The following is a 56,618-nucleotide window of genomic DNA, read 5'->3' as shown; positions in this document are numbered from 1 at the left end:
CTATGTCAGTTCTTTCCCGCCCCTATTTCCATGATGAAGCCGCCGCCTTCGAACATGTCGAGGGTATGCTGTGGCCGCAGGGTCCGGTTTGCTTCCATTGCGGTTCGATGGAAAAGCACTACGCATTGAAGGGCGGTCGCACGAAGCCTTCCAAGAAGAACCCGCACGGCTTGGAAATCCACGGCCTCTACAAGTGCTCGGATTGCCGCAAGAAGTTCACCGTCCGCATGGGCACCATCTTCGAGGAGTCCAAGCTGCCGCTGCACATCTGGCTTCAGGCTTTGCATGCCATGTGCGCCAGCAAGAAGGGCGTTTCGGCGCATCAACTGCACCGCGCTTTGGAGATCACCTACAAGACGGCGTGGTTCCTGTGCCATCGCATCCGCGAAGCCATGCGCTCGGATGACTTCACGCCCATGGGTGGCGCTGGCAAATTTGTCGAGGTGGACGAAACCTACATTGGCCGCTTGAAGGGTACGCCGGTTAAGCCCGGTGGTGGCGCTCACAAGAACACCGTAGTCGCACTGGTCGAGCGCGGTGGCCGCGTCCGTACCTTCCATGTCGATACCGCCCGCATGGGTACGATCATGCCTATCGTGCGCGCCAATATTTCTAAGGAAAGCGCGATCATGACCGACGAAAGCGGCATCTATCGCCGCGCCAGCCAGGATTTCGCCTCGCATGAGTTCGTCACGCATTCCAAGGACGAATACGTTCGCGGCAACGTCCACACCAACACGGTCGAAGGCTATTTCTCGGTCTTCAAGCGTGGCATGAAGGGCGTCTACCAGCATTGCGCGGAACACCATCTGCACCGCTATCTGGCGGAATTCGACTTCCGCTACAGCAACCGCGTTGCCTTGGGCATTGATGACGCTGTGCGCTCGCTGATCGCGCTGAAAGGTGCGAAGGGCAAGCGCCTCACGTATCGTCAACCTGCTTGACGCGAAGAAAGAACACTACAGAAAACCAGTGCAGCTTAAGCTGCCGCTTTGGAAGGGAGAGCCGTTTCGGAGGCGTTACAAACGTTGATTCTCAGCCAAAATGCTGATACTTTTGCTGACGCTTTCAGCCTGAAACGAAGGTGGTTGAGTGGCTGAGCAGATCAAGATCAAGATACATCCATCTGGAACATCGTCGGATATGCTGACGGTGGCTGATGCTATGCGTCAGGTTCTCGATTTCATAGAGTTGCTTGAAAAGTCCGACCCAGCCGAACCGGGTTCGGCTGATAGAATTGTGTGGCGACTTTCGTACGCAACAACGAATTCCCCTTTCGAGATAGGCGCCGAAGCTACCTCGAAAGACCCGACCATCTCAATTGCCGCAAAGGCCCGGATGGTCAAAACGTCGGTGCGCCGTGTCTTTGGTCGTCTCTTCGACGACAACGGGCCAGCCATTCCGATTGATCTGGGCGACATTGAGCCCTTGGTTGCTAGAATCTTGGAGCGCAATACCAACGGGATTGGCGAGACCGATTTCGATTTCGGAGAAGACGTTGAGCCGTCGATCATCGTCCATTCAAATGCCAGCCGTGCTCTCCGGGCCATTGAGTCGGGCAAGCTATTTGCCGCCTCGCTCAGAGGGGACCTGACGCGAACCGAATATGGAGCGTTTGAAGGCGAGATCGTCTCAACAGGCATGTTCCACAACAGCCCTTCCGTCGTGGTCCGGCATAGGCTGAGCGGCGACAAGGTAACATGCGTTTTCCCGGCTGAATTCGCCTACCAGATTGGCAGCAAACATAGTTGGTTCGAGGTTTGGGCAGGCAAGCGCGCGCTCATTCATGGCGAGTTGCACTACGACGATGATGGACGGCTAAAGCGAGTAAACGCTTCCGATCTAGAGCTTATTGGGGAACGCGATATCGACCTAGCGACTGCGCGGCGGGAGAACCTTACGGAAGGGACTACCACCCAGGAATTGCTGGAGCGCGGCTGGCCGCGAACCAACGATGGCTAAGGCTAAGCGGTACTATTGGGACAGCGGTGCGTGGATTGACCTTCTCAATGGCAAGCCACAGACGAAGCGCGCTCTTGAAATCATATACAACGCCGCGAAGCGCGGAGAGGTTGAGATATGGACCTCGACCATATCGCACGTAGAGGTTTTCATGCTGGAGAGCGAAAAGGGGACTCACAAGCCCTATCCTTCCGCGAATGAAGACGTGATCGCACAACTACTGGAACAGCCCTTCATCAAGCTAATTCCGGTGGATTTGGAGATAGCGCGACATGCCCGCAAAATCCTGAGAGAGACGCCGGGGTTCAAAAACAAGCCTGACGCCATACATTTGGCGTCGGCGCTGCGATGGTCTGTTGATGCTCTCCACACATTCGACACGTCAGATCTGATTAGCCGAAACGGGCAGTTCACCAAGAAGGATGGGACCCCGCTTCTTATCTGCGTGCCTGATGAAACGACGGATGGACCTCTGTTTGCAAACCAAAAGACCGGCAATGCCTGAGAACAAGAAAACTCAAATCGACAAGTTCCGCGAACTGGCGCGGGAGATTGAAACCGTCGATTCCGAAGAGCCAATGAACGCGGCAATCAGGAAGGTGGCGAAGTCGCCGCCGCCTAAAGAGGATAAGAGCAAGAAATCCTAGGCATCCTGCCATGGGTCCGGTGGGGTCGGGTCGTCTCCTGCTAAGGCCCCCTCAAACGCGACCCTGGCCGCCTCTCTATCAACCCTTACCATCTCCCATGCGAGTTGACGAAAGTCATCGTGGGTTAGGACTACATTCCAGTCGGTGGTTCTCTTCGTTCCCTTACCCGATTGAAATGAGATCGTTACCGACGCTAGCGCTGGTGGTGCGAGTATTTGGGAGCCCTAGAATCTATCCAAACCGTTCGAGTTTCAACGCGATCATTAAACCTGAACGAATTGCCGGAATTGCCTGGCGAAGCAACCACAATGCCCATGGCTCTCTCCAATGTGCGCGGTGCTTTACGCTAACAAAAATCGGCGTGTCTGCAATCCGGGTCTGTCAAATATATAATCGCCATCACAAGGGCGATTCCCCATTTGACAAACCAAACTCGCTATGCGATAACGATTCCAAGGAGTTATCGCTATGTCCGTTCTGTCCCGCCCCGAGTTCCACGACGAAGCCAAGGCTTTCGAGCACGTAGAGGGCATCTTGTGGCCGAATGGTCCGGTTTGCCCCAAGTGCAAGTCCAATGAGCGTCACTACGCGCTGAAGGGCGTACGTTCCAAGGCTTCCAAAAAGAACCCGAACGGCGTCGAGCGCCACGGCCTGTACAAGTGCTCGAACTCGAAATGCCGTTCGCAGTTCACCGTTCGGATGGGCACCATTTTCGAGGAAAGCCATATGCCGCTGCATAAGTGGTTGCAGGCGATACACCTCATGTGCGCCTCTAAGAAGGGCATCAGCGCCCATCAGATGCACCGCATACTCGAATGCAAATACGACACCGCATGGTTCCTCTGCCATCGCATCCGTTTCGCCATGGCTTCCGGTGCGCTGTCCCCAATGGGCGGCGGCGGCAAGACCGTTGAAGCCGACGAAACATACATTGGCCGTCTGGCCGGCACGCCGGTTAAGCCGGGCGGCGGCGCGCACAAGAACAGTGTTGTTACCTTAGTCGAGCGCGGTGGTATCGCCCGTTCCTTCCATGTCGATACCGCCCGCATGGGTACTGTCATGCCGATCGTGCGCGCCAACATCGCCAAGGAAAGCGCGCTCATGACCGACGAGAGCGGTATCTATCGCCGCGCCAGCCAGGATTTCGCCTCGCATGAGTTCGTCACGCATTCCAAGGACGAATATGTTCGCGGCCATGTCCACACCAATACCGTCGAAGGCTTTTTCTCGATCTTCAAGCGCGGCATGAAGGGCGTTTACCAGCATTGCGCCGAACACCATCTTCACCGCTACCTCGCCGAATTCGACTTCCGCTACAGCAACCGAATTGCGCTTGGCGTTGATGACGGAACCCGCGCCTTCATCGCCTTGAAAGGCACTGTCGGAAAGCGCCTGACCTATCGCGGGCCTACTGCGATCTAAGCGCGATCACTATCGAAAGCCGGTCCAGCTTGCCCTGCCGCTCTGGCGTGGCGAGCCTCGTCGGCGTCGGCGGAGGCCAAAAGGCTAGGCTTTGTTCCCAATAGCTACCTACAACCCCAATACCTTAACCCCTTTGGATTGACTCCGGGGACCAAGGACCAGTACATATCCTAACGGAAACAACTGGGCCGATTCGGATGTCCATCGCCACAGAGATTTTAAAGCAAAAACGGCAAGAGCTTCTGGCCCGTGCTGCGGAAATCCGAAAGGATATTCGCGACATCGACGCGGCGCTGGAAATCCTAGGCGGCGAGGCCAGAACGGTTGCAGGCACTATCTACACCGGCAATGCGAACTTCAGCCTTCTGCCAGCTGGCCCCAGTCCGATCAATAATGCAATCATTGATGCTATCTCGCAGGGCGCTACCACGCCGGCCGCGATTTATGAGTTCATCACCGAACAGCGCCAGATCGACACAAGCAAGAATTCGGTCAGTACCCGCCTGTCAAAGATGAAGAACGACGGACTGATCGACAACGACGGTCGGGGCTGGACAGTCGTCAAGAAAGCAGAAGGCTCCGGCGCGGAAACGCCAGAGCCTTCTAATGCAGAATTGGGGCCGGTTGGACGGGGTACACCCTTCCCAGGTACACACCCCGAGGGTTCGAATCCCTCCGGCTCCACCGCTTCTCAGACTCCAAATCTTGATTGGGATGGTACTCCCAAGCGTGAATTGGATGATGAGATCCCCTTCTAACCCGCCGCTGCGAGGCACACGAGAAAGGAGAGAGTCCCATGGGACGAACGTGCATAATAGACGAATGAGGGCCAAGGCTCTGCACAGCATCTAAGGCTCGGTCGTCCGCTGGCGAGATAAACTCGCCGGCGGCGACATTTATATCTGACTCCCAGAAATTCGTAAAGAGTCGACCCCCATGGCTAAGGATAAATCTCAAATCGACAAGTTCCTTGAAGCTGCGCGCGCCCTAGAGGACGTGGCAGACGAGGACTACGACGATGCCGTCGCAAAAGTCGCTAAGGCGCAGAAGTTGACGGACGAAGAGATAAAGGCCCTCGCCAAAGAGGCGCGCAAGAAGTCCGCGGACTGAGATTGCTGGGGGTTTATCCTCGCAAACCACAGGCTAGGGCATCGACCGACGCATCAGGGGCTTGTTGACGCTACGGAATCTGCCGAGAGTCAGCATCCTCCCCCGATTCGAGAAGGCATCCTCCCCTATGGCCTACAAGAACGTTCTTCTGCTCCAGATATTTCTAAAATTCGAAGCCGAGTTATGCGACCGGGAACTGAAAGCTCTCGCGCGCGCAGTCGGTCCTATGTCCAAGCCGGTCATGCACGACAAGCGCCATATCGGCTACGTCATCATCACTGGCGAAACTGCGCAGGAACTAGTGGATCGTCTCGCCTTTGTGCTCGACGCTGATAACTTCACCGACTACACCGCCGTCCCTGTTCTCGGCAATCCAGCCGGCAAGCATGGCGGCTTCAATAGCCTCGTTACCCGCGTCCGTCTGGCCTATGCTGCTCTCCAGAGCAGTCCAGCCAAGCAGTTTGCCAAGAGTCAGATTCTCGTCGAACAGCGAGGACGCAAAAGCGCACCGGCTGAGATGCGCGTCAAAAGCGACCGAGATCGGCAAACGCCGAAGTAGCCGTATGGTGAAAAACTCGACACGACCCATGACTACCCCTCCAAGCTAGAGGGGTAGTCTGACTCTTCAACCTTGTGCCGGGAATGCGGCAAAAGGAATCGGCTGTTGCTCCAGCCGGTGCCGGCCTGTCGAGCCGAAGAATCGCATTTATTGATTTGGTTTGTCAAATGGGGAATCGCCATCACAAGGCGGGTTCAAACCGTGAACAAAATCTGGCATGGTGCCTGCCATGCCGATCATTTCCCCCATCGCAATCAACCCCCTCATCGACGGTCGCCAGTCGGAACGCGCCATGCTGGTGCGGCGCGGCGTGCAGCGGCTGCTCATGGCGATGGGCGCGCATGTGCTGCCTGAACTGTCGCTGGCCACCGGCCGTCGCGCCGACCTCGTGGCGCTGACCCGCCAGGGCGACATCTGGATCATCGAAATCAAATCCTCGATCGAGGATTTCCGGGTCGACCGCAAATGGCCCGCCTACCGGCTGCACTCCGACCGCTTCTTCTTCGCCACCCACCCCGGCGTGCCGGCGGAGATCTTTCCGGAGGAGTGCGGCTTCATCCTCTCCGACGGCTATGGCGCCGAAATCCTGCGCGAGGCGCCGGAGCACCGCATGGCGGCGGCAACACGCAAGGCACTGATGCTGCGGATCGCGCGCGCCGGCGCGGCGCGGCTGCTGGCGGCGGAGCTGGCCGGCGTCTCGGTGCCGGCACTCGAGGGGGAGAGCGAGTAGTTCGCGGAACCGCGCCCCTACTCCGTCTCTTCTTCCGCTCCACCCGCGGCCGGCGCCATCAGCAGCACGGCAGCGCCGATGATGGCGGCGATGAAGGAGCCGGCGAGGATGCCGACCTTGACCGCGTCCTGCAGAGCCACATCGCTGGCGAAGGCGAGCAGGCCGATGAACAGGCTCATGGTGAAGCCGATGCCGCAGAGCAGCGAGATGCCGATCATATGCGACCAGCCGGCATGGGCCGGCAGGTCGGCCAGGCCGAGCCTTATGGCAAGTGCCGAGGAGCCGAACACGCCGACCAGCTTGCCGACCACCAGGCCGGCGGCGACGCCCAGCGTCAGCGGCTCTATCAGCGCGCCAAAACTCAGGCCGGCGAGCGAAACGCCGGCATTGGCGAAGCCGAAGATCGGGATGACGAAAGAGGGGACGATTTTGTGCAGGCCGTGCTCGAGCCGGTGCAGCGGCGAATGGTCGAGATCGTGACCGATCCCGGCGGAACGCTCGAGCGGAATGGTCAGCGCGAGCGCAACGCCGGCAAGCGTGGCGTGGACGCCCGATTTCAGCACCAATACCCACAGGATTGCGCCGAGCAGGAGATAGGGCACCAGCGTCATCACCCGCATGCGGTTGAGCACGACAAGCACCGCAATGACGGCGAAGGCGGCGCCGAGATAGATGAGCGACAGGCCGCTCGTATAGAAGATGGCGATGATGATGACGGCGCCGAGGTCGTCGATGATGGCGAGCGCGGTCAGGAAGACCTTCAGCGAAGCCGGCACGCGGCTGCCGAGCAGCGACAGCACGCCAAGCGCGAAGGCGATGTCGGTGGCGGTCGGGATCGCCCAGCCGGAGAGTGCCGCCGAATTGTTGCGATTGATGGCGACATAGACCAGCGCCGGAACCACCATGCCGCCGGCCGCCGCGATGCCGGGCAGGACGCGGCGTGGCCAGGTCGACAGCTGGCCGTCCAGCATCTCGCGCTTGATCTCCAGCCCGACGAGCAGGAAGAACACCGCCATCAGCCCGTCATTGACCCAATGCGACACGCTGAGCGGGCCGAGATAGGCATGGAGAACGGAGAAATAGGTTTCGGCAAGCGGTGAGTTGGCGACGATCAAGGCCAAGGCCGCCGCCACCATCAGGATGATGCCGCCGGCCGCCTCGCTGTCGAGGAATTCGCGGAAGACGGAAATCGGCCGCTGCTTCAAATCCTGCATGTCGCCTCCGTTAAACCGCGTCACTTGCGATGATGCTCAAACTCCGGCCTCCGGACAGTATCCGACCGTGCTTGGGCGTCTCAGAGACTGTTTCGAAATTCGCTCTGGCGAGTCATATGGTGGTGGTTTCGAGAACCGGAGCGGAGCGGACGTTCGGGTCCGTGAGCACCGGAAGCGCAGAAAACGCCATCAGATGGCCGCCAGAGTAGAATTTCCAAACAGTCTCATCGCGGGGCGCGCTTGGCCAGTATCCGCTGCAGCGTGCGGCGGTGCATGTTGAGCCGGCGCGCTGTTTCGGAAACGTTGCGCTCGCACATTTCGTAGACGCGCTGGATATGCTCCCAGCGCACGCGGTCGGCCGACATCGGGTTTTCCGGCGGTGCGGCGCGCTCGCCCGAGGTGCGGGTGAGGGCGGCGAAGATGTCGTCGGCGTCGGCAGGCTTCGACAGATAATCGACGGCGCCGAGCTTCACCGCCGTCACTGCGGTGGCGATGTTGCCGTAGCCGGTCAGGATGATGGTGCGGGAATCCTCGCGCTTCTCGCGGATGGCGGCGACGACATCGAGGCCGTTGCCGTCGCCGAGCCGCATGTCGACCACAGCGTAGGCCGGCGGATTGGCGCGGGCCTTGCCCACCGCCTCCTCGACGCTCTCGGCGGTCTCGACCATAAAACCCCTGGTTTCCATGGCGCGGGCGAGACGCGTGAGGAACGGCTTGTCGTCATCGACGATCAGAAGCGAGGTGTCCTCGCCTTCAACCATTGCGCCAATATTTTCATCGCCTGTCATCGTCGTAAGAATTCCTGCTGCCTTAATTTTACGCAGATATAGTTTTGCGCCGCTATTGTCCAATTTACGCAGTGTCAAACATGGTGGCCGGGGCCGTTTCCGGGTTCAGGAAGACCGATCTCGGCCACGAAATCTGCACCACGGCGCCCTCGCCCAGGCCGCTCGAATTGCGGAAGTCGAGCGTGGCGCCCGAGCGTTCGAGCAGAGTCTTGGCGATGAACAGGCCGAGTCCCAGCCCGCCGCCGGCCTCGGTGCCTTGGCGCGTCGACATATAGGGCTCGCCGATGCGATCGATGATTTCAGGTGGGAAACCAGGCCCGTCATCGATGATCGAGAAGGTGACGGCCGCCTCGTCCCAGCTCCAGCGCACGGTGACGCTCTTGCGGGCGAAATCGACGGCGTTCTCGACCAGATTGCCGAGGCCGTAGATGACGCCCGGATTGCGCCGCCCGACCGGCTCCGGCCCGCTGCGTTCGCCCGGGCGGAGCTTGATCGAGATGCCGAAGTCGCGATGCGGCGCGGTGACCTCCTCGACCAGCGAGGTCAGCGGCAAGCGGGACAGATGCGCCTCGCCCTCCGACGACAGGCTGGTCAGGCGCTTGAGGATTTCGCGGCAGCGTTCGCTTTGCGAGCGCAGCAGCTTCACGTCCTCCCCGTATTTCGGGTCGCTGCCGAGCGCCTTTTCCATCTCCTTCGCGACGAGCGTGATGGTGGCGAGCGGCGTGCCGAGCTCATGCGCGGCCGCCGCCGCCAGGCCGTCGAGCGCCGAAAGGTGCTGTTCGCGCTGCAGCACCAGTTCGGTGGCGGCAAGCGCATTGGCCAAAAGCCGCGCTTCGGCGGCCACCCGGAAGGCATACATGGCGGTGAAGGCGATCGAGGACAGCACCGCCATCCACATGCCGGCGACATAGATGAAAGGCATGGCCAGCGGCGCGCCTTCATACCAGGGCAACGGCAGATGGAAGAACACCAGCAAGGTCGCCGCCAGCATCACCAACCCGCCGAGGATGGCGGTGAGGCGCAGGGGCAGCGACGTCGCCGAAATGACGACAGGCACGGTCATCAGCAGCGAGAACGGATTGGTCAGGCCGCCGGTCATATAGAGCAGGCCGGCAAGCTGCAGGCTGTCGAAGATCAGGATGCCGAAGGCGGCGAACGGCGTGAGCCTGTGCGCCGCCGGAAACCTGAAGGCCAGGAACAGGTTCATCCAGGCCGAACAGGCGATCAGCGCAAAACACAGGCTCACCGGGAGCGGAAATTTCAACCCATAGGCGACGACGAGCACCGCAACGCTCTGGCCGACAATGGCCAGCCAGCGCAGCCGGATCAGCGTGTTGAGGCGCAACCGCTGGCTCTGCTGGAAATCGGGCGCGTTCAGGATGTTGATCATGGCCATGGATTACAGCCGCTTGAGGGCAAGCGCTAGGTGCCGCGCGGTTTCGCGCGGGCGGTAGCCGCCGCCAGCAGCGGATTCTCCGGCCAGACATGTTTGGGATAGCGCCCGCGCATGTCGGCGCGCACGTCGGCCCAGGAGCCACGCCAGAAGCCGGGCAGGTCGCGCGTCGTCTGGATTGGCCGGTGCGCCGGCGACAAGAGTTCGAGCGTCAGCGGCACGGTGCAGTTGGCAATCGAGGGGTGGCGGTCGAGGCCGAACAGTTCCTGCACGCGCACCGCAAGCACAGGCCATTCGCCGTCATAGCGGATCGGCACATGGCTGCCGGACGGGGCGTCGAAATGCGTCGGCGCCAGCGCATCGACCTTGCGCTGCAGCTCGTGCGGCACGAGCGAGGCGAGGCCAGCCGAGACGACACCGGGATCGATGGCGGCCAGGGAAGCCGCCCCAGACAGGAAGGGCAGCAGCCAGTCGTCGAGGCGCTCGATCAGCGCTTCGTCCGACATATCGGGCCAGGGGGACCCAAGGCCACGATGCAGCCAGGACAGCCGCTGGCGCAGCGTCTCGGCCTCCTTGCTCCAGCTCAGCAGTGACAGGCCGTGCTCGCGCAACGCATCTGTTATGGCGCGGTCGGCATCGGCGCCTGAAGGAGCCGGCAGCATGCGTTCGGCGAGCGTGATGGCGCCGAGGCGCACCGTCTCACGCACACGCACGGCGCGGCGCTCTCGGTCGAAGCTGGTTTGCCGACGCGTTTCGATCCGGTCGGCCAGCGTGGCGCGGATGTCGTCCTCGCCTATTGCCGCAGCGGCCGCGATGCGGGCGTTCTGCGCCTTGCCCTGCAGGTCGGCGACGACCAGAAACGGCTCGCCCGCCAGCGGGTCGGCGGCATCGAGCATGGCGCCAGAGCCATTGGCCAACACGAAACGGCCGCGCTCGCCGCGCGCCTTGGCGACGCGGTCCGGCCAGGCGTTGATGAGAAGAGAACCGGCCGGTGCTGCTTCACTGTCTTTCGCCGCGCCCACCTGCCTGGCCAGCCTCTCCGCGAGTTGCCGCGCGGCGGTGGCGCGGGACGATCTTTCCCCCCGAAAGCGCATCAGCCGCCGCTCCAGATCGGCGCCGTCGCCACCAAGGCCGCGTTCGGTGAGCAGCACCGCCAGCATGGCCGCCTCGCCCGCATGGCCGCTCCGCGCAGCTTCGGCGACCATATGTGCAAGCCGCACCGGCAGAGCGAGCTTGCGCATCGAAGCGCCCGCTCCCGTCAGGCGCCCCGCCTCGTCGATGGCATGGAGCGCGCGCAGCAGCACCCTTGCCTCGTTGAGCGCCGGCGCCGGCGGCGGATCGAGGAAAGCGAGGCCGGTCGGATCGGCCACACCAAAGGCGGCACAGTCGAGTAGCAGGCCTGAAAGGTCCGCTTCGAGGATTTCCGGCGGCGTGAAGGCGGGCAGTGCCGCGGTCTGTTCGGCGCGCCAGAGCCGGATGGCGACGCCGGCTTGCGTGCGCCCGGCACGGCCGGCACGCTGGTCGGCGGAGGCCTTGCTGACGCGCACCGTCTCCAGCCGCGTCAGGCCGCTTGCCGGCTCATAGCGCGGCAGCCGCGACAGGCCGGAATCGATGACGACGCGCACGCCGTCGATGGTGATGGAGGTCTCGGCAATCGACGTCGCCAGCACCACCTTGCGGCGGCCCGCCGGCGCCGGCTTGATCGCGGCGTCCTGCGCCTTGCCGTCGAGCTGGCCATAGAGCGGCACGATGTCGGTGTCGGCGCCGACCTTGCCGGCCAGCCGTTCGGCGGTGCGCTCGATCTCGCGCTGGCCGGGCAGGAAGGCAAGCACGCTGCCGCTCTCATCGGCAAGGGCGGCGCGGATCGCCTTGGCCATCGCATCCTCGATCGGGACGCCGGCCGGCCGTTCGTCGTAGCCGATATCGACGGGGAAAGCGCGGCCCTCGCTTTCGATCACAGGCGCGCCCGACAGGAGTTTTGCGACGCGCGCGCCATCGAGCGTCGCCGACATCACCAGCAGCCTGAGATCCGGCCGCAGTGCGCCCTGCACGTCGAGCGCCAGCGCCAGGCCGAAATCGCCGTCGAGCGAACGTTCGTGGAATTCGTCGAAGATGACCGCCGAGACGCCGGGCATTTCGGGATCGTCGAGGATCATGCGCGCCAGAACGCCCTCGGTGACGACCAATATGCGGGTCTTGGCCGAGCTGCGGTTTTCCATGCGCATGGCATAGCCGACGGTCGCGCCCGGCTCCTCGTCAAGCAATTGCGCCATGCGGCGCGCGGCGGCGCGGGCGGCGAGCCGGCGCGGTTCGAGCAGGATGATCTTGCCTGTGCCCATCCACGGCGCATCGAGCAGCGCCAGCGGCACCAGCGTCGTCTTGCCGGCGCCGGGCGGCGCCACCAGCACGGCGCTGTTGCCGGCACCGAGCGCTTCGCTGAGCGCCGGGAGCACGGCGGATACCGGAAGCTCCGGCAGGGATCTTGTCGTCATCGCGTCCGCATATCAGCGGTCACGGTCACCGTGCAACCGGCGCCGGCTCAAAGCCGGGTGCGCGCAAACGGGTTCCAGCGCACGGTGCCGATCCGCACCTCCTCGCGCATCATGGTCAGCAGGCCGGAGCCGCCGACGATCGCGAGGCCGACCAGCGTCAGCCAGTCCGGGTATTCCTGGAAGAACAGCGCGCCAAGGATCACCGCCCAGACGATCTGCGAATAATGCGTCGGCGCGATCCGGTTGGCGGGGGCGTATTTGGCGGCGAGCAGCTGCATGAATTGTCCGCCCGCGGTGAAGGCGCCGGCCATCGCCAGCCAGACGAGCTGTACGGCATTCGGCAAGGCAAATGAGGTGGCGGCGGCGCCAGCCCCGTTGAACAGCAGGCCGTAGCCGACAAGTACACCGAGCATCGAGGTGCGCTTTTCCTGCTGCGCGAGCGAGCGCAGCATGATGACGCTGGTCGCGGCGAGGAAGGCGTTCACGAAAGCGGCAAGGTGGCCGAGGTTCAATTCACGAAAACCCGGCCGCACCACCAGCATCACCCCGGCAAAGCCGGCGACCACGGCCAGCCATCGCCAGGGGCCGACCTTTTCCTTCAGGATGACGGTGGACAGGATGGTGACCAGCAAAGGCGCCAGGAAGATCAGCGCGTAGACTTCGGCAAGCGGAATGTGCGTGAAGGCATAGACGCTGAGCACGCCCGACGCGATGCCGGCCCAGGCGCGCGCCTGCACCGCCCATGGCCGTTTCATGCGCCAGAAATCGAGCCAGCGCTCGCCCGCCGGGCGGGTGAAGAACAGGAAAAAGCCGGCAAACAAAGTGACGAAGAAGCCGATCTCGAAGACGGTAAACTGTCCTCCCAGGCTCTTGATAACGGCATCGCTGCCCGAATAGCTTGCATAGGCGATCAGGGCGAGCAGGATTCCGTTCGGCACGTTTTTCCATTTCCGGGAGAGAGTAGCTTGAAAATATTGGCGCTCGGTGCGCATCCGGACGACATCGAGATCTTCATGTTCGGTACGCTGGCCGCCTATGCGGCGCAAGGCGCAGAATTGACTTTTGCCGTGGCCACGGATGGGGCCAAGGGCGGCAAGAGTGATCCCGCCGTTCTCGCCCGCGTCCGTCGCGAGGAAGCCACGGCGGCGGCAGCGCTGCTTGGTGCTGCGCCACGCTTTCTCGACTTTCCCGACGGCGAGCTGGTGGCCGATGCCGCGCTGATCGGCGTGCTGAAAACGCTGATCCGCGAGACCGGGCCGGAGCTGGTGATCACGCATGCGCCCAACGACTATCACGCCGACCACCGCGCGCTGTCGGACGGCGTGCGCATAGCGGCTTCCTTCGCGGTTCCTGTGCTGCATGCCGACACGATGGGCGGTACCGGATTTGCGCCGACGCACTATGTCGATATTTCCGCCTACCGGGATATCAAGTCGCAGGGGATCCGCATGCACCGGTCACAGCGGCCGGAGCAATATGTCGACCGGGCGCGCATCCAGAATGAATTTCGCGCCGGCCAATGCAACGCTGTCCCCGGTTCCCTGGCCGAGGCTTTTCGCTTCGAGCCTACATTTCCCTTCGCCGACATACGCGCCTTACTGCCGCCCGCGCCGCCGGTTCGGCCGGTGACGCCACAGACGAACCTCATCGGCGAGGCCGGCTGAGCGGCTGCCGGAGAAACATCCGGCGATCATTTCCCAACGATTTCAATCATCCGTTTCGTCATGTTGCGACGCAGCAACGAATTCGCTTGCGTTGTTTAGTAAAAATGGCATCACTAAACAAATTACTAAACATCTGCCGCGCTCCGGCGCCGCCATGTTTAGGCCTCTGAGGAGAGAGGTTGAGGGCTCTTGAAACCGTCATCCGGGCGCGTTTCGTAAATGGGAGGAAGGCATGAAATCGAGCTTGAAACTGGCGTTGGGACTGGCCTCGGCGATTGCAGCGTCGACAGCCGTCTCGAATGCCGCACACGCTGAAGACCTGACGCTCTGCTGGGCCGCCTGGGACCCGGCCAACGCACTTGTCGAATTGTCCAAGGACTTTACCAAGGAAACCGGCATCGGCATGAAATTCGAGTTCGTGCCGTGGACCAACTATGCCGACCGCTTCCTCAACGAACTGAACTCGCACGGCAAACTGTGCGACCTGATCATCGGCGACAGCCAGTGGATCGGCGGCGCGGCCGAGAACGGCCACTACGTCAAGCTGAACGACTTCTTCGACAAGGAGAAGATCAGCATGGACGACTTCGTGCCGGCGACCGTCGTCGGTTACTCGGAATGGCCGAAGAACACGCCGAACTACTGGGCGCTGCCGGCCATGGGCGACGTCGTCGGCTGGACCTATCGCAAGGACTGGTTCTCCAAGCCGGAGCTGCAGAAGGAATTCAAGGAAAAGTATGGCTGGGATCTCGGCCCGCCGGCGACCTTCGACCAGTTGAAGCAGATCGCCGAATTCTTCCAGAAGCGGCAGATCGACGGCAAGACCGTCTATGGCGCCTCGATCTACACCGAGCGTGGCTCGGAAGGCATCACCATGGGCGCCATGGACGTGCTCTACAGCTACGGCTTCCAGTATGAGAACCCGAAGAAGCCCTACGAGATGGAAGGCTTCGTCAATTCAGCCGACTCGGTCAAGGGACTGGAATTCTACAAGGCTCTCTATGATTGCTGCACCCCTCCGGGCGCATCGAACAGCTACATGGGCGAAGGCGTCGATGCCTTCAAATCCGGTCAGGTGGCAATGCACATGAACTTCGCCTTCACCTGGCCCGGCCTGCAGAAGGACGAGAATGTCGGTGGCGACAAGATCGGCTACTTCGTCAATCCCAAGGGTCCTGGCGGCGCCCAGTTCGCGCAGCTCGGCGGCCAGGGCATTTCGGTGGTTTCCTACTCCGACAAGCAGGAATCGGCGCTGAAATACATCAAGTGGTTCGCCAACAAGGACGTGCAGGCCAAGTGGTGGTCGCTCGGCGGCTATTCCTGCCTGAACTCCGTGGTCAAGGACCCGAAGTTCCCGTCCAGCCAGCCCTACGCCCAGGCCTTCCTCGACTCGATGGCGATCGTGAAGGACTTCTGGGCCGAGCCGAGCTACGCACCGCTGTTGCAGGCCTCGCAGAAGCGCTTCCATGACTATGTCGTGGCCGGCCAGGGCTCAGCCAAGGACGCGCTCGACGGCCTGGTCAAGGACTGGACCCAGGTGTTCCAGGACGATGGCAAGATGTAACCGGCTCCTCCCGAGCTAGGCCCAGGCGTCCCGTGCCACCCTTGGCACGGGACGCAGTTCAGATAAATTCCATCACAGAGACGACCCAAGTGACCGAAGCAGGACTGACCATGCTCAATCGGACCGTGGAGAACGTTGCCCTGGCGACCCCGGAACCGTTGGCCCGCAAGGTCCGGGGCATCAGCGACAAGGGCCTCGCCTGGCTGTTCATCTCGCCGACGATCCTGTTGCTGCTCGCCATCAACATCTTCCCGCTGTTCTGGGCGATCTATCTGTCCTTCACCAACTACCGGGCCAACCGGCCGAACGAAGTGGTGAAGAATCTCGGCTTTGCCAACTACCAGCGCATCCTCGGCGACCAGGACATCTGGATCGCCATGCAGACGACGGCGCATTTCGTGTTCTGGACCATCCTGTTGCAAACGCTGATCGGCTTCACGCTGGCCTGGCTGATCGACCGGAAATTCCGCGGCCATGCCTTCTGGACGACGCTGATCCTGGTGCCGATGATGCTGTCGCCGGCGGTGGTCGGCAATTTCTGGCGCTTCCTCTACGAGCCGCAGATCGGCCTGTTCTCCTATGTGATCTCGTTCGTCAGCGGCATTCCGCCGACGAGCATCCAGATGCTCTCCAACGTGTCGCTGGCGCCATGGTCGATCATCATCGTCGATACCTGGATGTGGACGCCCTATGTGATGCTGATCTGCCTCGCCGGCCTGCGCTCCATCCCCGAATACATCTATGAGGCGGCCGAGGTCGACCGCGCTTCCAACTGGCGGCAATTCTGGTCGATCACGCTGCCGATGGCGCTGCCCTTCATCATGCTGGCGGTGCTGTTTCGCGGCATCGAGAACTTCAAGATGTTCGACATGGTCAATTTGCTGACTGGCGGCGGGCCGGGCTCCACCACCGAGGTCGCCTCGATCACGCTGAAGCGGCAGGCATTCGAGAGCTGGCGTACCGGCTATTCCTCGGCCTTCGCCATCATCCTGTTCGTGGCGGTGTTCGGGCTGGCCAACATCTACGTCAAGGCGCTCAACAAGGTGAAGCAGAGATGAGCCTGACCACTGCCCATTCGGTCGTCGCACCGTCAGCGAATTCGAAGCGCGTCGCCGGCGCGATCATCATCGCCTACGCGCTGATCTCGATCGTGCCGCTCCTGTGGATCTTCGCCACCAGCTTCAAGACGCCGCCGGATTCGATCGCATATCCGCCGAAAATCGTGTTCCAGCCGAGCATCGAGGGCTATTGCAACCTGTTCACGACGCGGACGCGGCAGACACCGGAATACATCAACTCGCTGGGTCCGGCGACCGGCTTCTGCGACGAGACCGTGCGCAAGCGCAACATGGTGATCGCCGGCCCGTCCAACTTCCTGCCGCGCTTCCTCAACTCGCTGATCATCGCTTTCGGCTCGACGTTCTGCGCCGTCTTTCTCGGCACGCTGTCGGCCTATGGTTTCTCGCGCTTCAAGGTGCCGCTCGCCGACGACCTCCTGTTCTTCATCCTGTCGACGCGCTTCATGCCGCCGATCGCGGTCGCCATTCCGATCTACCTGATGTACCGCGAGCTTGGCCTGTCGGACACCGCGCTCGGCATGATCCTGCTCTACACGGCGGTCAACGTGTCGCTGGCGGTGTGGCTCTTGAAAGGCTTCATTGACGAGATCCCGCGCGAATATGAAGAAGCGGCGATGATCGACGGCTATACGCGGCTGCAGGCATTCTGGCGCACCGTGCTGCCGCAAGCGACCACCGGCATCGCCGCGACCGCGATCTTCTGCCTGATCTTCGCCTGGAACGAATATGCCTTCGCGGCCCTTTTGACCTCGGGCACGGCGCAGACCGCGCCGCCCTTCATCCCGACCATCATCGGCGAAGGCGGCCAGGACTGGCCGGCGGTCGCCGCCGGCACGACAATCTTCCTGGTGCCGATCCTGGTTTTCACCATCCTGCTTCGCAAGCAATTGCTGCGCGGCATCACCTTCGGTGCGGTGCGCAAATGAGCATGACCAATCCCGTCAAACGCAAATCGCGCTGGCCGGCCTGGGCCCGGCGCGGCCTGATGGAAAATATCGCCACAGTGCTGATCGCCATCGGCTTCCTGATGCTGTTCCAGCCTTTCGCGCTGTCGCTCTACACCTATTCCTTCATCATCATGCTCGCCGGCACCGTGATGTTCATCATCGTCTCGAAGTTCCCGGAATAGTCATGGCCGAGATCCGTGTTCAGCACCTGAGAAAGGCCTTCGGCGATTTCGTCGCCGTGCAGGATTCCAACTTCGTCGTCGAGGATGGCGAATTCTTCGTCATGCTCGGGCCGTCGGGCTGCGGCAAGACGACGACACTGCGCATGATCGCCGGGCTCGAACTGCCGACCGGCGGCCAGATCCTGCTCGGCGGCGAGGACGTCACCATGCTGCGGGCACGTGAGCGCGACATCGCCTTCGTGTTCCAGCTGTTCGCGCTCTACCCGCACATGAATGTGCGCAAGAACATCGGCTTTCCGCTTTTGGCGCAAGGCATGTCGTCGGCCGAAATCCGCACGCGTGTCGAGGAGACGGCAAAACTCCTGCGTATCGACCATCTGCTCAACAAATCCGTCTCTGGCCTTGCCGGCGGCGATCGCCAGCGCGTGGCGCTCGGCCGCGCCATCGTGCGGCGGCCGAAATGCTTCCTGATGGACGAGCCGCTCGGCACGCTCGACACCGAATTCCGCGATTTGATGGTCCATGAATTGCGCGAACTGCACAACCGCATCCACGCCACCACCGTCTATGTCACGCATGACCAGATGGAAGCGATGTCGATGGCCGACAAGATCGCTGTGATGAACCACGGCGTCATCGAACAGTTCGGCACACCGCGCGAAATCTACGACCGCCCGGCGACCATGTTCGTCGCCGACTTCATCGGCTCGCCGCCGATGAATTTTCTGGGCTTCGGCGGCGGGCTTACCAAGGGCGCCAAGGAGATCGTCGTCCAGGGCGCGAAGGTCGCGGTGCCGGAGGTGCGCGAGGATATCGCGCCGGCCGACATGGCGCTCGGCATCCGCCCCGAACACATTCGCTTCGACGATGCCTCGAAGCTGCGCGGCGCCATCTACGGCACCGAATATCTCGGCACCACGCAGATCGTCGCGGTGGAAACGGCGGACGGCATCATCAAGGCGCGGGTTCCGGCCGAGATCCGGCTCAACGCCGGCGATCATGTCGGCCTGGCGCTGAACAGCGCACGGCTGTCGCTGTTCGACAAGGGATCGGGCCGCGCGGTGAAAACCGCGATCCACGACACCGCCTCTCAGGGGAGAGCGCAGCATGGCTGACGTGCATATCAAGAATGTGACCAAGAGCTTTGGCGAGCATGTCGCCGTCAACGGTCTCGACCTGCACATAGCAGACGGAGAGTTCGTCGTGCTGCTCGGGCCGACCGGGGCCGGCAAGACGACAACGCTGCGGCTGATCGCCGGACTGGAACGGCCCGATGCCGGCACGATCGAAATCGGCGGCCATAATGCGACGACGCTGTCGCCGGCCGAGCGCGACACGGCCTTCGTGTTCCAGCAGTACTCGCTCTATCCGCATCTGTCGGTCTACGACAATCTCGCCTTCCCGCTGCGCTCGCCGGCGAGGAAGATCCCGGAGGACCAGATCCGCCGGCGGGTCGAGGAGGTGGCGAAGATGGTGCGCATCCACCACAAGCTCGCCAACCGCTCGACCAAGCTTTCGGGCGGCGAAATGCAGCGCGTCGCTATCGGCCGCGCTTTGGTGCGCAAGCCCGCCATCTATCTGATGGACGAGCCGCTGTCATCGCTCGACGCCAAGCTGCGCGCGGATCTGCGGCTGGAGCTGAAGCGCATCCAGTCCGAACTCGGCGCCACCATGCTCTATGTCACGCACGACCAGATCGAGGCGATGACCATGGCCGACCGCATCGGCATCCTCGCCGATGGCGTGCTGGTGCAGATCGGCTCGCCGCGAACCATCTATTCGGAGCCGGCAAACCTGCATGTCGCGGCAAGGCTCGGCCAGCCGGCGATCAATCTTCTGCCAACCGGCCTGCTGCCCGATGGCAGCGCGCCGGTGGGCACCAGGACGATCGGCGCGCGCACCGAACATCTGACGATCGAAAAGGCCAGGAATGGCCATGCCGACGGCGTCGTCGACTGGGTCGAGCATCTCGGCGACCAGAACCACCTGCATGTGACGGTGGGGCCGAAGAAACTGGTGACGCTGACCGACCCCGACACCGATCTGGCGCAAGGCGACAAAGTGGTGATCCGCTACCGCTCGCCGCTCTATTTCGGCGCCGATGGACAAAGATTGATGTGAACGGCTTTCGGTGTTCCCAGCCGGGGCAACGCCGCTTCTGATTGACGATCGCGAATACGGGACGAATTCGATGAAGCACTTTTTCAACCGCAGGGAAACGATCGTCACCGAGGCGCTGGACGGCCTGTTGCGCACCAGCGGCTCGGACGACCTCGCGCGCCTCGACGGCTATCCCGAGATCAAGGTCGTGCTGCGCGCCGACTGGGACAAGTCGAAGGTCAGCGTCGTCTCCGGCGGCGGCGCCGGGCATGAGCCTTCGCATGCCGGCTTTGTCGGCAAGGGCATGCTGACGGCGGCGGTCTCTGGCGAGATATTCGCCTCGCCGAGTGTCGAAGCGGTACTGGCGGCCATCCGCGCGGTCACCGGGCCGGCCGGCTGCCTGCTGATCGTCAAGAACTACACCGGCGACCGGCTCAATTTCGGCCTGGCCGCCGAGAAGGCGCGCGCCGAGGGCTTTCGCGTCGAGATGGTGATCGTTGCCGACGACATCGCTTTGCCTGACATCAACCAGCCGCGTGGCGTCGCCGGCACCTTGTTCGTGCACAAGATTTCGGGCCATTTGTCGGAGGCCGGCCATCATCTTGCCGACATCGCGGCGGCGGCGCGGGCGGCAGCAAAGGACATCGTCTCGCTCGGCATGTCGCTGTCGTCCTGCTCGATCCCCGGGCTGCCGCATGAAGACAGGTTTGGCGCGGACGACGGCGAACTTGGCCTGGGCATTCATGGTGAGCCGGGCGTCGAGCGGATTGCCTTGCAAAGCGTCGACAGTTTGGTCGCGATCATGGCGGAGCGCCTCGCGGCGCGGCTCGACCCGAAGGCCAGCCATGCCTTGCTGATCAACAATCTCGGTTCAGTGCCACCGCTTGAAATGTCGCTGGTTGCCAATGCGGTGCTGGCCTCGCCGCTGACCAGGACCATCACGCTGGCGATCGGCCCCGGCCCGCTGATGACGGCGCTCAACATGAACGGCTTCTCGCTGTCGCTGATCCGGCTCGACGCTGCGCGCGAGGCCGCCCTGCTGGCGCCGGTCGGCCCGCATGCCTGGATGCCGGCCAAACCGGTCGCGGCGCCTGTCATTATGCCGATGGCGAAAGCAGCCGGACAAAGTGCTGCGCACAAGGCCAGCCAGGATGCCGGCAGCAGACGCCTGATCGTCACGGTCTGCGAAAAACTGATTTCACTTGAAGCGTCATTGAACGGGCTCGACGCCAAGGCGGGCGACGGCGACACGGGCTCGACGGTGGCGACAGGCGCGCGCAGCATTCTCGAGCGGCTCGACATGCTGCCTCTGGCGAACCCGGCGGCGACGCTTGGCGCGATTGGCGACATATTGAGCGCGTCGATGGGCGGCTCGAGCGGCGTGCTGTTGTCGATCTTCTTCACGGCGGCGGCACAGGCCCTCGGCGGCGGCGCCAGCTTGTCCAAGGCACTGCTTGCCGGTCTCGAGCGGATGACTTTCTACGGCGGCGCCAAACCGGGTGATCGCACCATGGTCGATGCGCTGGAGCCCGCGCTGAAAGCGCTCGACGCCAACGGGCTGGAAGAGGCGGCAGCCGCCGCCCGGCGCGGCGCCGAGGAGACAGCCGCCATGGAGAAGGCGAAGGCTGGACGGTCCGCCTATGTCGGCACCAAATTGCAAGGTGTGGTCGACCCCGGCGCCCATGCGGTGGCCGAGGTGTTTTCGGCCGCCGCCGCGCTGCTCGTCACGGCCTGACGCATGCAGCAGTTGTCGAATGACCGTTCTTTCGTTACTGCCGGCACAGTGGAAACCGGGATTTTGGGCGACATGGCGGCATTGAACCTTGCCAGGCTGATCGCGGTGGCCGCCGATACGATTGCCGCTCACGCCGAGGAATTGACGGCGCTCGACCAGGCGATCGGCGACGGCGACCATGGGCTGAACATGAAGCGCGGCTTCGAGGCCGTGCGGGCCGAGGCTGATGCGTTCGCTGCCAAACCCTTGCCCGACGCGCTGAAAGCGATCGGCACCAAGCTGGTGATGACGGTGGGGCGGCGCTTCGGGTCCCTTGTTCGGTACGCTGTTCATGGCGCTGGGCAAGGAGATTGCGGCGGATCCCGATCGCAACAATCTGGCCGCCGCCGTCGGCAAGGCGGTCGACGCGGTGGCCGGGCGCGGCAAGTCGCAGATCGGACAAAAAACCATGCTCGATGTGCTACAGCCGGTGCATGATGCCTTGGCCGGGGGAAAGACGGCGGCGGAAATCGCCGACATCGCCGACGCCGCCGCCGAAGCGACGGTGCCGATGAAGGCGCTGCGCGGCCGCGCCTCGTTCCTCGGCGAGCGCTCGATCGGCCATATGGATGCCGGCGCGCGCTCGACCGCGCTGCTGGTGCGCTCGGTGGGGCAAGCGATCGGGGAAAGCGCATGAGCAATGTCGGGATCGTGATCGTGTCGCATTCGCCGCTGGTCGCGGAGGGCACGGCCGACATGGTACGCCAGATGGTGGGCGAAGAAGTGCCGCTTGCATGGTGCGGCGGAAACGGCCATGGCGGGCTTGGCACCAACGTCGAGGCGATCATGGGCGCCATCGACAAGGCCTGGTCGGAAGCCGGTGTCGCCATCCTCGTCGATCTCGGCGGCGCCGAGACCAACTCGGAAATGGCGGTGGAGATGATCGGCGAGCCGCGTGCGCAGAAGATCATCGTGTGCAACGCGCCGATCGTGGAGGGCGCGGTGATGGCCGCGACCGAATCCTCCGGCGGCGCCTCGCTGAAGGAAGTGGTGGCGACGGCGCACGAATTGTCGCCATCGTGAGTGAACGGGATTCCTGAAAAATGTCCGCAGCCGCCGAAGCGACCGTCCTGATCACCCACGATGTGGGGCTGCACGCGCGTCCGTCGGTGAAGTTCACCAAGCTGGCCAAGACTTTTGCCGCCGACGTGGAAATCGCGCTTGCCGCCAACGGGCCGTGGTTCGATGCCAAGAGCATCGTCAAGGTGATGGCGGCCAAGGCGCCGAAGGGCACGGTGCTGCACATCAGGGCCAGCGGCAGCGGCGCCGATGATGCGGTGCGCGCGCTGATCGACCTGGTGCAGCGCGATTTCGACGAGGACGCCGGTCATGTCCGCTCGGCGTGAGGCTGGGGCGCTTCTTCGCCAGCCCGCAGGGAATGCGGGCCATGCGGATTGAGGGCGTTCCGGCCTCGGCCGGCTATGCCGAGGGGCCGCTGTTCGACCTGGACCGGCCGCCCGCCGTCTACGCAGGCAAAGCCACCGCTACGGAAGAGAAGACGTCGCTGGAAGCCGCGATCGGCACGGCAGTTAGCCGGCTTGCCGCCATGGCGGAGGCCGCCGACAGCGACGCCGCCGGCATACTCGAATTCCACATTGCCATGCTGGAAGACGACGCCTTGAGCGGCCCGGCCTTCGCGTCGATCGCTTCCGGACAGACCGCCGACGTGGCATGGCGAGAGGCGCTTGATGCCGAGATCGGCGGTTACGAGGCCTCCGACCAGGACTATTTCCGTGCCCGCGCCACGGATTTGCGCGATATCAGGGACCAGGTGCTGCGCGCCCTGACCGAGGACGGCGACAGCACAGCGCCTACCGGTGCCATCCTCTGCGGCGAGGACATCGCGCCGACGCGCTTTCTCGAAACCGACTGGAGCCATGGCGGCGGCATCGCGCTGAAGGCGGGCAGCACCGCCAGCCATGTCGCCATGCTGGCGCGCTCGCGTGGCGTGCCGATGGTGGTGGGACTGCGCGAGCCGCTTGCCGATCTTGCCGGCATGGCACTGCTGGACGCCGAGCATGGCAGCATCGTGCTGGCGCCCTCGCCGGCTGAGATCGGCGCGTTCCGGCAGTCGTCCGCTTCCTTCGTCGCCCGCCAGGGCGTGGTCCGGCGTTTTCTGGCGCGGCCGGCGGTGACCAAGACCGGCACAGCGGTGCGCGTGCAGGTCAACATCGCCGATCCGTCCGATGTCGACGGCATCGACATCGCGACCTGCGACGGTGTCGGGCTGATGCGAACAGAGTTCCTGTTCGGCAAGAATTTGCCGGATGAGGAGACGCAATACCGCGCCTATCGCAAGGTGCTGGAATGGGCAGGCGAAAAACCGGTGACGATCCGCACCGTCGACGCCGGCGGCGACAAGCCGGTGCCGGGCTTCACCGTCGAGGAAGGCAATCCGTTCCTTGGCTTGCGCGGCATCAGGCTGTCGCTGGCACGGCTCGACATTTTTCGCGTACAGATCAGGGCATTGCTGCGCGCCGCGCCGCACGGCAATCTCAGGGTGATGTTTCCGATGATCGCCATGGCCGATGAATATGAACGCGCAGCCGCTCTGTTCGGCGAAGAGCAGGCAGTCCTTGCCGCGCGTGGCGTCACCCAAAAGATGCCGCCGCTGGGCATCATGGTCGAGGTGCCGTCGGTGGCCATCGCGCCGGAGGCGTTCGCCGGCGTCGCCTTCTTCTCGATCGGCTCCAACGATTTGACGCAATATGTGATGGCGGCCGCGCGGGATAACGCTGCTGTGGCCCATCTCAATTCGGTCCGTCATCCCGCTGTGCTGCGGTTGATCGGCTCGGTCACGGCCTTCGGACGGGAAAACGGCATTCCCGTCAGCCTGTGCGGCGATGCCGGCGGCGATCCGGCCGCGATCCCGTCGCTGCTCGAAGCCGGCCTGCGCGATCTGTCCGTCGCGCCGGCGCAACTCGCCATGGCCAAGGCGGCCATCGCGGATGTATCGGTCTAGGCGCGGCCGGCATGGTTGACATCAAACCCGAACCCGGTTCCGAAGAGGCGATCCGCGCCTACAAGACGATCCTGTCGCAGGTCATAGACCAGCGCCCGTCCGGCATGCGCCAGCGCCTTGCCGACGCGCTCGGCAAGCACCGTAGCTTCGTGACGCAGATTTCAAGCCCGGCCTATACGGTGCCCATTCCATCCAAGCATTTGCCGGCTATTTTTTCCGTCTGCCATTTCAGTCCGGCCGAGCGGGATCAGTTTCTCGCCGCCTACCATCAGGCGCATCCGGGAAAAATGTCGATCGCCGCGGGCATGCGCAAGACGCGGCATGTGTCGCTTGTCGTGCCGGATTTCGGCGACGACAAGCAGAATGCGGCGCTCGACCGGGCGATCAACGAATTCATCCAGAAGATCACCAGCATCGCCGGCAAGGGTGGCAGCTAACCGTTTCTTGCCGGGCTGTTTGGGAGGACGCCATGAAGAAATTTATGAACGCGGTGGACACGGTTTTGACCGAGAGCCTCGACGGTTTCGTGGCCGCCCACGCCGATATCCTCGTGCTTGGCGAGGAGCACAAGTTCGTCCGCCGCAGGACGTTGCGGCCGGGCAAGGTGGCGCTGATCTCCGGCGGCGGCTCGGGCCACGAGCCGCTGCATGGCGGCTTTGTCGGCCATGGCATGCTGGACGCCGCCTGCCCCGGCCAGGTGTTCACCTCGCCGACGCCGGACCAGATGCTGGCAGCGGCGCAGGCCGTCGACAGCGGCGCCGGCTGCCTGTTCATCGTCAAGAACTACGAGGGCGACGTGATGAATTTCGACATGGCGGCCGAAATGTCTGATGGCGTCCTGCAGGTGGTGACCAATGACGATGTCGCCGTCGAGAATTCGTCCTACACGACCGGCAGGCGCGGCGTCGCTGGCACGCTGGTGGTGGAAAAGATCGTCGGCGCGGCTGCCGAGCATGGCCTGGCACTGCCGGTGCTGAAGACGCTGGGCGAGCGCGTCAATGCCGCCACCCGCTCGATGGGCGTGGCGCTGACCAGCGGCACCGTGCCGGCGGCGGGCAAGCCGACCTTCGACATCGGCGACGGCGAGATGGAATTCGGCGTCGGCATCCATGGCGAGCCCGGCCGCCGGCGCGACACCTTGAAGAGCGCCGACGCGATCGCCGAGGAGATCTGTACCGCGATCCTGGGCGATCTCGGCGACAAAGCGAAAGGACCGGCGCTGCTGTTCGTCAACGGCTTCGGCGGCACGCCGCTGATGGAGCTCTATTTGATGTACAACAGCGCGCGGCGGATTTTCGAGAAGCGCGGCGTGACGATAATCCGTTCGCTGGTCGGCAGCTACGTCACCTCGCTCGACATGGCCGGCTGCTCGATCACGCTCACCATGCTCGATGACGAGATGACCGGCTGGTGGGACGCGCCTGTCCACACGGCGGCGCTGCGTTGGGGCATGTAGAAATTCGAATGCGCGGCGATTCTCCCGGGAAAGAGCCATAGCGCTTCCGTTGGGAATGGCGATCTATACGCCATCACCTGCCCTCAGCGGGAATCACCCCAGAAATAGTCGTCACCACGAAGCCTGCGTCGACTCGCCGGACCGTTGCTTTTCTTCCCCTAAGTAAGGTAAGGACTCCCCGGGGTTTTGGGGAGATAGCGTATGCGTTACAACTGGGAGCGGGCTCCGACGACTTTCGAACGTCATCGGAAAGCGCTGGCGGCAGCCATTTTGATCTTCGGCGGCGTAGGCCTCATGCTTGTGGCCCTGCCGATCTAGTGCGGCCGGCATTTCGTCCCCTGAATACCGTTTGTTAGAGCAATTCCAGGAAAAGTGGGAACCGGTTTTCCGCACGGAATTGCGTAAAAAAACAAAGAGTTAGAAAGTGTCGCCGTTTCCGTGAAACGGTGAACCTCTCTAGACGGCTATCGGCCGGCTTCTCAACGAGGCTGCCCGGTCACGGCGATGAAGCGGTGGTCGCGCCCTTCGAAGCCCTGGCTGAAGCGTTGCAGCAGCACGACGATCACCGCCGGTTTGCCGGAAGGCGAAAAGCCGATGATGCGCCTAGCCGCGGCATCTCCGGCCAGGGCAGTTGCGGTGGAGATCGCGAGCACCGCGCCGATCGTCAGCGCAAACACCGGTTTTGCCACGATCGATGCTGGATGGCGCATCGCTCAGATCCCTCTCCCGAGAAGACTTCACTTCACGATACGGCGCGCAAGGGGCCAAGCCGGGATCGGTTCATACGAAAATCAGGGAAGACAGCGCCGGAAAAAACAGCATAGGCTGTTGGCAAAGACGGCAAATGGTTTCCTGGGGAGGTACGGATGGCTTCACGCTATCATGAGGTCTATGACGGATGGAAACGCGACCCGGAACAATTCTGGGCGGACGCGGCCGGCGCCATCGACTGGTATTCGCCCTGGGACAAGGTGTTCGACGCCACCGCCGGCGTCTATGGCCGCTGGTTCACCGGCGCAACCTGCAACACCTGCTACAACGCCATCGACCGGCATGTCGCCGGCGGACGCGCCGACCAGATCGCACTGATCCATGACAGCGCCATCACCGGAACGGTGAAAAAATTCACCTACGCCGAACTCAAGCGCGAGGTGGTGGCGCTGACCTCGGTGCTGAAGAACCGGGGCATCGGCAGGGGCGACCGCGTCATCATCTACATGCCGATGGTGGCGGAGGCGGCCATCGCCATGCTCGCCTGCGCCCGCATCGGCGCCGTGCATTCGGTCGTGTTCGGCGGCTTTGCCTCGCATGAACTGGCCACGCGCATCGACGATGCCAAGCCGAAGGTAATCATCTCGGCCTCCTGCGGCCTGGAACCGGGCCGGATCGTCGCCTACAAGCCGTTGCTCGACAAGGCGATCGAGATGTCCCGCCACAAGCCGGACGCCTGCCTGATCCTGCAGCGCGACCAGCTGCGCTGCGAGCTGAAGGAGCATTTCGACATCGACTATGCCGACGCCGTCGCGCGCGAACGGGCGGCCGGCGCCAATGTCGACTGCGTGCCGGTGCTGGCCACCGACCCGCTCTACATCATCTACACATCAGGCACGACCGGCCAGCCCAAGGGCATCGTGCGCGACAATGGCGGCCACATGGTCGCGCTGAAATGGACGATGGAAAACGAGTTCGGCGTCAAGCCGGGCGAAGTGTTCTGGGCAGCGTCCGATGTCGGCTGGGTCGTCGGCCATTCCTACATCGTCTACGGACCGCTGCTGCATGGCAGCACCAGCGTCCTGTTCGAAGGCAAGCCGATCGGCACACCTGATGCCGGCACCTACTGGCGGGTCATCTCGGACCATGGCGTGGTCGCGCTGTTCACCGCGCCGACGGCGTTCCGGGCGATCAAGGGCCAGGATCCCCGGGGTGAGTTCGTTGCCAGATACGATCTGTCGAAATTCCGCACGCTGTTCCTCGCCGGCGAACGCGCCGATCCCGAAACCATCAAATGGGCGGAGCAGAAGCTCAACGTGCCGGTGATCGACCATTGGTGGCAGACCGAGACCGGTTCGCCGATGACCATCAACCCTGCGGGGCTCGGCCTGCTGCCGGTGAAATACGGTTCGCCCGGCGTGCCGATGCCGGGCTACGACATCTGCGTGCTCGACGATGCCGGCCATGAAGTGCCGCGCGGCACGCTCGGCAATGTCGTGGTCAAGCTGCCGCTGCCGGCCGGCTGCCTGCCGACGCTATGGAACGCCGACGCCCGCTTCCGCCAGGCCTATCTCGATGAGTTTCCCGGCTACTACAAGACCGCCGATGCCGGCATGATCGACGAGGACGGCTATCTCTACGTGATGGCCCGCACCGACGACATCATCAATGTTGCCGGCCACCGGCTGTCGACCGGCGCCATGGAAGAGGTGCTGGCCGCCCATCCCGATGTCGCCGAATGCGCCGTCGTCGGCATCGCCGATGCGATGAAGGGGCAAATTCCGCTCGGCTTCGTGGTGCTGAACGCCGGTGTCGCTCGCGACGGCGGCACCATCGAGAAGGAGGTCGTGGCGCTGGTGCGCGAGCGAATCGGGCCGGTCGCCGCTTTCAAGACCGTGGTGACGATCAAACGCCTGCCCAAGACGCGGTCGGGAAAGATCCTGCGCGGCACCATGCAGAAGATAGCCGACAAGGAAGAATGGACGATGCCGGCGACCATCGACGACCCGACCATCCTCGACGAGATCACCGCTGCGATGAAGGCGCGCGGGATCGGGATTTGAGGCTGATGCGGCGAGTGGTTTCGCACAGTCTGTCCTTGCCGGTTGGTCAATCCTGATCGGAAAGCAATACTTTTGTTGTGCAATGCAGCAAGCCACCCTACAGTGTCTCGCGGGGGGCCATCCGACGGTGCGGTATGGCTCAGCAAAAAATCACGTTTGGCGGCGTCGACATCCTGCGGTTTCTCGCCGCCGTTCTGGTCATGGTCTACCACTATGGCTTCTGGGTGTGGGCTTATCCCGATGGCATTTCGGCACAAGCCACGGGCGGCATGCCGGCACAGCCTGGCATAGGCGCCTGGGTCGGATCCGGATGGGTCGGCGTCGAGATCTTCTTCGTCATCAGCGGTTTCGTCATCGCCTTCAGCGCCGAGAAGTCGACGCCGCTGCGGTTCTTCGAGGCCAGGGTGAAGCGACTGGCGCCGGCGGTCTGGATCTGCGCACCGGTCACCGCCGTGCTGCTTCTTGCCATCGGCCTGAGCTGGCCGACCGATGCGGTGGTCAGGCTGGTCCGCACCGGCCTGTTCGCGCCCTATGGTCCCTGGGTGGACAGCGTCTACTGGACACTCGGCATCGAGATCGCCTTCTACGCCATCGTCTGGATCCTGCTGCGGCTTGGTCGCTTCGATCTGATGGAGCCGGTCGCCATCGTCATCGGCCTGGTCAGCACGCTGTTCTGGTGCCTCTATTATCCGCTCGGCTGGGCCGACTTCGCCGAGACGCGGCTGCTGCAGCTCACTTTGGTGCATCACGGCTGCTTCTTCGCCGTCGGCGTGCTGCTGTGGCTGATCCGGTTCAAGGCGCCAACGGTGCCTCGCCTCCGCTTCTGCCTGCTGTTCCTCGGCGGGGGCGTGCTGCAGATCGCCAGTTCAGTCGACGTCCACAGCATCAAGGTCAATGCCGTGATGCCCTATGCACCGCCGATCCTGATCTTCCTCGTCGCGATCGCGCTTATGGCGTGGTCGCTGCGGCTCGACCTCAGCTGGAGCGGCTGGCGCCGGATCGGCCTGATGACCTATCCGCTCTACCTGATCCACGACGTCGTCGGCGCGGCGATGCTCGGGGCGATGGTCCGTGCCGGAGTGCCTTATCTCCTGTCGATGGCAGTGGTCGGTGCGACGATGATCGCGGCAAGCTGGCTTGTGGCAACGGAAGCCGAACCGCGCATAAGGCTGCTGCTCGACCACACCGTCTTCCGTTACCGCCTCAAGGCCGCGTAGCCAAGGCCGTCACCAGCCGTGATGACACGGCTGGCCTCACCAGAGACGGTGGACCGATATCAGACCGTCGCCTTGCTGCGCACTTCGGACTTGTCGAGATAGTAGCTCGAATATTTGTCGAAGAATTTTTCCGAAGCGCCGAACGATCCGTATTTGGCGAGCTTCTTCAGGTCGACCTTGTTCAGCACCGCGCCGACGATCTTGTTGGCGACATAGGGTTCGGATTCCAGCATCGACCTGACCATGGCGCGCGGCGTGCGGCCCCATTCGGTGACCAGCACGAAGCCGTCGACCAGCGGCGCGAAGGCCTTGGCATCGACCACCGGCCCGAGCGGCGGCAGGTCGACGACGATGTATTCGAATGTCTCCTTGGCGTTCTCGATGAAGCGCCGCATTCCGGCCGAGGACAACAGCTCGCTGGTGTGCGAGAAGTTGCCGCGCAGCACGGCGGGGATGATGGCGAGCTTGGTCTGCCGGTCGATCTTGCCGACCGATTGCCAGGTCTGGCCGTTGACCACGGCTTCCATGAGACCCTGCTCGGCCTCCATGCCGAGGCTGCGGCTGAGGCCCGGATTGCGCAGGTCACCGTCGATGAGCAGCGTCCTGGCGCCGTTGGCGGCGAGCAGCCCGGCGAGATTGGCCGCGACCGTCGACTTTCCTTCACCGGGAAGCACCGAGATGACGCCGACGACTCGGCTGCCCTGTCCTTCCATCACGACATCGAAGGCGATCTTGGCGCTGCGCAGCGTTTCGGAGAACATCGATGCCGGCGCGTCGATGCTCACCCGCATGCGCGCCCGCCTTTCGATGGCCGCCGGCGACCTCGCTGTCTTGGCATCCGGAAGAGCGTCGGTCTGCTTGTCGTCCTTGGCGGGCCTGCTGCCGATGGTCGGCAGATAGCCGAGGAATTTGAGGCCGACACGGTCGCGCACTTCTTCGCCGGTCCGGAAGAACCGCTCGTTGAACTCGTTGAGGCCGCCGAAGCCGGCGCCCATCAGCACGCCGAGCACGAGCGAAAGTCCGAGCACGATGACGGTGCGCGGGCTCGAGGCCGAGAGCGGCGTCGAGGCGTCCGAGATGATGCGGATCTTGCCGACCGGGAAGGATTGCTGCTGCGCGGCTTCCTCATAGCGGCCGAGGAACGTCTGATAGAGCGTGGTGAGCGCCGTCGCCTTCTGGTCGAGGTCGCGCAACTGGACCTGCGACTGGTTGTCGATGGAGCTCTTGCCTTGAGCGGCGGCAACATTGGCCCTGAGCGCGGTCTCGCGCGCCAGCGCCACCTCATACTCGTTGCGATAGCTTTCGGTGAGCTGCTTGAGCTCGCCGAAAATCTGCTTCGATATGTCGGCCTTTTCCTTGGCTAGCGCCACGGCCTGCGGATGGTCGGGACCAAAATTCGCCTCGACATCCTGCTGGCGCTTGGCGACGGTGAGGTAGCGGGTCTTGAGCGCTGAAATGACCGAGCTGCTCGGCTGATCGCTCGAAATGGCGGCATCCTTGAAGGCATTGTCCGAGCCGCTGTCGACGATCGACTTGTACTGCTGGTAGCGGGCGCTGGCGCGCGCCGTGTCGGCCTGCGCCACGATGAGCTGGGCGTTGAGGTCGGCAAGCTGCTTGTCGCTCATCAGCTGACCATCGCTGTTGGCGGACAAGCCGTGTTCTGCCCTGAACTTCTCGACAGCCAGCGATGCCTGCTGCGAGCTTTCGCGCAGTTCCGTCAGCCGGCCCTGCAGCCAGACCGCCGCGCGCTCGGTCGCGTCGAAGCTGGCATCGAGCTGATCGGCAAGATAGGCGTCGGCATAGGCCTTGGTGATCGCTTTCGCCAGGCCCGGATCGGTCGCCTGATAGCCAAGCGCGATGACGTAGCTTCGTCCGACACGATCCGCCTGGATCTCGTTCTGCAACTTGAGGATCGCATAGTCGCGGCTCGACGTGGCGATCAGCGCATCGCGGGTGGCGGGGTCGAGCTTGCTGATGTCACCCATGCCCGGGATAGGCGGGCTAGGGCGGACATACTGGATCAGGCCGCGGATCAGGCCGACGCCTTGGGCAAGCGCGGACTGCGGCGGGTTCATGAACGCATCGTTCTGGGCGAGCTTGAGCTTGTCGACGACCACCGCCGCGAGCCGCGTCGAGGTCAGGATCTCGATCTGGCTCAGAATGGCGGAATCGGTCTGCATGGTCGTCGACGCCGCCGAAATATCGTCGACGATCTTGTTCAGGCCCTCGTCGATCAAGACGCTCGAAACCGACACATATTTAGGCGGCGTTGTCTGCAGATAGAGCATGCCCAGGAAAAGACCGATGGCGGCGCACACGGCAACCACCTTGGCCTGCCGCGCAGCCATGCCAAGCAGCCGCTCGATATCGATGAAGTCTTCGCCGTTTCCTGCGTCCGAATTCGGCAATGGCATCCTCTTGTCGAGAGGAAAATTGGCATAATTCATCGTCGGTCCAATCCCAGAGCCCGTTGCGTTCCCGACCATCGGGTTGAGGCTCTATCTCTTTGTTTGGGCATGATCTTTTCCGAAAACTTCCGGGATCACGACCTGTCTCAGTTCTAAGCATGACCTTTCCGGAAACCGGGAGCCACTTTCCGGGATCATGCTTGGGCTTGCAGCGCCTCAACGATCGGGAGCATTGCCAAAAGCAACGCAAGCTTCATGCCAGACGACGGGGCCTGTCGGCCTCTCGCCGCCGGCCATCCGGCAATACTCCCGAAAGATGGGCATTATGCGGCTTCTTCCTGGCGTTCATGCGACCGGACGAACTCCTGAAGCATCTCGAAAACCGGGCCCTTCATGTCGTTGCGCGCCAGCGCGAAGGCGATGTTGGCCTGGATGAAGCCTTCCTTGGATCCGCAGTCGAACATGCGGCCCAGGAAAGGCTGAGCAAAGAACGGCTGATCCTTCGACAGCCGGACCATTGCGTCCGTCAGCTGGATCTCGTTGCCGGCGCCACGCTGCTGATTGCCCAGCAGCGCAAAGATCTCGGGCTGCAGGATGTAGCGGCCGTTGATGTAGAAGTTCGACGGCGCGTTGGCCGGGGCAGGCTTCTCGACCATGGCCGTGACCTCGAAACCGCCGCCGATTTCGGCGCCGCGGCCGACAATGCCGTATTTGTTGGTCTCGCTCGGATCGCAGCGTTCGACGGCGATGACGTTGCCGCCGGTGCGCTCATAGAGGTCGACGGTTTCGGTCAGACAGCCGCGCCCGCCGAAGGAGACCATGTCTGGCAAAAGCAAAGCGAAGGGCTCATTGCCGATCACCTCGCGGGCGCACCAGACGGCGTGGCCGAGGCCTTGCGGGGATTGCTGGCGGATGAAGGAGGTGGCGCCGGCCACAGGCAGCATGCTTTCGAGCGCCTCCAGCTGGGTCTTCTTGCCGGTCTGCTCCAGGGTTCCGATCAATTCCGGATGCAGGTCGAAATAGTCCTCGATGACCGCCTTGTTGCGGCCGGTCACGAACACGATGTGCTCGATGCCGGCTTCGAAGGCCTCGTCCACCGCATATTGCACGACAGGCCTGTCGACCACCGGAAGCATTTCCTTCGGCATCGATTTGGTCGCCGGCAGGAACCGTGTTCCAAGCCCCGCCACCGGTATCACGGCCTTCCTGATTTTCTTCATCGCAAATTCCTTCTGAGGAGATCGACTTCAGTCCATTCACAGGCCACGAAAAATCCCTCCATGTGCCTGCATCTTCACCTCCCCGCCCCCACGGCAAATTGTGCCGCTACTCGTCGCAACCGCACGGCGATCGGCATGCCCATATGCCTGACCGCCGCCGGGTCGCTGAGCGCCGTCCGGATCGCCTTGAGCGGGGACCGCGCCTTGATGTGCTGGACCATCGCCAGGAAGGAGGCTGCCTTGCGCAGGCTGCGGCCGCGCCGGGCAAAGGCCGCCTGGGCCGCCTCGTCCATCCGATGGGTTTGAGCGAATACGGCATCCGCCTTGCGCATCGCTTCGACATGGTGAAGCTCGAGCACACGCGAGATGGAACCGCTGCGAATATGGTAGGCGTAGCCGATCTCAGGCTCGACCACGCATCTGCCGCCCTTGGCGAGCGCCTCGGCAAACAGGATGTAGTCCTCGCCGATCCTCAGTTTCTCGTCATAGCGAAGCCGGTTTTCGTCCAGGAACCGGCGCTGGAAGATCGGCTTGAGGTAGCCGAGGTTGAACTTCGATTCGAAGACCACGTTGCCGGCGATGTAGGTGGCCAGCGAAATCTCGCTCAGGTCTTCCAGATACCGCCTTGGGAACATCGCATCCTCGACGACACCGTCCTCGCGGATGACCTGGAGATTGTCGACGGCGATCTGGGCACCCGCTTTTTCGGCGCGGCCGATCATGGCGGCGATGCGACCGGGGAAGACGGCATCGTCGGAATCGAGAACCGCGACCCATCTTCCGCGGGCGACGTCGAGCCCGGCATTCCGGGCGCCGCCGGGACCGCGATTCCTGGCGAGCGCGACGACGCGCACAATGTCCTGCGGGTAGGCCCGCGCCACATCGAGCGTGGCGTCGCGCGACTGGTCGTCGACGACGATGATCTCGACGCTGACGCCCTTCTGCGCGATGGCGCTGGCAATCGCGCGGTCGAGCGTCGCCTCGGCATTGTAGGCGGCGATGACAAAGGAAACATCGGGGACTGAAACATCGGAGGTTGGGGAAACGTCAGGCTGCACGCTTGCCTCCTTCCCCAGGTGACGACTGACCGTAGAGGCGGAGTTCGCGGACGCCGACAAGGCCGCTGACGACGCCGACATGCATGATGCCGCGCAGCACGCTGCGGTTCCTGCGCACCGGGCTGGCGACCACCGGAAGGGCCGCGGCGAAACAATAGGCCGCCTTTGCCGCGGCAAGGCCGACATGCTTGATCAACCCGATGCCGCGCGCATTGCTGCCCAACAGGTGACCATGCGTCTGACCGACACGGAAGCGACGGCGGCCGAGCCAGTCGAACGCGGCCCTTGAGCGCGGCACCACCTCGTCCACCCAGGCCTCTTGAGCGAAGGCGATGCGGCCGCCGGCCTTGACCATCTGATCGAAGAGTTCGGTGTCCTCGCCTCCGGTCTGGCCGCGCGCCAGGCTGAAGCGACGGCCGCGCAGGCTGTCCGACCGCATGCGCAGCAGGACGTTGCAGGTGTAGCCGGTGCGGATCTCGCCGCGTACCCAGACCGGCAAGGTCGAGTGGAAATCGCCGCGCCGCATCCATTCGGGCGCATCAGGGCGGTAGAGCGCCCGCACCGGGCCGAGCACCGCCGTTGCACCACTCTCCTCGGCCGTCGCCACCAGCTCGGCCAGCCAACGGGCGGAGGCAGTCTCATCGTCGTCGATGAAGGCGAGGAAATCCGCCTCGCTAGCATCGAGGCAAGCGTTGCGGGCGACCGAGATGTTGCGCGCCGGGGCATGCCGGTAGCGGATCGGCAGCGCCAATTCCTGCGACAGCGCCGTCACCAATGCCTGCGCGCTCGGCGTGTCGTCATTGTCGGCGACAATGACGCTGATATCGAAGCCCTCAGGCATGTCCATGGCGGCGAGCGAGCGCAGCGTGTCGGCCAGTTCCGGCCGGCGGAACGTGCACACGCCGATGTCGATGCTGCGGTTCTTGGTCTGGGCCACCATCACGCCACCCCGCGTCGCGCGCCGAGGCCGAGAAGCTGCAGCCAGAAGCCGACGGACCAGCCGAAATGCATGACCATGGCCGAGACGCCGGTCAGCGCGATATCGGCATTGCGCTGGCGAATGGCCGTCGCCAGCCCATACCCGAGGCAGACCGAAGCCCAGATCAGCAGCGGCACAGCCGCGATCCAGTGCACGAAGGAGAAGGCCGCCAGAAGAACTACGCGGGAAGACCGCCAGCGGCACCATCTGCCGGACCTTGGGGATGACGCGGTGCTTCAGCACATTCTTGGCGCGGCCGCGGCCATAGCCGAGATACTGGAAATAGAGGCCTTTAAGCGAGGCGCGCGGATAGTAGACCATCTGCGTCTTGCCGCTCATCCAGATCCTGTAGCCGGCCTGCCGCAGCCGGTAGTCGAGCTCGGCATCCTCATTGTGGCTGAAGGTCTCGTCATAGCCGCCGACAGCACCGAAGGCCGATATTCGCATCAGCGCGTGATGGCCGTGGTCGACCCATTCTCCAGCGGAGAGGTGACGATGCTTGGAACCACCGGTGCCGAGTTTCGAATTCTGCGCCGCCGCGACCGATTTCTGCACGGCGCCGCTGCCACTGGTCAGCATCGAAACCACGACCGAATCGGCTGATGTGGCCAGCGCCTCCTCGAGCAGCCGGTCGCAATAATCGTCGGGATAGCCGCCATGCGCGTCGATGCGGATGAGATATTCCGCACCTTCGCCAAAAGTGCCGACGGCGAGATTGATCGCCGCGCTCTGGATGCGCCGCTTGTTGTGAAGCAGGACAACGCGCGGGTCCTTGGCGGCGATCTGCTCGACAATGGCCAGCGTGCCGTCCGTGCTGCCGCCATCGGCAACGACGATCCGGGCGCCAAGCCTTGCCGCCGCCGGGCAAAGCTGGCCGAGAAGCGCACTGATATGGGCTGCCTCGTTCAGGCAAGGGATCACGATCAGGCTGGAGGGAAGCGCTTGCGTCATCGGGCGATGTTCATCCTATGCCAGGGCTTCAGTCGCGAGGGGCTCGCGCACGGTGGTCAGGCGGCGCAGCTTTTCGACCAGCGCGCTGCAGTCGCTGCGATCGTAGCTCCACGTCCTCGGATTGCGGGCAAGCACGCGCGCCTTCAATTTGCCGAAGCGCTGCTCCTCCATCGTGCCGAGTGCGGTTTCGAGCGCGTCGGGCGTCGCCTTGGGCAACAGGATGCCGATGTCCTGCTGTCTGAGGAAGCGTCCGGTTTCCGTATGGCCCATCGAGATCGGCACCGCCCCGAAACGGCAGCCTTCATAGAGGCGGTTGGGCAGCAGCCATTCCGAATTCTGCCCCTCCTCGAAGAAATCGATCGCCCAGGAGAAATGCACGTCCTGGTAGATCGCCGCCATGTCCTCCGGATTGCGGTAAGGTCCACGAAACGACAGATAAGGCTCGGCATCGACGAAGGCGTGGAAATCCGGGAATTCGGAGAGCGCCGGACGGCCGCGCAGCACGATTTCGAAACGTCCGTCCATGCGGTGGGTGAAATCAGCCAGAAGCTTGAGCGAGCGCCGGCAGCGCAGTGCTCCGAACCAGCCGATTCGCCAGGGCGGGGCGGCAGGCGCTTCGCCCGTTTCACGCTCGCCGGGCAGGATCGCCGCTGCCTCGAAATATTTGTTCTCGATCAGCTCGACGGGGGCGGCAACCTGGCGGAAGGGCTTGAAATAATTGGCGATGAAGGCGGGCGAACTGGTCACCAGCAACTTCACGTCGCGCGCCAGATGGCGCTCGGTGGCGCGCAGCGCCTTGCCGAAGATGTCGTCGCGAAGCACCAGGCGGTGGATGTCGAGGCATTCATAGACAATCGGCACGGTGGCGCCGAAGGCCGATTTGGCGCGGCGCGCGAGCGCCAGCATTTCCAGATTGCGCGCGATGATGAGATCGGGCCGCGGCGCGCCCTTCAGCTTCGCGCCTATCGAAACCGTCGCTTTCGCGACCGCCGCCAGGCGCTGGGCGAATCGGCCGTCGCGCGTCGCTCCAAGGTCGACCGGCTGCAATCCTTCGATATCGGCAATCGGGGTTGCGGTGCGGCGAAAGCCCGCCAGAGTGACCCGGGCGCCGCCTGTCCTGAGCATTGTGATCCGTCGGCGAACCGCCGGATCGGAAACATCGTGCACCAGGTACAAGACATGCAGCATGAAAACTCGACCGCTGTTTGACCCCACCCAAAGGGATGCTAGTACAGCTCTTGCTGCATCGCAACATTTTTGGCGCGGTAATGGACATTTTCTGTTGCACTGCAAAATTATTGCCGTAGTTTGGGGATGGCGGCGGTCGTGGATTTTCAGGGTTCGGAAATCCGCGCAAAAATCAGGAATCCTGAATTTGGAAGCCAACCCATTCGATCCGCCGGAAGGCTCGCTGCGTAAATCGGTCGGGCGCGGCGCGGTGGTGACCGCCATGTCGCAATCGGTGCGGGTCGCGACACAGATCATATCCGTCATCGTGCTGTCGCGGCTCTTGTCGCCGCAGGATTTCGGCGTCGTGGCGATGTGCGCGCCGGTGCTGGCCTTCATCGCGCTGTTCCAAGATTTCGGCCTGACCCAGGCGACGATCCAGAAATCGGGCATCCGCCATGAGGAGGTGAACTACCTCTTCTGGATCAATGTCGCGGTCAGTGCCATCCTGGCCTGCGTGCTCGCGGGTGCGGCACCGTTGGTCGCGGCCTTCTATGGCGAGCCGCGCGTGGCCGGGCTGGTCGCCGCGTTCGGGCTGCAAATCATGGCTTATGGGCTCGGCGCCCAGCATCTGGCGCTTTTGACACGACGCATGCAGTTCGGGCGCCTGGCGATCATCGACGTCGCCAGCGCGGTTGCCGGGCTGGTTGTGTCGATTGCCTGGACCTTCATCGACCGCTCCTACTGGGCGCTGTTTGCCGGCACGCTGACCGGCGCGGTGCTGCCGACGCTGTGCTACTGGGCAAGCTCGCGCTGGCGGCCCGGCCTGCCGCGCAAGGTCGCCGGCATCGGCGAGCTGATCCATTTCGGCGCCGGCATCACCGGCTTCAACTTCGCCAATTTCTTTGCCCGCAACCTCGACAATGTGCTGATCGGCAAATACTGGGGCGAGCAGCAACTCGGCCTCTACGACCGCGCCTACAAGCTGCTTCTGTTCCCGCTCAGCCAGATCACCAATCCGCTGTCGAAGGTCATGGTGCCGGCGCTGTCAAGGCTGAAGGATGAGCCGGACCGCTACCGCAGCGCCTATCTGCGCGTCATGCCGCTGATCCTTTTGGTGGCGCTCCCCGGCGTCGCCTTCGCCACCGCCATGTCGGATGTGCTGATCCCCTTCGTGCTCGGCGAACAGTGGCGCGCAAGCGCCTCGATCTTCCTGGCGCTCGGCTTTGCCGGGCTGCTGCAGCCGCTCAACAACCCGGCGGGCTGGCTTTTCGTCAGCCAGGGCCGCTCCGGCGACTTCATGCGCTGGGGCATCATCACCGCCGTGACCTCGGTGCTCGCCTTCGCGCTCGGCCTGCCCTATGGCGCGCTCGGCGTGGCGATCGCCTATGCGGTCAGCGAATATCTGCGCACACCGTTCCTGTGGCTCTATGTCGGCAAGAGCGGACCGCTGCGGGCCAGCCATGTGCTGCGCGCGGCAACGCCGTTCGTGCTCGGCGCGCATATGGCACTGGCGGCGGTCTGGCTGATCAAGCCGATGCTGCCGCAGCAGCATGTCGTCGCCCTGGCCAGCGGTGCCATGCTTGCCTACCTCATCACCGTTGTCGTCGCGCTGGCCTTCGCATCCGGCCGCGAGGCCTTGCGCGAGGCCCTGAAAATGCTGCCGGCAAGACAGCCGGCGGCAACGCCGCGCGAGGCGCAATAATTTCGGCGCCTTTGCCGGCTACCCAATATCCACACGAACATCAGGTCTGATCCATGCACTACCGATCGATCTCCGACATGAATGACACGATTGTCGGCAACCTTCACCGGCTGCCGCGCGACATCGACCTTGTGGTCGGCGTGCCCAGAAGCGGCGTGCTGGCGGGGACGCTGGTCAGCCTTGCGGCGAACATTCCGATGACCGATCTGGATTCCTTCCTGGAAGGCCGGGTCTATACGTCAGGCATCACCAAGCGGCGCGCCGCACTCGACCGCAAGGTCTCGGACATGCGCAAGGTGCTTGTGATCGACGACAGCATCGCCGGCGGCAACGCCATGCGCGATGCCCGTGCCCGTATCGAGGCTGCCGGCATCGAGGGTGATTTCATCTATGCCGCAGTATTCGGCCTGGAGCCGAAGCATCGGGAAACCGACGTCGTCTTCGAAGTGGTGCCGCATCCGCGCATGTTCCAGTGGAATTTCATGCATCACAAATTCCTGGCGCAATGCTGCGTCGACATAGACGGCGTGCTGTGCCTCGATCCGACCGAGGCGGAAAACGACGATGGTCCGGCCTATGAGAAATTCCTCAGCGAAGCGCGGCCGCTGCATGCCCCGACCCACAGGATCGGCTGGCTGGTGACCAGCCGGCTGGAGAAATACCGCGCGCTGACCGAGGCGTGGCTGGCCAAGAACAGGATCCTGTACGACCAGCTGATCATGCTCGACCTGCCGAGCAAGGCGGAGCGTCAGCGGCTCGGCGCGCATGGCAGTTTCAAGGCCGATTTCTACCGCAAATCCAACGCCATCCTGTTCATCGAAAGCGAACATGCGCAGGCGCTGAAGATCACGGAGCTGTCAGGCAAGCCGGTGCTGTGTGTCGAAACCCATATGGTGAGCTTTCCCGACGCACTGTCGCTGCCGGCGCTCGGCCAGGCGGCGCGCAACCTGCCGGCCAGGCTGCGGCAGATCAACTCGCAGCAAGGCCGCAAGGGCGCCGCCAAGGCCCTGGCCCGCGCCCTGCTTGGCGCCCGCGGCTATGAAACGCTGAAAAGCCGGGTCAAGCGCCCGGCCTGATCGGCTGGCTTGCTGAGTGCTGGCTAGAGCGTTTAACCGTTTCACAGAAACGGCGAACCGCTCTATCCTATTGTTTTAACGCAATTCCGGACGGAAAACCGCTCACACTTTTCCTGGAATTGCTCTAAGCGGCCTGCAGCGCGCGCTGCCGCACCGCCCTGTCCAGTATCGAGAAGAAGGTGACGAACTGCCGATCGGGATCGAGCTCCGGACGCGCCGCGAAGCCGCGCGCGAGGTTTGAAACCAGCTCATATTCCTTGTTGTCGTTCCACAGCTGCCTGACGGCCGCGACCCAGTCGATGAGCGGAGCGTCATAGTCGAGCACCGTGCCGCCGGGGCCGATGGCTTCGGGCAGACCGCCGCGCCGGGAACCGACGACGGGGATGCCGCTGCAATGGGCTTCGGACGCGACTCGGCCCCAGGCCTCCTCCCATTTCGAGGGCGCGAGCAGGATCCTGGTGCGGCCATAGATCGTCTTCATGTCGTTGGTGCGGCTCTCCAGCGTGACATTGCCGAGCGGCGCGATCGTCTCCTCGATGCGCGCGCGATGGTCGTCCTCCAGCTTCCAGCTTTCAACGAACAGGAACGGGATTTCCGGGCAGGCGCCGGCAATGCGCACCGCCAGCTCGAAGCCCTTCTCCTCATAGGGATTGATCAGGGTGACGAACTGGCCCGTGGTCGGCGTGCTGTACTGCGTCGGGTTGATGGTCGGCGGAATGACCGTCGCCTCGATGCCGAATTCCCTCTTGTAGCTGCGCGCGGTGAACTCCGAATTGGCGATGTAGAGCGCGGAACCCAACTCGCGCAAATCGCCGCCCAGCTCATGGAACTCGACATTTCTGAGATAGACCACCAGCGGCACGCCCTCGGCCTGCAGGGCTTTGCCGAGCGGAACCGATTTGTGGCACTGGACCACCGTCACATCCGGCTTCAGTTTCTTGACGGCAAACCCTGCCGCCTCCCAGGGAAACCATGTCCTTATCACCGGGTAACCGGGAAAGCTGTCGACGACCGCCGGTTGCCGCATGAGCTTCATCTTGGCGCGCGCCTTGAAGCCGAACATGCCGTCGCCGAACAGGGCGCAGAGCACCGACGCTTCATGGCCATGTTCGATCAGCTGCTGCACCAGATGATGCGTGCTGGATTGGACGCCGCCACCGAACTCGGGCGGATAGCCGTTGCCGCTGGCAAAGAGGACTTTCATGATCCTGGCTCCTGGTCTTTCGCGTTTCAGTCATGCGGCCGATCAACGGCCGCGTCGAAGGCGCCTCAAGCGCTCTGTGGCGGATCAAGCGTCGCGAACGGATTGGTGCATGAGTTCCATCCGGTGAACCGGATCGGATCGTCAGGCGAACTGCGCCAGGCGTAGTCCGTCAGCATATGGAATTCGGCGATGACCCAATGGTCGAAATGTATCAGATCTTCCCGCTTCTCCTGGGGCAGCAGACGGCGGGCGGCACCCAGTTTGAGCTCCTCGACCAGAGTGACTGCGTCGCTAAGTTTCTCGCTCGGAAAGATCCAGGGGTTGCGGTTGCGGAACTCCAGCACGAACTGCTGCAGATGCTCGATGCGCATATTCAGCCTGCCGAGGTATTTTTCCAGCGTGACGCGAACCAGATCCTCGTCCGAAAACGAGGAGACGGCGGCATAGGCAACGCCCGTCGAGGCAACGCCACCCGCCAGGATGGCCAGTGCGGAGCGCCGTGTGACTTCGATCATCGGCCCGCTCCTCTCACGCGATCCGGCTCGCCGCCCGCAGGGACAAAGCCGCCGCGGTCAGGCTTGGATTGGCGCAGGAGCAGCTCGGATAGGTGCTGGTGCCGACGACAACCAGGTTTCTCAACCGGTGATGGATCATGTTGCTGTCGATCACCGAATCAGCGGGGCCGGTACCCATCCTCAGTGTGCCCTGGACATGCGATTCCGTTGGCCGGATGCCGCGGTCGAAGAGCCGTTCGACCGGCAGCGGGGCAAGCAGTGCCGGTAATTTGTCCGGCGCCCGGGCCATGCCCTTGACCGCATAGTCCGACGGCGCCTTGAAGGAGACGAAGGCATTGTCGTCCTCGTCGAGGGTGACGAAATTCTCGTGATCGAGCAGGTTTTCCGTGACCACGACCAACGGCAGCGCCTGCCGCAGACGTCCCTTCTCGGCGCGCATCCCGTGCTGCCAGCGGTTCTCGAAATAGACCAGCGCCGCCGCGTGCTCGGACCGGTGCGGACCGTCATAGAGGCCGAAATTCAGTCCGGTGGTGATGGTGCTGCCGTCGAAATTGTCGACGCCGTCGAGATAGACCTCGAAATTCCAGCCATAGGATTCATGCAGGCCGCGCCCGACGAATTCGTCTCCCAGCCCCGAGCGCAGCATGATCGCCGCGCTCTGGATGGCGTTGGCGCCGAGAATGAAGAGGTCGCCGCTGACCTGATACTCCTTGCCGTCATGAACGAAGGTGACCGAACGGACCGTGCCGCCGACCTGATCAAGCCGCCGCACTTCCGCGCCGAGGCAGACCGAAACGTCAGGATGCTCGAAGACATGCATCAGGCCATTGTTGGCGGTGAATTTCGCGTCGACCGGGCACAGCCAGCAGCGCAGATTGGCGCAGCACGAGGTGCGCTGCGCGGTCGGCACTCGGGCGCGGGCGGTCGGCATGACGAAATGCTGGTCGGGCTGGGCCGCCTTCATCATCTTGTCCGGCGTCGACATGCGATGCGGCGGTTGCGGAAACGGTTTCGATCGCGGCAGCATCGCCGCCATGTCGGGATCGCCGGAGATCGACATGATCTCTTCGGCATCGCAGTAGAACGGCTCGACATCGTCATAGCTGATCGGCCAGTCATTGCCGATGCCATAGGTGCTTTTCAGCCTGAAGTCATTGGGATGGAACCTCGGCGTCTGGGCGAACCAGCAGTTGGTCCCGCCACCCAGTCCGATCGTGTAATTCCACGGCTTGTCGGAGTTGGTCTTGTAGGTCGTCTCGTCGTCGATGTCGGTGTTGGCGTTCTGGCCGAGCTGCCATTCATGCGTGTTGTGCCGACCCCATTCCAGGATCAGGATGCGCGCCTTACGCCGCTTGGCGAATTCGTGCAGGAAGAAGGCCGAACCGAAACCGGAACCGATCGCGATGAGATCGAAATGATCCTTGGTGATTTGCTCTGGCTTTACGTCCAGCACCATCAGCCGCAACTCCTTTCCGCGCCGTGCGCGTGTGCGAAATTCCGCTTGCTTCCCGCGCTCGCCCTCATGCCGCCATTCTGCCGATCGAGTGATATTCGATGCCGTGGCGCGCCACGACCTTGGGGTCATAGAGGTTGCGGCCGTCGAAGATGACCGGCGTGGTCAGCGCGTCCTTCAACGCATCGAAGGACGGGGCGCGAAAGCTCTTCCATTCAGTGGCGATGAGCAGCGCATCGGCGCCGCGCAGGGCCGCTTCCTTGGTGCCGCAGAGCAGCAGGTCGTCGCGCAGGCCGTAAATGGCCTGGCATTCCTGCATCGCCTCGGGATCGTAAGCCTGTACGGTCGCGCCGGCCTTCCACAGCGCTTCCATCAGGACACGCGCCGGCGCCTCGCGCATATCGTCGGTGTTGGGTTTGAAAGCCAGGCCCCACAGCGCAAAGGTCTTGCCCTTGAGATTGCCCTTGAAATAGCGGTTCACCTTGTCGAACAGCACAGATTTCTGGTCATTGTTGCGCTCCTCGACGGCGCGCAGCAGCTTGGCATCGAACTTGACGCCCTCGGCGGTCTTGATCAGGGCGCGGACGTCCTTGGGAAAGCATGAGCCGCCATAGCCGAGACCGGGATAGATGAAGTGGTAGCCGATGCGCGGATCGCTGCCGATGCCCTTGCGCACCTCCTCGATGTCGGCGCCGAGCTGCTCGGCCAGATTGGCCATCTCGTTCATGAAGCTGATCTTGGTGGCCAGCATGCAGTTGGCGGCGTATTTCGTGAATTCGGCGCTGCGCACATCCATCACGATCATCTTTTCGTGGTTGCGGTTGAAGGGCGCGTAGAGCTCGCGCATCACCGCCTCGGTCCCCTCGCTCGAGGTGCCGACGATGATGCGGTCGGGCTTCATGCAGTCGGCGACGGCCGAGCCTTCCTTGAGGAACTCGGGATTGGAGGCGACGTCGAAGGCAAGATCCTCACGCCCTCTCTTCTTCAGCGTTTCGGCGATCCTGGCTTTCACCTTTTCACAGGTGCCGACCGGCACGGTCGACTTGCCGACGACGATCTTGGCGCTATCCATCTCGCGGCCGATGGTCTCGGCGACGGCCAGAACATATTTGAGGTCGGCCGAGCCGTCCTCGCCGGGCGGCGTTCCGACCGCGATCATCTGGATTTCACCGTGCCGGACGGCGGCGGCGGCATCGGTGGTGAATTTGATGCGGCCGGCGGCATGATTCTCCCTGACGATGGTTTCGAGGCCTGGCTCGAAGATCGGCACGAAGCCCTGGTTGAGGCGCTCCACCTTGCCTTCGTCGATGTCGACGCAAACCACCTGGTGGCCAACCTCGGCAAGCACCGCCGCCTGCACGAGGCCGACATAGCCAATTCCAAACACCGTCAAGTTCATTCGGTTTCATTCCCATCCATGGCCGCGACCCGTTCTCGGTCCGGCCGGTTCAATTCGTCTTTCCCAACTCTTTTACGCTGCATACGAGCGATTCCGGAAACTGGCATGGCTGGCCGAGCGCGGTGAAGGCAACGCGTTCGACCTGCAGCGAAAGCTTGCGGCCCGGATCCGCGAAGGCGCCCATCCAACCCTTCATGGTGTCGCTGCCCCAAAGGCTGAAGAAGATCTTCTGCGCATGGCTGGGCAGCTTCGCCGGGTCGGTGATGGTGTTCACCAGCTGGCCGTTGACGTACCAGCGCAAACTGTCCTTCTCCCAGACGAAGGCGTAGTCGTTGAAGCCCTTGTCCGTGCCGCCCGGCACCTCGACCAGCTTCTCGTTCTTGCCCTTGCCGTCGATATAGGCGTTGACCTGCACCTTGGAGGTGTCCTTGGTCAGGATCTCGAAGTCGATCTCGTCCCAGGGCTCCTTGTCCGACGGGCCGATATAGGTGAAGAAGGCCGCGTTGAGGCCGGAGCCGGTGTCGGTCTTCAGCCGTGCCTCATAGGTGCCATAGCCGAAGCGCTGCTTGGTCTGGATCTCGCCGCAGGCGAACTCGCGATCCTTCAGCTTCTGTTTTTCGAAGCCAAGCGACAGCACACCGTCTGAAAGCTCCACCAGCCCCTTCGACCAGGTGCAATTCTGATGACTGCCATTGCTCCAGCCATCGGACACATACCAGCGCGACTTGTCGAAGCTCTTGAAATCATCGACGAAAGAGGGAGCGGACTGGATATCCTGCGCATGGGAGGGAGCCGCAAAGAGGCTGCCGAGAGCAGCCAGCAGCAACCCGCCGATCAAGCCCAACCGCCGCAGGTCGGCTTGCCGGGTCTGATGCGCGACGGAGGTTGCGTCAATTGCTGTCGTGGACGTGGTTTTCGGATCCAAATTCATACCAAACTCACCTTTGTGCTGTGCGTCCCCAACCCAAAGTCGACGTTTGAACCGCTTCCAAACGGGCCAACCTTGGCCTCCTCTTCGGCCCTCCCGAAATCCTCTCCTGTCTGCATCATACCTTCGAAGCTTGCATCATGCCTTTGAAGTAGTCTCACGCCCGGCCGGCGCCCGCGGGCCTGGCGAGATCGGCCGCGTCGGCCGAATCGGACTCCCCAGCCGCGTCGAAGACCATATTCAGCGAATGACGCAGCTCTTTCATCAGGCCGTCCTGGCGCGACAAGGCGGCGATGCGGCGCTCGCAATTCAGGATCGATTGCGTCAGCGCGCTGACTTCGGATGAGCGCCTCTGCGAAGCGGAGCCGTTTTCCATGGCTTCGACAAGAAAGGCCGCATTGGTCGCCGTCTTGCGGTAGCGGCTCTCCAGGCCGGTTTTCTCGGCCTCTATCTCGGCGGCGATCTGCTCGAACAGTTTCGCCAGCCGGTCGTGGCGCGCTATGTCGGCCTGCCGGTCGCGGGCAGGATCCCTTGATCTGAAGCCAAATATCGAGGCCATGGGCTTAAATTCCTGTTATCGCCGGCTTGCCTGCCGACCACTGGCCGATCCCCGCAAGCGGGGCTGAAAAGCTCGTACCGCATTGTCCAGCTCCTTTTGACGGGAGAGACGTCGGACCAATCCGATCGGGGGCCAGTTCGGTTGGTCATTCAATTTGCTGCACCGCAACATAGACTGCCATCGTCGGAGCCGTGAGGCAACCACCCAATTCGTAAACTCTTAAATCCATTGGAAATGGTTTGCACCGTGCGAATGCTGTTTGACGGATGAAGCGAGCATTCCCGCCCCTTACCGCTCCTTGCCCGCACTGGTCCCGGCCATCAGGAAACGCAGCGGCGGTACGCGCTTTTGCCCGGACACAAGGCCAACGCGCCGAAACAGTGCCTCCAGCTTGTCGGAGGCCACGCCCTGGACGATGGGGACCAGGTTGGATTGACTTGCAAAGGCGTAGGCCGCGGCCGAAGCCAGCCCGCGCTCGGCCTTCACGTCGAGGAAATTGCGCAGCCGGTATTTGTCGCGCACATGCCGCTCGTGCCGCCGCAGCACCGCCTTGGAGCCTTCCGGCAGGCTGTCTATCGCCAGCAGCGCCAGATCGGCGTCGGCCAACCGCTTCAGGTCCTGCGTCTTGTGGCGGCCGCTGAGCGAATCAGCGCGTACGATGGCGCCGTAGCCGCAGGAACGGATGACCTTGAACCGCGCGCCGTGGGCGACCGCTCGGGCGTAGAGCTCGTAATCCTCGCCCAGCCGCAGGCTTTCGTCGTAGCGCAATCGGTGCCGGTCGAGGAAGGCGCGGCTGATCACCGGCTTCAAGAAGCCAAGCTCGCCTCTCTGCACGCGGCGCCTGGAGATGTTGCCTTCGACGAAGCGCTCGAAGTCGAGGAATTCCGGATCGGCGGCAAAATCCGGGGCGACGATCTTGGTCGCGTCGCTCGTCGCATCATCCCTGATGAGCATGATGTTGTCGGCCGCGAAATCCCAGTCGGCGGCGGCAAACAGGTTGCGGAACCGGCCCTCGAGGAAGAAGTCGTCGGCATCCAGAATGCTGATGAACGGCGCTTTCGAGCCGGCGATCGCGGCATTGCGAGCGAAGGAGGGGCCACGATTGACGTCGAGGCGCATGACCCTGAGCCGGCCGCTGCCGTCGTCGGCGGCGCGGGCGACCTCGGTCGTGTTGTCGGTGGAGCCGTCGTCAACGACGACGACCTCCGCCACCTCGGGTTCGCGCAATGCGGACGCGATGGCGACCGCGATCGTGCGTGCCGCATTTTTGGCCGCGATGATCACGCAGACCTCTGATTTCGTCATCGACATGGGTTAGCCTCTTGCACAGGTTCCGATTTGCCCTCGCCCTGTACGTATTGCGACGCCACCGCCATCACGGGCTGGCCGGCCGCTCGAAGATGCGGCGACTGAGATCCGCCGACGCTGCCCAGCCGGCCTCGGCCAGGTAGCGCACGGGAGCCCTGCCGCACAATTCCCACAACACCGTTCGCCGCTGCGGCCACCGCAAGGACGACAGCCATGGCGCGATAACCATGTTGAGCAGGTCATCATTGCCGATGCGCGACAAGATCGGCTTGGCCCGCTCCGACAGAACCGTGCCGGTGGCGCCCAGCAGTACATCGGCGGCGCGCAGGCCGAGCAGCAACGTGTCGTCCAGCCCCTGGCTTACCGCTGCATCCAGCACACGCTGCTGATCGGCCTCGCCAAGACGGTTGGCGCTAGCCCTGATATCGCAGACATAGCCGGCACAGGGTTCGTGGTTGAACAGGGCCTTGGCGACGCTGATGCAGGACAGCATCAGCGTGTCGGCGGCCGACGTGAAGGGCACTTCGGTGCCGGTGATCTCGACCAGCCGCTTGCGCCGCAGGAAGCCGTCGGCATCGCGCGGGCTGGGCGAACCGGGCTGCTGGAGGCGATAATGAAGGTCGACCGTGGACGGTCCGTTGCCACGGATCATGTGCTGTTCGCCAAGGAAGCGCACCCACCAGACGGAGCGTGACTTGCCTGAGACCTCATAGCCGATCGAGCGCAGCGCATCGCGTGCTTTCGAGAATCCGGCCGGGGAAACCAGGATGTCGACATCGCCCGAAGGCTTCATGAAATGGTCGTCATAGAGCAGATGCTGCTGGAAGGGACCTTTGAGAAAGACGAAATCGATCTGCCTGTCGCGCAGCGCCTTATGGATCGCCATCGAATCCATGAGACAGGCGGCGTTCATCGAAACCGTCCGCCGACGATAGGCGTCGAGCCATTGGAAAAGCTCGGCGGGCCTTTCGCTGGCCGGGGCGCGCGACAGCGCTTTCAAAACGAAGGTGGCGACCTTGTTCAGCCTGGCGATATCGGCGACGGCGGTGGCGGAAAGGCTCGGCGTCGACACATCGCCGGCCGCAGCCGCCGCGCCTGAGAAATACAACCGCAGGCAGGCCTGCACATAGGCAATCTCGTCGGCACAGTCGGCTGCGCGCAGTCGTTCATAGGAACTTTCCGGCAAGGCCATTGAGCGCATAGTCTCCAAAATGCGGTTTGCACGACGTTTATGCTGCAGGTGCGAAACAAAGCATCCTCAAAAAGCTCGACGCCGTAAAGTCTTTCCTTTCACAGCGCGAAATTTTGCAACCAGAGCGTTTGCCGCCGTTTCTCGAGCAGCGCAACATACGGCTGAAATCCCGACCCAATCGAGGCGGCTTCAGCTGATCATCGACACCGGCTGGCTAACAAGAATTCATCTTTTTAGCCATGCCTAAAAAAGCGCCACCGCCATGAACTTTTTATGCAAGCAAATTCAATTGCTTAAAGAATAGCCCGTGCTGAAGGCAGACTGCACCGAGCTTCAGCTCGACAGCGGCCGAATCTTGAGCATTCCGTACACGTATGGTGACGCCCGCAACCCGTAATTGATTAACCAGAAGTAAATCAGGCTTGACTCATAAATGTTGCTATGCAGCTATTGCATCGCAGCATGAAAGTGCTGACGGCACTCGACAGGCCGTTTCCAGTCCTCATTGGAGAGTAAAATGGAACAGAATGTTGAAAAGCATGAGTACGAAACGCCAAGCCTGACGGTACATGGTTCGATCGAAACCATTACCCAGGGCGGTGGCGGCAGCACGGCAATCGACGCGTCGTTTCCGGCGCACACCCCGATTGGCGATCTGACGTTCTCCTGAGACCAGCTTGGTTCTGGAGGAGTGACGTTGGGCCTCCAGGATTGAAGACCGTAAATGGAGCCGGGGATGAAAATCCCCGACTTTCCGCTTTTGAACTGACGACGCGTAGACCGTGTGTTGCTAACGAGGTTTTGGCATGAACTGGAACCCATCCGAGCACGATTGCGTAAGTGCCACCGGGGATGCGGTGGCCTGTGAATTCGGCGATGGCCTCGCGCTTCTCAACCTGAAATCCAATATCTATTACAGCCTCAACAGCGTCGGCGCGTTCATCTGGGAGCAAATCCAGGAGCCGAAGTCGATCGCCGATATCCGCAGCGCTGTGCTTGCGCGCTACAATGTCGACGCCGAGCGCTGCAAGGCTGACGTCGACGCCTTGCTTAGGGGCTTCGCCGAAAACGGACTTGCGAGGCTGCACAATGAGGCACTTGTCTAGGCAGGTTCCGCCAAAGGCCATGATCTCGCGGCGGAGACCTGCGACGGACCAGAGACCGAGGCCTGCCAACCGCCGGCCCGGCCGGGGATTGGCCAGGGTCCTGTCCCTGAGTGGCCCGGAAGCACTTTTCCTCTGTCATTGCCTGCTGGTGGTCGCGACCGTCCGGCTGGGGCTGACCTTGTTCTCCTACAACCGTGTTCGCGGCATGGTGACCCGACTCAACGCGCGCCAGTGCGCCAGCATGGGCGAGCTGCGGCTCGTCGCCTGGGGGGTTGCCGCTGCCGCACGGTTCGTTCCGCGCGCCTCCTGCCTTACCCAGGCGCTTTCGGGCCAATACATTCTCGCGCGCCAGGGCAATGCCTCCAACATCCGCATCGGCATCGAACGCGGCACGGGCGAGCAGTTGAAGGCGCATGCCTGGCTGGTCAGCGACAACCATGTCGTGCTTGGCGGCTCCGTCGATGGTTTCGCGCATCTGGTCGACCACGGCAGCCGATGAGCGGCGTCGCCGGAATCCTGCTGCGACAGGACCCCGCGCCGGTGGACGCGGCAAGCGACATCCAGCGGATGCTGGCCCGCATGCGCCATCGCGGACCCGACGGAAACTCCTGGTGGCTGGACAGCGGCATCGCGCTCGGCCACGCCTGGCTCAACACCACGGATGAAGCCGGTCCCGGCCCGCTGACGATGGCAGGCGGCAAGCTCGCCATCACCGCCGATTGCCGGCTGGACAATCGCGACGAGCTGATGGCGAGGCTTGGCATACGCGACAGGTCGGTTGCGGACGCCGTATTGCTGATGCGGGCCTATCTGCGCTGGGGCGAAGCCAGCCCCGCGCACCTGGAGGGCGATTTCGCCTTTGCCATCTGGGATGCCGAGCGGCAGCTTTTGTTCTGCGCGCGCGACCATTTCGGGGTCAAGCCATTCTACTATCACGCCGCGGACCGGCGCTTTGCCTTTGCCTCGGAGATCGGGCCTATGCTTGGGCTTGACGGGGTCGGCGTGCGCATCAGCGAGCACCGCATTTCGGGATTTCTGGCCGGGCTTCCGGACGACCCGCAATCCACCCCCTACAGCGATATCTTCAGCCTGCCGGCGCGCCACAGCCTAACTGTCACCGCGCAGCAGGTGGTGCTGCGACGATACTGGCAGATCGAGCCGTCGGCACGACCGCCGCGGTCGGATGCGGCGGAGGAATTCGCGCATCTATTTTCGCAATCGGTGCGCAACCGCATGCGCGGAAGCCAGTCGGTCGGCGCGATGCTGAGCGGCGGTCTCGATTCCTCCTCGATCGCCTGTGTCGCCGGCCTGCAGAACGCCGCCGAGCGGAAACCCAGGCTGCCGACCTTTTCGCTGGTTTTCGAGAAGGGCTCTTCGATGGACGAACGGGTCTTCATCGATGCCGTGCTCGATCAGCAGAAGACCGATCCGACACTGATCCCTGTCGGCAATTATGCGCCCTTCGCCGAGTTCGAGCGGGTGCTGGAGGAACAGGAGGGCACCTTCCTGGCGCCGGGCCTGACGCTGACCCGCGGCATTTACCGGACGGCGGGCGCAAAAGGCATCAAGGTGCTGCTCGACGGCCATGGCGGCGACGAGGTCGTCTCACAGGGACACGGCCATCTGCACGAGCTTGCCAATGGCGGAAGGTGGCTGGACCTTTGGCGCGAGGTTCGCAGCGCCTCCGACACTTATGGCGACAGCACGCTCGGCCTCTATTTCCAGTTCCTGACCCTTTACGGACCGGCATGGCGCATCGCCAAGGCGAGACAGCTGGCGAACCGTGCCCTGAACAGGATACGCAAGCCCACGCAAATGCAGCGCGGCCGCAGCTGGCGCGACCTGATCAATCCGGACCTGGCCAGGCGGACCGAACTCATCGACCGCTTCCATCGGGCCGGCTACATGCCGCCCGGCGTCCAGGCCAGCGACGCGCTCAGCCATCGCTGGATCCTGTCCAACGGCTATGTGCCGCACTCTTTCGAAGTGCTCGACAAGGCCGCGGCCAATTTCGGCGTCGAGCCGCGCTATCCGTTCTGGGACAAGCCGCTGGTCGAATTCTGCCTGGCGCTGCCAGGCGAGGAGAAACTCAGCCACGGCTTTGGCCGCTACGTGTTGCGACGGGCCATGGAGGGCATCCTGCCGGCGGCGGTGCAGTGGCGGCGCGACAAGATCGATTTCACCGCCAATCTCGTCAACGGCATGGTGCGCAACCACCGCGACCTCCTGGAACAGCTGCTGGTTTCGGATGCCGGCCGTATCGCGCCCTATGTCAACCTGCCGCAGGTGAGCGCCGCCTATGCGCGGCTGCTGCGCCAGCCCGATCAGGCAGCGCCGCTGGATGTCCAGTATGTCTGGCGTTCGGCCTCGCTGTCGCTGTGGCTGCGGCAGGTCCAGCACAGCGGGAGACACGCATGACGCCTCCCAACCAGCCGCTCGCCACATATCTTGACGATCCTCCTTCCGATGGCCAGACGATGCGGGAGCGGCGCTACTACCGGGCCTATGGCCTGACCGTGGCGTCCGACGTGGCGCTGCCCGAGCTGGAGCCGGCCGAGCCGGCTGCGGCGGATATACTGATCGCCATCGGCACGATCGACATGCCGAAGCCTTCGTCCGAGGCCGCGACGATCTTCCGCTTCGAGCCGGACCGGCAATATCTGGCTTGGCATGCCGTCGGCTCCTTTCTGATCAGCAATGCCAGCCGCATTGATATCGAGCCGGCGCCCGGCGTCGATGACGCCCTGCTTGCCTTTCCACTGCTCGGGCCGGTGATGGCGCTGCTGCTGCACCAGCGTGGCCTGCTCGTCCTGCATGCCAGCGCCATCGCGGTGGCCGGCAGGGGCGCCATCTTCATGGGCGACAAGGGTGCCGGCAAATCGACCACGGCAAGCGCGCTGATCCGGGCCGGTCATCATCTGCTTACCGACGATGTCGTGGCGCTGCATCTCGCCAGACCGGACGCGCCGATGATCGTTCCGGGCTTTCCCCAGATCAAGCTTGCCGCCGACGCGGCGGCCGCGATCTCGCTTGGCCAGGCGGAGGTGCGGCCGCAAGTGCATCCGGCGATCGAGAAGATGCAGCATCGCCTGCATGGCGCCTTCTCCGGCGGCATGGTGCCGGCGACCAGGATCTATGTCCTCGAGCGCGGCGCGAAGGCCGCGGTCTCGGCCTTGCCCGGGATTGCCGCCCTGCCGGCGATCATCAAGTTCTCCTATGTGACGCGCTTCGGCCGCGCGGCGCTCTCCGGCGATTTCGCGGCGCTGCACCTTCGCCAATGTTCAGCAATCGCTAACCATGTCGGCGTGTTCCGGCTGGAAGTTCCGACCGGCCTCGACAGGATTGGCGAGGCCGTGGCGCTGATCGAAAGCGACCTGGCGGCCGGGGATCTGGCGGCCCAAGACCTCATGACCGGAGATCTGGCGGCCGGCCGTCGGCAGCGGTGAGCGCAATCATGTCCAAATCCTCGATCCTTCGCCTGTCGCTGTTTCGCGATGTCGCCGCGTTCGGCGCCGTCATCGCCCAGATCGGCGGGCGGCGGACCTGGACGGCGCTGCTGTTCCTGATCCTCGGCAGCCTGACGGAGGGTATCTCGATCCTGCTGCTTGTGCCGCTGCTGCACCTTGTCGGGCGCGCCGACCAGGATTTCGCGGTGCGGCTGCCGAACAATGATTTCGTGCGCTGGCTGGTGCCGGAGGGAACGCTGCAGCTGACGACGGTGCTGTGCGCGCTGGTCGGGCTCGTTGCCGTGCAGGCCGCGTTCAACCGCTTCAAGTCGGTCTACATGGCCAGGCTTCTCTTCGATTTCATCAACCGTTTGCGCATGAACCTGTTCGAGAGCATCGGCAAGGCGCGCTGGGGCGTGTTCTCGCGCATGCGCAGCTCCGATCTCGATCATGCCCTGACCGGCGATATCGATCGCGTCCAGGGCGCCGCCTTCTCGCTGCTGATGCTGGTGCAGATATCAGTGCTTTTGGTGGGCTATCTCGTGATCTCGATGTTCATTTCACCGGTGATGACGGCGTTTGCGATCGTCATCGGCATCGTGATGTTCATAGCACTGCAGCCGTTTCGCGCGCGCGCCACCGCTTTCGGGCGTGTCCTGACCAGCAATCGCCAGGATCAGTACCGCACGGTCTCGGAGTTCCTCGGCGGTATCAAGGTGGCCAAGAGCCTGAATGTCGAGGCCAGCTATTTCGCGCAGTTGCAGTCGACGCTGGAAAAGATGAAGGCCGACAACATCGACTATGTGCGCAACAGCTCGATCGGCACCGCGGTGTTCCAGGTGGCGAGCGTCGTGGGCCTCAGCCTGTTCATCTATGTGGCGCTGGTCCGCTTCAACCTGTCGCTGGCCGAGATTGTCGTGCTGCTTCTCGTCTTCATGCGCATCGCGCCGCGCTTCATGGACATGCAGACCCAGGCCCAGCAGGTGCTGATCAACCTGCCCGCCTATACGGCCATGCGCAGCCTGCAGGCCCGTTTCGACGCCGAGCGCGAGCCTGGCCATGCCGAATCCGAGAATGCGCAAAAGCTGTCGCTCGATACCGGGCTGAATATTCGCGGCGTCTCCTTCGGCTACGATGACGGCTCCGGCAAGGCAGTGGTGAGCGACATCACCTTCGGCCTGCCGGCCGGCAAGGTCACGGCCCTGATCGGCCCCTCGGGATCGGGCAAAAGCACGATCGCCGACATGCTGCTCGGCCTGCTCGAGCCGACCGCCGGCAAGATCCTAGTCGACGGCGTCGAGATCGATGCCGGCAATCGCCGGCGCTGGCGCGATCAGGTGGCCTATGTGCCGCAGGACGTGTTCCTGCTGCATGACACGATCGCGGCCAACCTGCGCCTTGCAGCGCCGCAGGCCAGCGACGACGATCTGTGGACCGCTCTGCGCGCCGCGCATGCCGGTGACTTCGTCGAACGGCTCGACCAGCGGCTCGAGACCGTGGTCGGCGACCGCGGCGTGCGGCTCTCGGGCGGCGAGCGTCAACGCATTGCGCTGGCGCGTGCGCTGCTGCGCAAGCCGTCGCTGCTCATCCTCGATGAGGCGACCAGCGCGCTCGACTGGCAGAACCAGTCGCTGATCGCCCGGTCGATCGACGGCTTGCGCGGCGCGATGACCATCCTGACCATCGCGCACCGGCCGTCGATGATCGCCTTCGCCGACTGGGTGGTGGCGATGGAAGACGGCCGCGTCGTGGAGGTCGGCCAGTATCAGCGGCTGAAGGCGAAGCCGGCGAGCCGGCTGTCGAGGATGCTGTCGGGGGAGCAGTCGGAAACCGAACCCGCCAATGTGGCCTGAGGTCGCGGATATCCTTTGCAGGAACTAGTGCAGGCTGCGCCGGGCGTTGCCCAGCTTCTCGCCTTCGGTCACGTCTGGCGAACTCAGCTTTCTCTCGGCTTCACGCAGCCTGTCGGCAGGCGTCGGCGCGCTCCGGGCGATCATGGCATAGACGAGGACGAAATAGCCGGCCTGGATGATCACGGCGCAGATGATGACGCGTAGCAGCGTCATGCCTAGCGACGCGCCACCAAGCCATGACCAGGCGACGACGATTGCAAGAGCGAAAATCATCCCAACGATGAATTTTGGAAGCGACATACCCAACAGCCCATAAACCGGCCCGGGTTTTATCAAACGATAGCCCCACCCGAGCGCCGTCCCTTTGTCATGCGGGCTTGTAAAGGTGCCCGCTATCGACCGGTTGCTTCCGGCCTTTCAACCTGTCGCCACTCTGACAGGTATAATTTGCAATTCTATTAAGGCGAGCAGGAGGCGGCAAGGGCAACAGCACATATTTTTGATTGAGCTCGCGGGATCGACTCTGCCATGCTGCAACGCACACCACCGCAATTCACTCAACCTGCAGGAGCCGACCCGTTTCAGTACAATTCCCAATATTATGTAGTATTTTATGTTAATAGTTGGGAACTTAGCGCCTTCCTAAAGCTCTAATATGTACCATTCAGGGCCTGCGAGAACGCCTTGCCCCAGATTCGCCCCAAAAAGGTCCGCATTTTTTTAAGCTTGCCCATTTATTGTCACAAATGTGCTAAACATCCCGAAAAATGTGCATCGCTAGCTTATTATTTAGTCAATTCATGACGTGACTATTTCAATGGGCCAGGAAATTGTGTGTTGCGCTGCAACATTTTTTTGGTATCGTGTGGTGAACCATTCGTTCAACGCATGGAGTTTCCGCATGAGGGATATTGCCAAGTCGGCCACGGCGGACTTTTCGCAGGCTGACACCGATTTTCCGCCGCCGATCGGCGGCCTCATCAAGCGCAGCTTCGACATTTTCGGTTCACTGGTTGGTCTGATCGCTCTCAGCCCGCTGTTCATCATGGTAGCGC

53 protein-coding genes and 2 pseudogenes (1 of these 55 cut by a window edge) are annotated in these 56,618 nt (G+C 63.1%); 34 read left to right on the top strand and 21 right to left on the bottom strand.

The window, feature by feature from the left end:
• Positions 1 to 2: 2 nt before the first annotated feature.
• The 9 genes from ACVILI_RS07595 to ACVILI_RS07555 all read left to right on the top strand — a co-directional run bounded on the left by ACVILI_RS07595 (position 3) and on the right by ACVILI_RS07555 (position 6,430).
• A complete protein-coding gene (locus tag ACVILI_RS07595; protein ID WP_457102376.1) occupies positions 3 to 944 on the top strand; it encodes an IS1595 family transposase in 942 nt (313 codons plus the stop codon).
• Positions 945 to 1,092: 148 nt separating this feature from the next.
• Entirely contained in the window at positions 1,093 to 1,962 is an 870-nt protein-coding gene (locus ACVILI_RS07590; protein ID WP_457102375.1) for a hypothetical protein, read from the top strand.
• Positions 1,955 to 2,467, top strand: a complete 513-nt coding sequence (locus ACVILI_RS07585; protein ID WP_457102374.1) for a type II toxin-antitoxin system VapC family toxin — start codon at positions 1,955 to 1,957, stop codon at positions 2,465 to 2,467. Before ACVILI_RS07590 ends, ACVILI_RS07585 begins: the two co-directional genes overlap by 8 nt.
• The gene (locus tag ACVILI_RS07580; RefSeq protein WP_457102373.1) at positions 2,460 to 2,609 is read left to right on the top strand and encodes a hypothetical protein; all 150 of its coding nucleotides are present in this window, start codon (positions 2,460 to 2,462) and stop codon (positions 2,607 to 2,609) included. Before ACVILI_RS07585 ends, ACVILI_RS07580 begins: the two co-directional genes overlap by 8 nt.
• A gap of 468 nt (positions 2,610 to 3,077) precedes the next feature.
• Positions 3,078 to 4,031, top strand: a complete 954-nt coding sequence (locus ACVILI_RS07575) for an IS1595 family transposase (RefSeq protein ID WP_457102372.1) — start codon at positions 3,078 to 3,080, stop codon at positions 4,029 to 4,031.
• Between the two features lie 197 nt (positions 4,032 to 4,228).
• Positions 4,229 to 4,789, top strand: coding sequence for a hypothetical protein (locus ACVILI_RS07570; RefSeq protein WP_457102371.1), 561 nt, complete (start codon positions 4,229 to 4,231; stop codon positions 4,787 to 4,789).
• 178 nt (positions 4,790 to 4,967) lie between these two features.
• A complete protein-coding gene (locus tag ACVILI_RS07565; RefSeq protein ID WP_457102370.1) occupies positions 4,968 to 5,141 on the top strand; it encodes a hypothetical protein in 174 nt (57 codons plus the stop codon).
• 127 nt (positions 5,142 to 5,268) lie between these two features.
• The gene (locus tag ACVILI_RS07560; protein ID WP_457102369.1) at positions 5,269 to 5,700 is read left to right on the top strand and encodes a hypothetical protein; all 432 of its coding nucleotides are present in this window, start codon (positions 5,269 to 5,271) and stop codon (positions 5,698 to 5,700) included.
• A gap of 229 nt (positions 5,701 to 5,929) precedes the next feature.
• Positions 5,930 to 6,430: an MmcB family DNA repair protein gene (locus ACVILI_RS07555; protein WP_240564586.1), complete on the top strand. Its 501-nt coding sequence runs from the start codon at positions 5,930 to 5,932 to the stop codon at positions 6,428 to 6,430.
• 17 nt (positions 6,431 to 6,447) lie between these two features.
• Here ACVILI_RS07555 and nhaA read toward each other — a convergent pair whose 3' ends face one another.
• The 5 genes from nhaA to ACVILI_RS07530 form a co-directional block, all read right to left on the bottom strand.
• Positions 6,448 to 7,644: a Na+/H+ antiporter NhaA gene (nhaA, locus tag ACVILI_RS07550; protein WP_038651799.1), complete on the bottom strand. Its 1,197-nt coding sequence runs from the start codon at positions 7,642 to 7,644 to the stop codon at positions 6,448 to 6,450.
• 224 nt (positions 7,645 to 7,868) lie between these two features.
• Entirely contained in the window at positions 7,869 to 8,432 is a 564-nt protein-coding gene (locus ACVILI_RS07545) for an ActR/PrrA/RegA family redox response regulator transcription factor (RefSeq protein WP_019862880.1), read from the bottom strand.
• A 64-nt stretch (positions 8,433 to 8,496) separates the two neighbouring features.
• Complete coding sequence (locus ACVILI_RS07540; RefSeq protein WP_038651796.1) at positions 8,497 to 9,828, bottom strand: ActS/PrrB/RegB family redox-sensitive histidine kinase; 1,332 nt, start codon at positions 9,826 to 9,828, stop codon at positions 8,497 to 8,499.
• A gap of 26 nt (positions 9,829 to 9,854) precedes the next feature.
• Positions 9,855 to 12,317 carry an ATP-dependent helicase HrpB gene (gene hrpB / locus ACVILI_RS07535; protein ID WP_038651794.1) on the bottom strand — a complete coding sequence of 821 codons (2,463 nt, stop codon included), beginning with the start codon at positions 12,315 to 12,317 and terminating at the stop codon, positions 9,855 to 9,857.
• 47 nt (positions 12,318 to 12,364) lie between these two features.
• A complete protein-coding gene (locus tag ACVILI_RS07530) occupies positions 12,365 to 13,255 on the bottom strand; it encodes a DMT family transporter (RefSeq protein ID WP_038651791.1) in 891 nt (296 codons plus the stop codon).
• A gap of 27 nt (positions 13,256 to 13,282) precedes the next feature.
• On the opposite strand from ACVILI_RS07530, the gene ACVILI_RS07525 reads away from it, so the two are divergent.
• From ACVILI_RS07525 to dhaK, 14 genes and pseudogenes are all read left to right on the top strand, one after another.
• Positions 13,283 to 13,981 (top strand): PIG-L deacetylase family protein, encoded by a 699-nt coding sequence (locus ACVILI_RS07525; RefSeq protein WP_038651788.1) that lies wholly within the window; start codon positions 13,283 to 13,285, stop codon positions 13,979 to 13,981.
• Between the two features lie 232 nt (positions 13,982 to 14,213).
• Complete coding sequence (locus tag ACVILI_RS07520) at positions 14,214 to 15,545, top strand: ABC transporter substrate-binding protein (RefSeq protein ID WP_038651785.1); 1,332 nt, start codon at positions 14,214 to 14,216, stop codon at positions 15,543 to 15,545.
• A gap of 110 nt (positions 15,546 to 15,655) precedes the next feature.
• The gene (locus ACVILI_RS07515) at positions 15,656 to 16,603 is read left to right on the top strand and encodes a carbohydrate ABC transporter permease (protein WP_038653772.1); all 948 of its coding nucleotides are present in this window, start codon (positions 15,656 to 15,658) and stop codon (positions 16,601 to 16,603) included.
• Positions 16,600 to 17,550: a carbohydrate ABC transporter permease gene (locus ACVILI_RS07510; protein WP_019862873.1), complete on the top strand. Its 951-nt coding sequence runs from the start codon at positions 16,600 to 16,602 to the stop codon at positions 17,548 to 17,550. The genes ACVILI_RS07515 and ACVILI_RS07510 overlap by 4 nt, the downstream gene beginning before the upstream one ends.
• Positions 17,547 to 17,753, top strand: coding sequence for a hypothetical protein (locus ACVILI_RS07505; RefSeq protein WP_084791735.1), 207 nt, complete (start codon positions 17,547 to 17,549; stop codon positions 17,751 to 17,753). The genes ACVILI_RS07510 and ACVILI_RS07505 overlap by 4 nt, the downstream gene beginning before the upstream one ends.
• Positions 17,754 to 17,755: 2 nt before the next feature.
• On the top strand, positions 17,756 to 18,868 hold the full coding sequence (locus ACVILI_RS07500; protein ID WP_038651782.1) for an ABC transporter ATP-binding protein: 1,113 nt from the start codon (positions 17,756 to 17,758) through the stop codon (positions 18,866 to 18,868).
• A complete protein-coding gene (locus ACVILI_RS07495) occupies positions 18,861 to 19,874 on the top strand; it encodes an ABC transporter ATP-binding protein (RefSeq protein WP_038651779.1) in 1,014 nt (337 codons plus the stop codon). Before ACVILI_RS07500 ends, ACVILI_RS07495 begins: the two co-directional genes overlap by 8 nt.
• 70 nt (positions 19,875 to 19,944) lie before the next feature.
• On the top strand, positions 19,945 to 21,588 hold the full coding sequence (locus ACVILI_RS07490) for a dihydroxyacetone kinase subunit DhaK (protein ID WP_038651777.1): 1,644 nt from the start codon (positions 19,945 to 19,947) through the stop codon (positions 21,586 to 21,588).
• 72 nt (positions 21,589 to 21,660) lie between these two features.
• A pseudogene (gene dhaL, locus ACVILI_RS07485) lies at positions 21,661 to 22,264 on the top strand (dihydroxyacetone kinase subunit DhaL).
• The gene (gene dhaM / locus ACVILI_RS07480; RefSeq protein ID WP_019862866.1) at positions 22,261 to 22,650 is read left to right on the top strand and encodes a dihydroxyacetone kinase phosphoryl donor subunit DhaM; all 390 of its coding nucleotides are present in this window, start codon (positions 22,261 to 22,263) and stop codon (positions 22,648 to 22,650) included. The pseudogene dhaL and the gene dhaM overlap by 4 nt, the downstream one beginning before the upstream one ends.
• 20 nt (positions 22,651 to 22,670) lie before the next feature.
• Positions 22,671 to 22,973 (top strand): HPr family phosphocarrier protein, encoded by a 303-nt coding sequence (locus tag ACVILI_RS07475; RefSeq protein WP_019862865.1) that lies wholly within the window; start codon positions 22,671 to 22,673, stop codon positions 22,971 to 22,973.
• Positions 22,974 to 23,014: 41 nt separating this feature from the next.
• On the top strand, positions 23,015 to 24,589 hold the full coding sequence (gene ptsP, locus ACVILI_RS07470) for a phosphoenolpyruvate--protein phosphotransferase (RefSeq protein ID WP_027047684.1): 1,575 nt from the start codon (positions 23,015 to 23,017) through the stop codon (positions 24,587 to 24,589).
• Positions 24,590 to 24,600: 11 nt separating this feature from the next.
• On the top strand, positions 24,601 to 25,026 hold the full coding sequence (locus tag ACVILI_RS07465; protein ID WP_019862863.1) for a hypothetical protein: 426 nt from the start codon (positions 24,601 to 24,603) through the stop codon (positions 25,024 to 25,026).
• 32 nt (positions 25,027 to 25,058) lie between these two features.
• Entirely contained in the window at positions 25,059 to 26,045 is a 987-nt protein-coding gene (gene dhaK, locus ACVILI_RS07460) for a dihydroxyacetone kinase subunit DhaK (RefSeq protein WP_038651771.1), read from the top strand.
• A gap of 479 nt (positions 26,046 to 26,524) precedes the next feature.
• Here the strand turns inward: dhaK and ACVILI_RS07455 are convergent, their stop codons facing one another.
• Entirely contained in the window at positions 26,525 to 26,755 is a 231-nt protein-coding gene (locus ACVILI_RS07455) for a hypothetical protein (protein WP_038651769.1), read from the bottom strand.
• A gap of 156 nt (positions 26,756 to 26,911) precedes the next feature.
• On the opposite strand from ACVILI_RS07455, the gene ACVILI_RS07450 reads away from it, so the two are divergent.
• Both ACVILI_RS07450 and ACVILI_RS07445 read left to right on the top strand, forming a co-directional pair.
• The gene (locus ACVILI_RS07450) at positions 26,912 to 28,819 is read left to right on the top strand and encodes a propionyl-CoA synthetase (RefSeq protein ID WP_038651768.1); all 1,908 of its coding nucleotides are present in this window, start codon (positions 26,912 to 26,914) and stop codon (positions 28,817 to 28,819) included.
• 134 nt (positions 28,820 to 28,953) lie between these two features.
• Positions 28,954 to 30,036, top strand: coding sequence for an acyltransferase family protein (locus ACVILI_RS07445; protein WP_240564585.1), 1,083 nt, complete (start codon positions 28,954 to 28,956; stop codon positions 30,034 to 30,036).
• Positions 30,037 to 30,095: 59 nt separating this feature from the next.
• Here the strand turns inward: ACVILI_RS07445 and ACVILI_RS07440 are convergent, their stop codons facing one another.
• From ACVILI_RS07440 to ACVILI_RS07415, 6 genes and pseudogenes are all read right to left on the bottom strand, one after another.
• Positions 30,096 to 32,483, bottom strand: a complete 2,388-nt coding sequence (locus ACVILI_RS07440) for a polysaccharide biosynthesis tyrosine autokinase (RefSeq protein ID WP_038651763.1) — start codon at positions 32,481 to 32,483, stop codon at positions 30,096 to 30,098.
• Between the two features lie 284 nt (positions 32,484 to 32,767).
• Positions 32,768 to 33,664: a UTP--glucose-1-phosphate uridylyltransferase gene (locus tag ACVILI_RS07435; protein WP_038651759.1), complete on the bottom strand. Its 897-nt coding sequence runs from the start codon at positions 33,662 to 33,664 to the stop codon at positions 32,768 to 32,770.
• Positions 33,665 to 33,738: 74 nt separating this feature from the next.
• On the bottom strand, positions 33,739 to 34,722 hold the full coding sequence (locus tag ACVILI_RS07430) for a glycosyltransferase family 2 protein (protein ID WP_038651757.1): 984 nt from the start codon (positions 34,720 to 34,722) through the stop codon (positions 33,739 to 33,741).
• Positions 34,712 to 35,662, bottom strand: a complete 951-nt coding sequence (locus ACVILI_RS07425; RefSeq protein WP_038651754.1) for a glycosyltransferase — start codon at positions 35,660 to 35,662, stop codon at positions 34,712 to 34,714. The genes ACVILI_RS07430 and ACVILI_RS07425 overlap by 11 nt, the downstream gene beginning before the upstream one ends.
• A pseudogene (locus ACVILI_RS07420) lies at positions 35,662 to 36,652 on the bottom strand (glycosyltransferase family 2 protein). Before ACVILI_RS07420 ends, ACVILI_RS07425 begins: the two are co-directional and overlap by 1 nt.
• A 15-nt stretch (positions 36,653 to 36,667) precedes the next feature.
• Positions 36,668 to 37,840, bottom strand: a complete 1,173-nt coding sequence (locus ACVILI_RS07415) for a glycosyl transferase family 1 (RefSeq protein ID WP_240564584.1) — start codon at positions 37,838 to 37,840, stop codon at positions 36,668 to 36,670.
• A 187-nt stretch (positions 37,841 to 38,027) separates the two neighbouring features.
• Here ACVILI_RS07415 and ACVILI_RS07410 point away from each other — a divergent pair, with 187 nt between their 5' ends.
• Together ACVILI_RS07410 and ACVILI_RS07405 are read left to right on the top strand one after the other, a co-directional pair.
• Positions 38,028 to 39,524: a lipopolysaccharide biosynthesis protein gene (locus tag ACVILI_RS07410; protein ID WP_240564583.1), complete on the top strand. Its 1,497-nt coding sequence runs from the start codon at positions 38,028 to 38,030 to the stop codon at positions 39,522 to 39,524.
• Positions 39,525 to 39,577: 53 nt separating this feature from the next.
• Positions 39,578 to 40,600 carry a phosphoribosyltransferase family protein gene (locus tag ACVILI_RS07405; protein WP_038651746.1) on the top strand — a complete coding sequence of 341 codons (1,023 nt, stop codon included), beginning with the start codon at positions 39,578 to 39,580 and terminating at the stop codon, positions 40,598 to 40,600.
• A gap of 124 nt (positions 40,601 to 40,724) precedes the next feature.
• Here ACVILI_RS07405 and ACVILI_RS07400 read toward each other — a convergent pair whose 3' ends face one another.
• The 8 genes from ACVILI_RS07400 to ACVILI_RS07365 all read right to left on the bottom strand — a co-directional run bounded on the left by ACVILI_RS07400 (position 40,725) and on the right by ACVILI_RS07365 (position 49,158).
• The gene (locus ACVILI_RS07400; protein WP_038651743.1) at positions 40,725 to 41,804 is read right to left on the bottom strand and encodes a glycosyltransferase; all 1,080 of its coding nucleotides are present in this window, start codon (positions 41,802 to 41,804) and stop codon (positions 40,725 to 40,727) included.
• Positions 41,805 to 41,869: 65 nt separating this feature from the next.
• Positions 41,870 to 42,319 carry a hypothetical protein gene (locus ACVILI_RS07395; RefSeq protein ID WP_457102368.1) on the bottom strand — a complete coding sequence of 150 codons (450 nt, stop codon included), beginning with the start codon at positions 42,317 to 42,319 and terminating at the stop codon, positions 41,870 to 41,872.
• Between the two features lie 13 nt (positions 42,320 to 42,332).
• Positions 42,333 to 43,775 carry a GMC oxidoreductase gene (locus ACVILI_RS07390; protein WP_457102367.1) on the bottom strand — a complete coding sequence of 481 codons (1,443 nt, stop codon included), beginning with the start codon at positions 43,773 to 43,775 and terminating at the stop codon, positions 42,333 to 42,335.
• 64 nt (positions 43,776 to 43,839) lie between these two features.
• Positions 43,840 to 45,171, bottom strand: coding sequence for a UDP-glucose dehydrogenase family protein (locus ACVILI_RS07385; RefSeq protein ID WP_019862845.1), 1,332 nt, complete (start codon positions 45,169 to 45,171; stop codon positions 43,840 to 43,842).
• Between the two features lie 49 nt (positions 45,172 to 45,220).
• Positions 45,221 to 46,102: an endo-1,3-1,4-beta-glycanase ExoK gene (exoK, locus tag ACVILI_RS07380; RefSeq protein ID WP_038651737.1), complete on the bottom strand. Its 882-nt coding sequence runs from the start codon at positions 46,100 to 46,102 to the stop codon at positions 45,221 to 45,223.
• Between the two features lie 154 nt (positions 46,103 to 46,256).
• Complete coding sequence (locus tag ACVILI_RS07375) at positions 46,257 to 46,658, bottom strand: hypothetical protein (protein ID WP_038651734.1); 402 nt, start codon at positions 46,656 to 46,658, stop codon at positions 46,257 to 46,259.
• A 288-nt stretch (positions 46,659 to 46,946) separates the two neighbouring features.
• Positions 46,947 to 47,969: a glycosyltransferase family 2 protein gene (locus ACVILI_RS07370; RefSeq protein ID WP_019862841.1), complete on the bottom strand. Its 1,023-nt coding sequence runs from the start codon at positions 47,967 to 47,969 to the stop codon at positions 46,947 to 46,949.
• Between the two features lie 64 nt (positions 47,970 to 48,033).
• Positions 48,034 to 49,158: a nucleotidyltransferase family protein gene (locus ACVILI_RS07365; protein WP_027047681.1), complete on the bottom strand. Its 1,125-nt coding sequence runs from the start codon at positions 49,156 to 49,158 to the stop codon at positions 48,034 to 48,036.
• Positions 49,159 to 49,675: 517 nt separating this feature from the next.
• On the opposite strand from ACVILI_RS07365, the gene ACVILI_RS07360 reads away from it, so the two are divergent.
• The 6 genes from ACVILI_RS07360 (at position 49,676) to ACVILI_RS07335 (ending at position 55,563) form a co-directional block, all read left to right on the top strand.
• Positions 49,676 to 49,828, top strand: a complete 153-nt coding sequence (locus ACVILI_RS07360) for a lasso peptide (protein ID WP_010913078.1) — start codon at positions 49,676 to 49,678, stop codon at positions 49,826 to 49,828.
• 136 nt (positions 49,829 to 49,964) lie between these two features.
• A complete protein-coding gene (locus ACVILI_RS07355; protein WP_019862839.1) occupies positions 49,965 to 50,264 on the top strand; it encodes a PqqD family protein in 300 nt (99 codons plus the stop codon).
• Positions 50,265 to 50,412: 148 nt separating this feature from the next.
• On the top strand, positions 50,413 to 50,763 hold the full coding sequence (locus ACVILI_RS07350; RefSeq protein WP_236952180.1) for a lasso peptide biosynthesis B2 protein: 351 nt from the start codon (positions 50,413 to 50,415) through the stop codon (positions 50,761 to 50,763).
• Entirely contained in the window at positions 50,760 to 52,682 is a 1,923-nt protein-coding gene (locus ACVILI_RS07345; RefSeq protein ID WP_240564580.1) for a lasso peptide isopeptide bond-forming cyclase, read from the top strand. The genes ACVILI_RS07350 and ACVILI_RS07345 overlap by 4 nt, the downstream gene beginning before the upstream one ends.
• Positions 52,679 to 53,710, top strand: coding sequence for a phosphoenolpyruvate carboxykinase (ATP) (locus ACVILI_RS07340; protein ID WP_038651731.1), 1,032 nt, complete (start codon positions 52,679 to 52,681; stop codon positions 53,708 to 53,710). The genes ACVILI_RS07345 and ACVILI_RS07340 overlap by 4 nt, the downstream gene beginning before the upstream one ends.
• 8 nt (positions 53,711 to 53,718) lie before the next feature.
• Positions 53,719 to 55,563 carry an ABC transporter ATP-binding protein gene (locus ACVILI_RS07335; protein ID WP_038651728.1) on the top strand — a complete coding sequence of 615 codons (1,845 nt, stop codon included), beginning with the start codon at positions 53,719 to 53,721 and terminating at the stop codon, positions 55,561 to 55,563.
• A 24-nt stretch (positions 55,564 to 55,587) separates the two neighbouring features.
• Here ACVILI_RS07335 and ACVILI_RS07330 read toward each other — a convergent pair whose 3' ends face one another.
• Entirely contained in the window at positions 55,588 to 55,863 is a 276-nt protein-coding gene (locus ACVILI_RS07330; RefSeq protein ID WP_010913072.1) for a hypothetical protein, read from the bottom strand.
• A 601-nt stretch (positions 55,864 to 56,464) separates the two neighbouring features.
• Here ACVILI_RS07330 and ACVILI_RS07325 point away from each other — a divergent pair.
• On the top strand, positions 56,465 to 56,618 hold the 5' end (the start) of the coding sequence (locus ACVILI_RS07325; RefSeq protein WP_027047680.1) for a sugar transferase. 524 nt of this gene lie beyond the right edge of the window; 154 of the gene's 678 nt are visible here — the first part of the coding sequence; the start codon lies at positions 56,465 to 56,467; its stop codon lies off the right edge, out of view.

It is taken from the genome of Mesorhizobium sp. USDA 4775 (genome assembly GCF_054062655.1).
The sequence above is the reverse complement of the archived record's forward strand: the minus strand, read 5'-3'. Positions and strand labels throughout refer to the sequence as shown.

Bases quoted from the DNA above. Each gene is read 5' to 3' on its own strand.
- ACVILI_RS07575 (WP_457102372.1), top strand. From the start codon at position 3,078: ATGTCCGTTCTGTCCCGCCCCGAGTTCCACGACGAAGCCAAGGCTTTC.
- ACVILI_RS07425 (WP_038651754.1), bottom strand. From the start codon at position 35,662: ATGGTGGCCCAGACCAAGAACCGCAGCATCGACATCGGCGTGTGCACG.
- ACVILI_RS07570 (WP_457102371.1), top strand. From the start codon at position 4,229: ATGTCCATCGCCACAGAGATTTTAAAGCAAAAACGGCAAGAGCTTCTG.
- ACVILI_RS07585 (WP_457102374.1), top strand. From the start codon at position 1,955: ATGGCTAAGGCTAAGCGGTACTATTGGGACAGCGGTGCGTGGATTGAC.
- ACVILI_RS07510 (WP_019862873.1), top strand. From the start codon at position 16,600: ATGAGCCTGACCACTGCCCATTCGGTCGTCGCACCGTCAGCGAATTCG.
- ACVILI_RS07355 (WP_019862839.1), top strand. From the start codon at position 49,965: ATGAACTGGAACCCATCCGAGCACGATTGCGTAAGTGCCACCGGGGAT.
- ACVILI_RS07385 (WP_019862845.1), bottom strand. From the start codon at position 45,171: ATGAACTTGACGGTGTTTGGAATTGGCTATGTCGGCCTCGTGCAGGCG.
- ACVILI_RS07395 (WP_457102368.1), bottom strand. From the start codon at position 42,319: ATGATCGAAGTCACACGGCGCTCCGCACTGGCCATCCTGGCGGGTGGC.
- ACVILI_RS07340 (WP_038651731.1), top strand. From the start codon at position 52,679: ATGACGCCTCCCAACCAGCCGCTCGCCACATATCTTGACGATCCTCCT.
- nhaA (WP_038651799.1), bottom strand. From the start codon at position 7,644: ATGCAGGATTTGAAGCAGCGGCCGATTTCCGTCTTCCGCGAATTCCTC.
- ACVILI_RS07375 (WP_038651734.1), bottom strand. From the start codon at position 46,658: ATGGCCTCGATATTTGGCTTCAGATCAAGGGATCCTGCCCGCGACCGG.
- ptsP (WP_027047684.1), top strand. From the start codon at position 23,015: ATGCGGATTGAGGGCGTTCCGGCCTCGGCCGGCTATGCCGAGGGGCCG.
- ACVILI_RS07440 (WP_038651763.1), bottom strand. From the start codon at position 32,483: ATGAATTATGCCAATTTTCCTCTCGACAAGAGGATGCCATTGCCGAAT.
- ACVILI_RS07545 (WP_019862880.1), bottom strand. From the start codon at position 8,432: ATGACAGGCGATGAAAATATTGGCGCAATGGTTGAAGGCGAGGACACC.
- ACVILI_RS07445 (WP_240564585.1), top strand. From the start codon at position 28,954: ATGGCTCAGCAAAAAATCACGTTTGGCGGCGTCGACATCCTGCGGTTT.
- ACVILI_RS07595 (WP_457102376.1), top strand. From the start codon at position 3: ATGTCAGTTCTTTCCCGCCCCTATTTCCATGATGAAGCCGCCGCCTTC.
- hrpB (WP_038651794.1), bottom strand. From the start codon at position 12,317: ATGACGACAAGATCCCTGCCGGAGCTTCCGGTATCCGCCGTGCTCCCG.
- ACVILI_RS07405 (WP_038651746.1), top strand. From the start codon at position 39,578: ATGCACTACCGATCGATCTCCGACATGAATGACACGATTGTCGGCAAC.
- ACVILI_RS07560 (WP_457102369.1), top strand. From the start codon at position 5,269: ATGGCCTACAAGAACGTTCTTCTGCTCCAGATATTTCTAAAATTCGAA.
- ACVILI_RS07360 (WP_010913078.1), top strand. From the start codon at position 49,676: ATGGAACAGAATGTTGAAAAGCATGAGTACGAAACGCCAAGCCTGACG.
- exoK (WP_038651737.1), bottom strand. From the start codon at position 46,102: ATGAATTTGGATCCGAAAACCACGTCCACGACAGCAATTGACGCAACC.
- ACVILI_RS07555 (WP_240564586.1), top strand. From the start codon at position 5,930: ATGCCGATCATTTCCCCCATCGCAATCAACCCCCTCATCGACGGTCGC.
- ACVILI_RS07465 (WP_019862863.1), top strand. From the start codon at position 24,601: ATGGTTGACATCAAACCCGAACCCGGTTCCGAAGAGGCGATCCGCGCC.
- ACVILI_RS07345 (WP_240564580.1), top strand. From the start codon at position 50,760: ATGAGCGGCGTCGCCGGAATCCTGCTGCGACAGGACCCCGCGCCGGTG.
- ACVILI_RS07415 (WP_240564584.1), bottom strand. From the start codon at position 37,840: ATGCTGCATGTCTTGTACCTGGTGCACGATGTTTCCGATCCGGCGGTT.
- ACVILI_RS07365 (WP_027047681.1), bottom strand. From the start codon at position 49,158: ATGGCCTTGCCGGAAAGTTCCTATGAACGACTGCGCGCAGCCGACTGT.
- ACVILI_RS07505 (WP_084791735.1), top strand. From the start codon at position 17,547: ATGAGCATGACCAATCCCGTCAAACGCAAATCGCGCTGGCCGGCCTGG.
- ACVILI_RS07335 (WP_038651728.1), top strand. From the start codon at position 53,719: ATGTCCAAATCCTCGATCCTTCGCCTGTCGCTGTTTCGCGATGTCGCC.
- ACVILI_RS07435 (WP_038651759.1), bottom strand. From the start codon at position 33,664: ATGAAGAAAATCAGGAAGGCCGTGATACCGGTGGCGGGGCTTGGAACA.
- dhaM (WP_019862866.1), top strand. From the start codon at position 22,261: ATGAGCAATGTCGGGATCGTGATCGTGTCGCATTCGCCGCTGGTCGCG.
- ACVILI_RS07565 (WP_457102370.1), top strand. From the start codon at position 4,968: ATGGCTAAGGATAAATCTCAAATCGACAAGTTCCTTGAAGCTGCGCGC.
- ACVILI_RS07330 (WP_010913072.1), bottom strand. From the start codon at position 55,863: ATGTCGCTTCCAAAATTCATCGTTGGGATGATTTTCGCTCTTGCAATC.
- ACVILI_RS07540 (WP_038651796.1), bottom strand. From the start codon at position 9,828: ATGGCCATGATCAACATCCTGAACGCGCCCGATTTCCAGCAGAGCCAG.
- ACVILI_RS07370 (WP_019862841.1), bottom strand. From the start codon at position 47,969: ATGTCGATGACGAAATCAGAGGTCTGCGTGATCATCGCGGCCAAAAAT.
- ACVILI_RS07515 (WP_038653772.1), top strand. From the start codon at position 15,656: ATGCTCAATCGGACCGTGGAGAACGTTGCCCTGGCGACCCCGGAACCG.
- ACVILI_RS07400 (WP_038651743.1), bottom strand. From the start codon at position 41,804: ATGAAAGTCCTCTTTGCCAGCGGCAACGGCTATCCGCCCGAGTTCGGT.
- ACVILI_RS07390 (WP_457102367.1), bottom strand. From the start codon at position 43,775: ATGGTGCTGGACGTAAAGCCAGAGCAAATCACCAAGGATCATTTCGAT.
- ACVILI_RS07490 (WP_038651777.1), top strand. From the start codon at position 19,945: ATGAAGCACTTTTTCAACCGCAGGGAAACGATCGTCACCGAGGCGCTG.
- ACVILI_RS07475 (WP_019862865.1), top strand. From the start codon at position 22,671: ATGTCCGCAGCCGCCGAAGCGACCGTCCTGATCACCCACGATGTGGGG.
- ACVILI_RS07450 (WP_038651768.1), top strand. From the start codon at position 26,912: ATGGCTTCACGCTATCATGAGGTCTATGACGGATGGAAACGCGACCCG.
- ACVILI_RS07520 (WP_038651785.1), top strand. From the start codon at position 14,214: ATGAAATCGAGCTTGAAACTGGCGTTGGGACTGGCCTCGGCGATTGCA.
- ACVILI_RS07455 (WP_038651769.1), bottom strand. From the start codon at position 26,755: ATGCGCCATCCAGCATCGATCGTGGCAAAACCGGTGTTTGCGCTGACG.
- ACVILI_RS07580 (WP_457102373.1), top strand. From the start codon at position 2,460: ATGCCTGAGAACAAGAAAACTCAAATCGACAAGTTCCGCGAACTGGCG.
- ACVILI_RS07495 (WP_038651779.1), top strand. From the start codon at position 18,861: ATGGCTGACGTGCATATCAAGAATGTGACCAAGAGCTTTGGCGAGCAT.
- ACVILI_RS07500 (WP_038651782.1), top strand. From the start codon at position 17,756: ATGGCCGAGATCCGTGTTCAGCACCTGAGAAAGGCCTTCGGCGATTTC.
- dhaK (WP_038651771.1), top strand. From the start codon at position 25,059: ATGAAGAAATTTATGAACGCGGTGGACACGGTTTTGACCGAGAGCCTC.